Annotated in this window: 47 protein-coding genes and 3 pseudogenes; 21 read left to right on the forward strand and 29 right to left on the reverse strand. The window is 63.8% G+C overall.

Features of this window, described 5'->3' with window-relative positions:
• The first annotated feature begins 304 nt into the window (after positions 1–304).
• Positions 305–1,350, forward strand: a protein-coding gene (locus B5525_RS46445; protein ID WP_425305208.1) for an IS630 family transposase whose coding sequence is annotated in 2 segments (ribosomal slippage) — positions 305–794 and positions 794–1,350 — 1,047 coding nt in all. Because the reading frame shifts where the segments join, the coding sequence is not laid out codon by codon here.
• Between the two features lie 237 nt (positions 1,351–1,587).
• Here the strand turns inward: B5525_RS46445 and B5525_RS22465 are convergent.
• The 4 genes and pseudogenes from B5525_RS22465 to B5525_RS22480 form a co-directional block, all read right to left on the reverse strand.
• Complete coding sequence (locus tag B5525_RS22465; RefSeq protein WP_079567961.1) at positions 1,588–2,292, reverse strand: DUF2270 domain-containing protein; 705 nt, start codon at positions 2,290–2,292, stop codon at positions 1,588–1,590.
• A gap of 175 nt (positions 2,293–2,467) precedes the next feature.
• Positions 2,468–2,929, reverse strand: coding sequence for an alpha/beta fold hydrolase (locus tag B5525_RS46450; RefSeq protein WP_244568136.1), 462 nt, complete (start codon positions 2,927–2,929; stop codon positions 2,468–2,470).
• Positions 2,868–3,401, reverse strand: a pseudogene (locus B5525_RS46455) (alpha/beta fold hydrolase); the annotation flags it as partial. The pseudogene B5525_RS46455 and the gene B5525_RS46450, both read right to left, overlap by 62 nt.
• A gap of 797 nt (positions 3,402–4,198) precedes the next feature.
• Positions 4,199–5,831 (reverse strand): annotated as a pseudogene (locus tag B5525_RS22480) (GMC family oxidoreductase).
• Positions 5,832–6,077: 246 nt separating this feature from the next.
• Between B5525_RS22480 and B5525_RS22485 the strand changes: the two are divergent.
• On the forward strand, positions 6,078–7,250 hold the full coding sequence (locus B5525_RS22485) for a M20 aminoacylase family protein (RefSeq protein WP_079567963.1): 1,173 nt from the start codon (positions 6,078–6,080) through the stop codon (positions 7,248–7,250).
• 79 nt (positions 7,251–7,329) lie between these two features.
• On the opposite strand, the gene B5525_RS22490 is transcribed toward B5525_RS22485, so the two are convergent.
• Positions 7,330–8,952: an inorganic phosphate transporter gene (locus B5525_RS22490; protein ID WP_079567964.1), complete on the reverse strand. Its 1,623-nt coding sequence runs from the start codon at positions 8,950–8,952 to the stop codon at positions 7,330–7,332.
• 207 nt (positions 8,953–9,159) lie between these two features.
• Here B5525_RS22490 and B5525_RS22495 point away from each other — a divergent pair, with 207 nt between their 5' ends.
• Entirely contained in the window at positions 9,160–9,657 is a 498-nt protein-coding gene (locus tag B5525_RS22495) for a ferritin-like domain-containing protein (protein WP_079573672.1), read from the forward strand.
• 178 nt (positions 9,658–9,835) lie between these two features.
• On the opposite strand, the pseudogene B5525_RS22500 reads toward B5525_RS22495, so the two are convergent.
• A pseudogene (locus B5525_RS22500) lies at positions 9,836–10,432 on the reverse strand (UdgX family uracil-DNA binding protein); the annotation flags it as partial.
• A 256-nt stretch (positions 10,433–10,688) separates the two neighbouring features.
• On the opposite strand from B5525_RS22500, the gene B5525_RS22505 reads away from it, so the two are divergent.
• From B5525_RS22505 to B5525_RS22515, 3 genes are read left to right on the forward strand one after another with little or no spacing between them, the layout of a single operon-like run.
• Complete coding sequence (locus tag B5525_RS22505; RefSeq protein ID WP_079567966.1) at positions 10,689–11,486, forward strand: ImuA family protein; 798 nt, start codon at positions 10,689–10,691, stop codon at positions 11,484–11,486.
• Entirely contained in the window at positions 11,377–12,963 is a 1,587-nt protein-coding gene (locus B5525_RS22510) for a Y-family DNA polymerase (protein WP_079567967.1), read from the forward strand. The genes B5525_RS22505 and B5525_RS22510 overlap by 110 nt, the downstream gene beginning before the upstream one ends.
• Positions 12,960–16,454, forward strand: coding sequence for an error-prone DNA polymerase (locus B5525_RS22515; RefSeq protein WP_079567968.1), 3,495 nt, complete (start codon positions 12,960–12,962; stop codon positions 16,452–16,454). Before B5525_RS22510 ends, B5525_RS22515 begins: the two co-directional genes overlap by 4 nt.
• A 24-nt stretch (positions 16,455–16,478) precedes the next feature.
• Here the strand turns inward: B5525_RS22515 and B5525_RS22520 are convergent, their stop codons facing one another.
• Positions 16,479–16,766, reverse strand: a complete 288-nt coding sequence (locus B5525_RS22520) for a hypothetical protein (protein ID WP_079567969.1) — start codon at positions 16,764–16,766, stop codon at positions 16,479–16,481.
• A gap of 95 nt (positions 16,767–16,861) precedes the next feature.
• On the opposite strand from B5525_RS22520, the gene B5525_RS22525 reads away from it, so the two are divergent.
• The 5 genes from B5525_RS22525 (at position 16,862) to B5525_RS22545 (ending at position 25,354) form a co-directional block, all read left to right on the forward strand.
• Positions 16,862–18,259, forward strand: a complete 1,398-nt coding sequence (locus tag B5525_RS22525; RefSeq protein WP_079567970.1) for a CoA transferase — start codon at positions 16,862–16,864, stop codon at positions 18,257–18,259.
• Positions 18,260–18,424: 165 nt separating this feature from the next.
• Positions 18,425–19,669: an efflux RND transporter periplasmic adaptor subunit gene (locus B5525_RS22530; RefSeq protein WP_079567971.1), complete on the forward strand. Its 1,245-nt coding sequence runs from the start codon at positions 18,425–18,427 to the stop codon at positions 19,667–19,669.
• Positions 19,670–19,701: 32 nt separating this feature from the next.
• Entirely contained in the window at positions 19,702–22,824 is a 3,123-nt protein-coding gene (locus B5525_RS22535) for an efflux RND transporter permease subunit (RefSeq protein ID WP_079567972.1), read from the forward strand.
• 127 nt (positions 22,825–22,951) lie between these two features.
• A complete protein-coding gene (locus tag B5525_RS22540) occupies positions 22,952–24,367 on the forward strand; it encodes a hypothetical protein (protein ID WP_079567973.1) in 1,416 nt (471 codons plus the stop codon).
• Positions 24,368–24,442: 75 nt separating this feature from the next.
• Positions 24,443–25,354 carry a methylenetetrahydrofolate reductase gene (locus B5525_RS22545; RefSeq protein WP_079567974.1) on the forward strand — a complete coding sequence of 304 codons (912 nt, stop codon included), beginning with the start codon at positions 24,443–24,445 and terminating at the stop codon, positions 25,352–25,354.
• Here the strand turns inward: B5525_RS22545 and B5525_RS22550 are convergent.
• From B5525_RS22550 to B5525_RS22560, 3 genes are read right to left on the reverse strand one after another with little or no spacing between them, the layout of a single operon-like run.
• Positions 25,342–26,307 (reverse strand): amidohydrolase family protein, encoded by a 966-nt coding sequence (locus B5525_RS22550; protein WP_079567975.1) that lies wholly within the window; start codon positions 26,305–26,307, stop codon positions 25,342–25,344. The two genes, B5525_RS22545 and B5525_RS22550, sit on opposite strands and share 13 nt — an antisense overlap.
• A 33-nt stretch (positions 26,308–26,340) precedes the next feature.
• Complete coding sequence (locus B5525_RS22555) at positions 26,341–26,904, reverse strand: hypothetical protein (protein WP_079567976.1); 564 nt, start codon at positions 26,902–26,904, stop codon at positions 26,341–26,343.
• Positions 26,905–26,920: 16 nt separating this feature from the next.
• A complete protein-coding gene (locus tag B5525_RS22560) occupies positions 26,921–28,363 on the reverse strand; it encodes a TolC family outer membrane protein (RefSeq protein WP_079567977.1) in 1,443 nt (480 codons plus the stop codon).
• A 234-nt stretch (positions 28,364–28,597) separates the two neighbouring features.
• On the opposite strand from B5525_RS22560, the gene B5525_RS22565 reads away from it, so the two are divergent.
• The gene (locus B5525_RS22565) at positions 28,598–30,460 is read left to right on the forward strand and encodes an acetyl-CoA hydrolase/transferase C-terminal domain-containing protein (protein WP_079573674.1); all 1,863 of its coding nucleotides are present in this window, start codon (positions 28,598–28,600) and stop codon (positions 30,458–30,460) included.
• An 11-nt stretch (positions 30,461–30,471) separates the two neighbouring features.
• On the opposite strand, the gene B5525_RS22570 is transcribed toward B5525_RS22565, so the two are convergent.
• Together B5525_RS22570 and B5525_RS22575 are read right to left on the reverse strand one after the other, a co-directional pair.
• Positions 30,472–31,251 (reverse strand): enoyl-CoA hydratase, encoded by a 780-nt coding sequence (locus B5525_RS22570; RefSeq protein WP_079567978.1) that lies wholly within the window; start codon positions 31,249–31,251, stop codon positions 30,472–30,474.
• Positions 31,252–31,371: 120 nt separating this feature from the next.
• A complete protein-coding gene (locus tag B5525_RS22575; protein WP_244567536.1) occupies positions 31,372–32,259 on the reverse strand; it encodes a hypothetical protein in 888 nt (295 codons plus the stop codon).
• Positions 32,260–32,418: 159 nt separating this feature from the next.
• Between B5525_RS22575 and B5525_RS22580 the strand changes: the two genes are divergently transcribed.
• The gene (locus tag B5525_RS22580) at positions 32,419–32,964 is read left to right on the forward strand and encodes a sigma-70 family RNA polymerase sigma factor (protein ID WP_079567980.1); all 546 of its coding nucleotides are present in this window, start codon (positions 32,419–32,421) and stop codon (positions 32,962–32,964) included.
• A 2-nt stretch (positions 32,965–32,966) separates the two neighbouring features.
• On the forward strand, positions 32,967–33,602 hold the full coding sequence (locus B5525_RS22585) for an NrsF family protein (RefSeq protein ID WP_079567981.1): 636 nt from the start codon (positions 32,967–32,969) through the stop codon (positions 33,600–33,602).
• Positions 33,603–33,615: 13 nt separating this feature from the next.
• On the opposite strand, the gene B5525_RS22590 is transcribed toward B5525_RS22585, so the two are convergent.
• Together B5525_RS22590 and B5525_RS22595 are read right to left on the reverse strand one after the other, a co-directional pair.
• On the reverse strand, positions 33,616–34,722 hold the full coding sequence (locus B5525_RS22590) for a DUF2336 domain-containing protein (protein WP_079567982.1): 1,107 nt from the start codon (positions 34,720–34,722) through the stop codon (positions 33,616–33,618).
• A 63-nt stretch (positions 34,723–34,785) separates the two neighbouring features.
• Positions 34,786–35,940, reverse strand: coding sequence for a GGDEF domain-containing protein (locus B5525_RS22595; protein WP_079567983.1), 1,155 nt, complete (start codon positions 35,938–35,940; stop codon positions 34,786–34,788).
• Between the two features lie 434 nt (positions 35,941–36,374).
• Here B5525_RS22595 and B5525_RS22600 point away from each other — a divergent pair, with 434 nt between their 5' ends.
• The 4 genes from B5525_RS22600 to B5525_RS22615 all read left to right on the forward strand — a co-directional run bounded on the left by B5525_RS22600 (position 36,375) and on the right by B5525_RS22615 (position 40,554).
• Positions 36,375–36,944 carry a sigma-70 family RNA polymerase sigma factor gene (locus B5525_RS22600; RefSeq protein ID WP_079567984.1) on the forward strand — a complete coding sequence of 190 codons (570 nt, stop codon included), beginning with the start codon at positions 36,375–36,377 and terminating at the stop codon, positions 36,942–36,944.
• Positions 36,941–37,639 (forward strand): hypothetical protein, encoded by a 699-nt coding sequence (locus B5525_RS22605; RefSeq protein ID WP_079573676.1) that lies wholly within the window; start codon positions 36,941–36,943, stop codon positions 37,637–37,639. The genes B5525_RS22600 and B5525_RS22605 overlap by 4 nt, the downstream gene beginning before the upstream one ends.
• Before the next feature lie 42 nt (positions 37,640–37,681).
• Positions 37,682–39,388: a S8 family serine peptidase gene (locus tag B5525_RS22610; protein ID WP_079567985.1), complete on the forward strand. Its 1,707-nt coding sequence runs from the start codon at positions 37,682–37,684 to the stop codon at positions 39,386–39,388.
• Positions 39,389–39,987: 599 nt separating this feature from the next.
• Positions 39,988–40,554 (forward strand): TIGR03809 family protein, encoded by a 567-nt coding sequence (locus tag B5525_RS22615; protein ID WP_079567986.1) that lies wholly within the window; start codon positions 39,988–39,990, stop codon positions 40,552–40,554.
• Positions 40,555–40,621: 67 nt separating this feature from the next.
• Here B5525_RS22615 and B5525_RS22620 read toward each other — a convergent pair whose 3' ends face one another.
• The 15 genes from B5525_RS22620 to B5525_RS22685 form a co-directional block, all read right to left on the reverse strand.
• Positions 40,622–41,992 (reverse strand): TIGR03808 family TAT-translocated repetitive protein, encoded by a 1,371-nt coding sequence (locus tag B5525_RS22620; protein WP_079567987.1) that lies wholly within the window; start codon positions 41,990–41,992, stop codon positions 40,622–40,624.
• 136 nt (positions 41,993–42,128) lie between these two features.
• Entirely contained in the window at positions 42,129–42,785 is a 657-nt protein-coding gene (locus B5525_RS22625; RefSeq protein WP_079567988.1) for a pyroglutamyl-peptidase I, read from the reverse strand.
• Position 42,786: 1 nt separating this feature from the next.
• Positions 42,787–43,773 carry a methylmalonyl Co-A mutase-associated GTPase MeaB gene (gene meaB, locus B5525_RS22630; protein ID WP_079567989.1) on the reverse strand — a complete coding sequence of 329 codons (987 nt, stop codon included), beginning with the start codon at positions 43,771–43,773 and terminating at the stop codon, positions 42,787–42,789.
• A gap of 39 nt (positions 43,774–43,812) precedes the next feature.
• Positions 43,813–44,142: a HepT-like ribonuclease domain-containing protein gene (locus B5525_RS22635; RefSeq protein WP_079567990.1), complete on the reverse strand. Its 330-nt coding sequence runs from the start codon at positions 44,140–44,142 to the stop codon at positions 43,813–43,815.
• Positions 44,143–44,457: a nucleotidyltransferase family protein gene (locus B5525_RS22640; protein WP_079567991.1), complete on the reverse strand. Its 315-nt coding sequence runs from the start codon at positions 44,455–44,457 to the stop codon at positions 44,143–44,145.
• Between the two features lie 52 nt (positions 44,458–44,509).
• A complete protein-coding gene (locus tag B5525_RS22645; protein ID WP_154073866.1) occupies positions 44,510–45,241 on the reverse strand; it encodes a DUF3298 and DUF4163 domain-containing protein in 732 nt (243 codons plus the stop codon).
• Between the two features lie 100 nt (positions 45,242–45,341).
• Entirely contained in the window at positions 45,342–47,498 is a 2,157-nt protein-coding gene (scpA, locus tag B5525_RS22650) for a methylmalonyl-CoA mutase (protein ID WP_079567993.1), read from the reverse strand.
• Complete coding sequence (locus tag B5525_RS44210; RefSeq protein ID WP_154073370.1) at positions 47,495–47,653, reverse strand: hypothetical protein; 159 nt, start codon at positions 47,651–47,653, stop codon at positions 47,495–47,497. The genes scpA and B5525_RS44210 overlap by 4 nt, the downstream gene beginning before the upstream one ends.
• 68 nt (positions 47,654–47,721) lie before the next feature.
• Positions 47,722–48,186, reverse strand: coding sequence for a GFA family protein (locus B5525_RS22655; RefSeq protein ID WP_079567994.1), 465 nt, complete (start codon positions 48,184–48,186; stop codon positions 47,722–47,724).
• Positions 48,187–48,188: 2 nt separating this feature from the next.
• The gene (locus tag B5525_RS22660) at positions 48,189–50,069 is read right to left on the reverse strand and encodes a methylmalonyl-CoA mutase subunit beta (RefSeq protein WP_079567995.1); all 1,881 of its coding nucleotides are present in this window, start codon (positions 50,067–50,069) and stop codon (positions 48,189–48,191) included.
• 104 nt (positions 50,070–50,173) lie between these two features.
• The gene (gene folK, locus B5525_RS22665) at positions 50,174–50,665 is read right to left on the reverse strand and encodes a 2-amino-4-hydroxy-6-hydroxymethyldihydropteridine diphosphokinase (RefSeq protein WP_079567996.1); all 492 of its coding nucleotides are present in this window, start codon (positions 50,663–50,665) and stop codon (positions 50,174–50,176) included.
• Positions 50,658–51,038 carry a dihydroneopterin aldolase gene (folB, locus tag B5525_RS22670; protein WP_079567997.1) on the reverse strand — a complete coding sequence of 127 codons (381 nt, stop codon included), beginning with the start codon at positions 51,036–51,038 and terminating at the stop codon, positions 50,658–50,660. Before folB ends, folK begins: the two co-directional genes overlap by 8 nt.
• Entirely contained in the window at positions 51,035–51,889 is an 855-nt protein-coding gene (gene folP, locus B5525_RS22675; RefSeq protein WP_079567998.1) for a dihydropteroate synthase, read from the reverse strand. Before folP ends, folB begins: the two co-directional genes overlap by 4 nt.
• 186 nt (positions 51,890–52,075) lie before the next feature.
• A complete protein-coding gene (locus B5525_RS22680; RefSeq protein WP_079567999.1) occupies positions 52,076–52,483 on the reverse strand; it encodes a DUF4332 domain-containing protein in 408 nt (135 codons plus the stop codon).
• Between the two features lie 25 nt (positions 52,484–52,508).
• Positions 52,509–52,874, reverse strand: a complete 366-nt coding sequence (locus B5525_RS22685; protein ID WP_079568000.1) for a hypothetical protein — start codon at positions 52,872–52,874, stop codon at positions 52,509–52,511.
• Positions 52,875–53,229: 355 nt separating this feature from the next.
• On the opposite strand from B5525_RS22685, the gene B5525_RS22690 reads away from it, so the two are divergent.
• From B5525_RS22690 to B5525_RS22700, 3 genes are read left to right on the forward strand one after another with little or no spacing between them, the layout of a single operon-like run.
• Positions 53,230–54,846 (forward strand): helicase HerA-like domain-containing protein, encoded by a 1,617-nt coding sequence (locus B5525_RS22690; protein ID WP_079568001.1) that lies wholly within the window; start codon positions 53,230–53,232, stop codon positions 54,844–54,846.
• Between the two features lie 57 nt (positions 54,847–54,903).
• Positions 54,904–56,208 carry a glycosyltransferase family 87 protein gene (locus tag B5525_RS22695; RefSeq protein WP_244567537.1) on the forward strand — a complete coding sequence of 435 codons (1,305 nt, stop codon included), beginning with the start codon at positions 54,904–54,906 and terminating at the stop codon, positions 56,206–56,208.
• Positions 56,209–56,226: 18 nt separating this feature from the next.
• Complete coding sequence (locus tag B5525_RS22700; RefSeq protein WP_079568002.1) at positions 56,227–57,633, forward strand: M20/M25/M40 family metallo-hydrolase; 1,407 nt, start codon at positions 56,227–56,229, stop codon at positions 57,631–57,633.
• Positions 57,634–57,671 lie beyond the last annotated feature (38 nt).

A 57,671-nucleotide genomic window follows, 5' to 3' on the forward strand; every position in this document is an offset into this window, starting at 1 on the left:
GGACTCACATTCCAGTCTTGATATTGCCGAACCCGTAAATTTTAAGCCGCGTTCCGAACGCCGAATGTGAACCGGCCCACACTTTGTTGAAATTGTTTCGGCTGGTCCACTACTGCGATCCGGCGACTGGTGTGGCCATCATGGATTTCGTTTCCGGCCGGCCGCTTTCGAAAATCGAACGACTCTGAAAATCTCGCAGAATTCGATCTTTATACCAATGGCCCCAAACACTGACTCATTTTTGGGATTCCCAAATCAGGGAAACTCTGACTCGATGCTGGCTCTTGAGAGAGGAGCGGCATCGATGGGAGCGGCGGTATCGATCACCCGGCTTGATCTGACGGCTTCGGAGCTTCGCAAGGCGGCGAGCGGGGAGAAGGACGGTGCGGCGGCGCGGCGGATACTGGCGCTTGCGCTGGTGCTCGACGGTTTGGACCGCAAGATGGCGGCCGAAACCTGCGGCATGAATCGTCAGACCTTGCGGGACTGGGTGCATCGTTACAACGCCGAGGGACTGGCCGGGCTACGCAATCTCAAATCGCCAGGCCCCGGATCGAAGCTCACGGCGCGGCAGCAGGCCGAATTGGCCGAGCTTGTCGAGGCCGGCCCCGATCCGGCGCGGCACGGAGTGGTGCGTTGGCGGCGGATCGATCTGCGCGACGAATTGCAGCGGCGCTTCGGTGTCGCGCTCCACGAGCGTTCGGTCGGGAAGGTTCTGGCCAAGCTCGGTTACCGCAGGCTGTCGGTAAGGCCCCGCCACCCGCAGGCCGACGAAAAAGCCCAGGAGGCGTTTAAAAAAACTTCGCCACGACAGTCACGGCGCAGCTCCCCGACCACGCCAAAGACAAGCCGATCGAAATCTGGTTCCAAGACGAGGCCCGGATCGGCCAGCAGGGCACGCTAACCCGCGTCTGGGCCAAGCGTGGAACGAGGCCCCGCGCCCCGCGCGACCAACGCTACGACTGGGCCTATCTGTTCGGCGCCGCCTGTCCGCAACGTCGCGTCGCCGCAGGCCTGGTCATGCCGGCGGCGAACGCCGAGACCATGTCGCTGCATCTCATCGCCATCGGCCGCATGGTCGCCACAGGTAGCCACGCCGCCCTCGTCCTCGACGGCGCGGGCTATCACATCGCTGCCGCACTCACCATCCCCGACAACGTCACCCTCGTGCACTTGCCGGCCTACGCCCCTGAACTCAATCCAATCGAAAACGTCTGGGAATATCTGCGCGGCAACAAACTCGCGATCACCGTCTTCGACGACTACGACGACATCGTCGATAAAGCCTGCGCAGCATGGAACTTCTTCGCAGACGATCCAAATCGATCATGGGCAACGGTCAATCCTTAGGGCCGTTGGTATTAGACGTCTCTACAGTTATATAGCTCGCTAGGGCCGACACGAAGGTCCAGCGTCGTTCTTGGATTGAACCATGTAGTCACTCACGCCGCCGCGCACGAAACGCGTCAGCGGTCCTGAAAATTTCGTTCGCCAGCCAATAAGGACTTTTTCAACACTATCTGCCAACAGCGGACTAACGCGCGATGAGCGCAGCGGTGTCGCCAGCAGCGCTTGCGAGATTTACGCCTATCCTCGTGCAAGATCGAGCAGCCGATCCCTCTCGGGATTCTGCGGTCGCGCGCGCCCTGCGCCCCTCCGGCCTCTATACGTGGCAATCGCTATCATTATCCATGTTGCGTGGAATGCCAGTCCGGCCAGTAGGACGAATTGACCGGGAATGGGCCCAATCGCTGCTCGCATCCAGAACTCCTGCAGTGAGGCGACCGGCACCGGATGGATGAGCAGTTTCCCGAGGTAGGCGGTCACCTGGATTGCGAAAATCCAGCTGTAGTTGTGGCGGAGCCTGCGACCCACGGCTTCAGCATATGTAATATGGAGGTTGGGGGCTCGGTAATCCTGGTAGAGAATCTCGTTCCAGCCATTCTCGACCTGGACACCATGGCCACGAAGAATTGGACCGAAGAAATACACTTCGAGGACATGCGCGCGCATGCGCCAAAAATCGAAGAAGCGGTAACGCCGGGCCTCGATGTACAGGAAGGTAGTAACCAAAAGTCCTACGAGTACTAACGGCAGAGGGGACGCGGATTCGCTGCTAAACGTGAGTGACAGTGCAATACCAGTTGTAAGGACCGCCCAATTGGTCGTTGTATCGAGGCGTGTACGCCAGACCGTGCTACGATACAGCTCCCCGCGATAGAGGTGCGACAACGCTGTGATATCAGCTGGGTTGAATGCAGATTGCTTACCTTCGATGTTGCTTTCACTCATCGTTTTGACCCCTTGCGCTTATACCATTCACTACCCCAACACATGCTGCTTGGCGATGTTCTATTATGAACTCATTTCACGTCGTCGGTCTCGATAAATTCGGCGTAATCGTGCTGCGACAGAAATGGTCGCGCGGCCAGGTCGAAGCACGGTTTTGCGCTTAGGAGTCCACGCCCTAACCAGGCCGTTGAGTCTCGAACGCCGCCAGCGCCTGCAGCAACAATTGCGGTGCTTCCTGCGCCACGCAGTGGCCGACACCGTCGAAGGTCCACTGGCTCGCGGCCGGAATCAAGGCGACGGCCCGCGCGGCCATCTCCTTGTAGATGGCCCAGGAATTTTCCGCGGTCGCGACGCGCACGGGACAGTCGATTCCGGCGAGCGAAGCAAAGGGATTGCCGCGTTCGTCGCCGGCATAGACCTGCTCCATCGCCTCGAAGATCGGTCCCAGCATCGCCGCTTCGATGTCCGGCCGGCACAACAGCCGCACCCGGCCGTCGGGCTGCGTCTCGAAGCCGTGCCGCACATAGGACCAGAGCGCATCCTCCGACCACGTTGCAAACGCCGGCGCCGCGCGATAGCGCGTGAACGCCGCGGTGGCGCTGTCGAAATCGGGCTGGCGGCGCAGCGTTCCCTGCACATAAGGCTGCGCCCGTGTCGCTCAAGCCGGCACCGTCAGCGCGAGCCGTGCGTGGATCCATGATTGTCGGCTCCATCACGAACAGGCGCGAGAAGCGCGCCGGCATGAGCCTGGCGGCGAGCAGCAGATCGGTGGCGCCGGCGCTGTGTCCGACGCCGAAGACATTTTTAAGCGTGAGCGTTTCGACCACGGAGCAGACGTCCGACGCAAAATCCAGAAAATGATAACGGTCGGCGGAAGGCTTGTGGCTGGCGCCGTGGCCGCGGCGGTCGATGCCATAGACATTATATCTGGAGGAAAGCTCACGCGCTATCTCGTCCCAGACCTCCGCGACGAAGCCGGTGCCGTGCACCAGCAGCGCCGGCGGCTTGCCCGAAAGAGCATCACCCCATCGCGCGACCGCGATGCGGCCGCCGTCCTGTTCGACCCAGATGCGATGCCGGTCCGTCATCTCAGGCGCTGCTCTCCACATTACGGACCATTTGATTTATCTGACGCGTTTTCTCGGCGCAAACCGGTCTCAACTCGCTCGAAAACGCGATCGTAAACGACCCGACGGGCAAATCAGCAAAAACCTGTCCAGCCCCGCCGCGAAAAATATTCTGATTTTCAGAAGACCCAAATCACTTTATATCTGCAGCCGTCCCGTCCCACTCCGAGGGGCGTTTCGCGATCGTCACGAATGCGGGTCGGGATGCGGTGGACGCTGATGTGCCTTTGACGAACGGCACCTGAGGCGGACGGCAAAATCGTGTGGTCCTGACGCCTCGACGCTGGCGTCAAGTTCTTGAGAAGCAAGCTTCTCAGGGATGACGGTGACAAGAAAGCCCGATCGCCGGGGAGAGTACGACATAAGCCGTAAACCATTGCGCGGGGAATGCCGGACGTTTCCGGTGTGACCTGACTAACGCGTGTGCGTTCTACCACTACCGTTTGCACACGCGGCTATCGGGCGCATCGGACGCCCGGCATTCCCTGCGCCCTCTGAACGGAGAGGGCGGAACGAGCAGGCAAGACTCGCGCGAAATGCGCGGCGAGATCGCGAAGGTGTGTGTTGCCGTCATTGCGAGCGCAGCGAAGCTTTGGCCCCACGAAGAAAGAATGGATTGCTTCGCTTCGCTCGCAATGACGATCTCAAAGACCCGTAGCACACCTCCAATGTCATCGTCCGCGAAGGCGGACGATCCAGTAGTCCAGAGAAGCCCGCGATTCAACCGAGAGGCCGCGGCGTACTGGATACCCGCCTTCGCGGGTATGACGACCGGTGCGTCACTTCCCATCCTCCAGAATCATCGCCGCACCTTTTTCCGCGATCATCGCGGTCGGGGTGTTGGTATTGCCCGAGGTGATCGTCGGCATCACCGACGCGTCGGCGACGCGAAGGCCGGCGATGCCGTAAAAACGCAGCCGGTCGTCGACCACGGCGGAGGGATCGCTGGCGGTGCCCATCTTCGCGGTGCCGACGGGATGGAAGATCGTGGTGCCGATGTCGCCGGCGGCTTTTGCCAGCGAGGCATCGTCGTCGCCGACGGAGGGGCCGGGCAGGTATTCCTGGGGATGATACGGCTCGAGCGCCTTCTGTTTCATCAGCCGCCGCGTGGTGCGGATGGCATCGGCGGCGACCTGGCGGTCCTCGCCGGTCGACAAATAATTCGGCGCGATCGCGGGCGCCTCGGCGGGCTCAGTGGAGCGGATGCGCACGGTGCCGCGCGAGGTCGGCTGCAAATTGCAGGCGCTGACCGTGATCGCGGGGAAAACGGTGCAGGGGATCGCCGAACTTGTCGAGCGAAAGGGGTTGCACGTGGAACTGGATGTTGGCGCGCTCGCGATGGGGGTCGGAGCGGGTGAAAATCCCGAGTTGCGACGGCGCCATGGTCAGGGGCCCGCGGCGGCGGAACGCGTAGTCGAGGCCCATCAGGCCGCGCCGCACCAGCGAGTAATAGGTCTCGTTGAGGGTGCGGACACCCTCGACCTTGTAGATCGCGCGCTGCTGCAGATGGTCCTGCAGATTGCGCCCGACGCCCGGCCGGTCGAGCACGGTGTCGATGCCGAGCGGCGCCAGCCAGTCGGCGGGCCCGATGCCGGAGCGGTGCAGCACCTGGATCGATCCGATCGAGCCGGCGCACAGGATCACTTCGCCTTTGGCGCGTGCCTCCACCGGTTCGCCGCCCTGCATGAAAACCACCCCGACGGCGCGGCCGTCCTCGACGATCAGGCGGTCGACCAGCACGTTTTTTTCCAGCCGCAGATTAGGGCGGCTGAGGGCGGGCTTGAGGAAACCGCGCGCCGACGACCAGCGGCGGCCGCGCTTCTGGTTGACGTGGAAATAGCCTGTCCCCTCGTTGTCGCCGGTGTTGAAATCCGCAATGCGCCGGATCCCCATCTGTTCGGCGGCGTCGCCGACCGCATCCAGGATCGCCCAGGACAGCCGCGCCGCCTCGATCCGCCAGCCGCCGCCCGTGCCGTGGTGGGCGCTTTCCCCGAGAAAATGATCCTCAAGTCGCCGGAACGCGGGCAGCACGTCGTCATAGCCCCAGCCCGTAAGCCCAAGCTGGCGCCAGTGGTCGTAGTCCGCGGCTTGTCCCCGCATCGAGATCATGGCGTTGATGGCCGAGGAGCCGCCGATCACCTTGCCACGGGGATAGGCCAGCGAGCGGCCGTTGAGGCCAGCTTCCGGCTCGGTCCGGAACATCCAGTCCGAGCGGGGATTGCCGATGGCGAAGAGGTAGCCGACCGGGATGTGAAACCAGATCCAGTTGTCGTCGCCGCCGGCCTCCAGGATCAGCACGCGGTTTTTGGGGTCGGCCGACAGCCGGTTGGCGACGATGCAGCCGGCGGTGCCCGCGCCAACGACGATATAGTCGAAATCACCCTCGAGCCGTCTTGCAAGCCGTTTTGGCATTTTCTCGGTTGCCGCCCCTAAGTGCCGGTAATTACGACCGTCATGCCCCGCTTCAAGCCGGCCATCCACAGCTTTCTTGACTTAATCAGTCAGACCTGGACGGCCGGCGCAAGCGTTCGGGGACATGGCCGACATCCGTTCGGGGACATGGCTGACACATGGCTGGCCCCTTGGCCGGGGTGTTGGGTGGATCACGGACGCGTGCTAGAGATGACAAGAGCTTGCAACCATAACCGAGAATTCCCAATGCCCATCGTCAACCGCGTCGCCGATCTGCAACCCGATATCCAGGCCTGGCGCCGGGATATCCACCAGCACCCCGAGCTGCTGTATGACGTGCACCGCACCGCGGCTTTCGTGGCGGAGCGCCTGCGGGAATTCGGCTGCGACGAGGTTGCCACCGGCCTCGGCCGCACCGGCGTCGTCGGGGTCATCAAGGGCCGCAAGCCGGCCAATGGCGGCGGCGTCAAGGTGATCGGGCTTCGCGCCGACATGGATGCGCTGCCGGTCGAGGAGGAGACGAACCTTCCTTACGCCTCCAGGACGCCGGGCAAGATGCACGCCTGCGGCCATGACGGGCATACCGCGATGCTGCTGGGCGCGGCCCGCTATCTCGCGGAGACCCGGAATTTCGCCGGCGACGCGGTCGTGATCTTCCAGCCCGCCGAGGAGGGCGGCGCCGGAGCCGCAGCGATGATCAAGGACGGGCTGATGGAACGCTTCGCCATCGACCAGGTCTACGGCATGCATAACGGCCCGGGCATTCCGGTCGGCTCGTTCGCGATTCGCACCGGCCCGATCATGGCGGCGACGGACGCGATCGATATCAGGATCGAAGGGCTTGGCGGCCACGCCGCGCGCCCGCACAAATGCATCGATTCCGTGCTGGTCGGCGCGCAGTTGATCACCGCATTGCAGTCGATTGTGTCGCGCAGCGTCGATCCCCTGGACTCCGCCGTCATCTCGATGTGCGAGTTCCATGCCGGCAATGCCCGCAACGTCATTCCGCAGACGGCGGAACTCAAGGGCACGGTGCGCACCCTGACGGAGGAAGTGCGCTCGCTGGTCGAGAAACGCGTGCATGAGGTCGTTGCCGGTGTGGCGCAGATCACCGGCGCCAAGATCGATCTGGTCTACGAACGCGGTTATCCCGTGACGGTCAATCATGCCTCGCAGACCGATCTCGCAACCGAGGTGGCCAAGGAGATCGCGGGCGAAGGCAACGTTCACGAGACCCCGCCCTTGATGGGAGCGGAGGATTTCGCCTACATGCTGGAGGCGCGGCCGGGCGCCTTTATTTTCTGCGGCAACGGCGACAGCGCCGGGCTGCATCACCCCGCCTACAATTTCAACGACGAGGCGATCGTTTACGGCACCTCGTACTGGATCAAGCTGGTCGAGAACACGCTGGCGGCGTGAGGCCGCTGCGGGCTTCCGGCAAACAAAAGGGCCCGCGCCGATGGCGCGGGCCCTTCGATCTTGCTGCGGCTGAACAGTTTCAGAGCAGATTGAAGAACAGGAAGTACAGGCCGCCCGAGATCATCATCGCGACCGGCAAGGTCAGCACCCAGGCCAGCGCGATGTTGCGGATGGTCGACCATTGCAGGCCGGACCCGTTGGCCGCCATGGTGCCGGCGATGCCGGACGACAGCACATGGGTGGTCGACACCGGCAGTCCGTAGCCGTCGGCGGCCGCGATCGTCGCCGCCGCGGTGATTTCGGCGCAGGCGCCCTGCGCGTAGGTCAAATGGGTCTTGCCGATCTTCTCGCCGACGGTCACCACGATCCGCTTCCAGCCGACCATGGTGCCGAGACCGAGCGCGATGGCAACCGCAATCTTCACCCAGCCCGGGATAAATTTTGTCGCGCTGTCGAGCGAGCCCTTGTAGTTGTTGAGGGTGGCAACCTCATCGGCGTTGAGTTCGCTTTCCTTGTCCTTCATCAGGAAGCGAATGGCCTCCGATACCAGATACATGTCGTTGCGGGTGTTGCCGACGGCGTCCGCCGGGAATTTCGCCAGCGATCCATATTGGGTGACCTGGGTGCTGATGTCGCGCACCAGCACCGCCAGCGACGGGTAGGTTCCCCCATCGATCTGGTGTTGGGCGACGTAGTTCGTCACCGCCGGCCGGGGATTGCCGAGCACGTTGTAGCCCGCGGCCTTCCTCTCGATGACGTTGCTCGCCGCCGCCGAATTCACGACGAACTGCCGGATTTGGCTGTCGGGCAGGGCGCGGTTGAGCGCATAGGCGGTCGGCACCGTGCCGATGAGGATCAGCATGATCAGGCCCATGCCCTTTTGACCGTCGTTCGAGCCGTGGAAGAAGCTGACCAGGGTGCAGGTGAGGATCAGGATGCCGCGGATCCACCACGGCGGCGGCTGGTCGCCCTTCGGCTCGGCGAACAGCGCCGGCGCCGCTTTCAGCATGATCGTCTTGACGACGAAGAGCAGGCCCGCCGCCAGCGCAAAGCCGAACAAAGGCGACAGCAGCAGGGCTTTTCCGATATTGGCCGCCTGCGACCAGTCGACGCCGGAAGTGCCGTCGCGGCCGCGCAGCAAGGCGTTGGTGATGCCGACGCCGATGATGGAACCGATCAAGGTGTGCGAGCTGGAGGCGGGCAGGCCGAAATACCAGGTGCCCACGTTCCAGATGATGGCCGCGATCAGCAGCGCGAACACCATGGCAAAGCCGGCGCCGCTGCCGACCTGGAGGATCAACTCGACCGGCAGCAGCGACACGATGCCGAAGGCGACCGCGCCGCTCGACAGCAGCACGCCGAACAGATTGAACATGCCGGACCACACCACAGCAATATGAGCGGGCAGCGAGCGCGTATAGATCACGGTCGCAACCGCGTTGGCGGTGTCGTGGAAGCCGTTGACGAATTCGAAGCCGAGCGCGATCAGCAGCGCGACGAACAGCAGGAGGTACGGCAGATAGGTCGTGACCTTGGTGCCGGTCGCGTCGACGTCGATGTAGATGCTGTAGGCGACGAACAGCAGCGCGGCCGCCACCACTCCCATGTAGATGACACCCGTCAGCGGATGAAAGCCGCCGTCGAGGTTCGGTCCCTTCCGCAGGGCCGGCTCGATCGAACCCGGTAAGGCAATGTCGCTCATGTGATATCCCCTTGGCTCCCAATGCGCGGGATTTTAGCGCGGAGCATGTGACGCCAGCGTGAAAAGCGCTGGGGCAAGGCTGCCCTTGAACAGCGAATTTTTCGGCGGCGCGATCGGCTTTGCTTTTGATATCCCTTGGGAACATTGCCCATCAGGGGACGTTGGAGAGGCGGGAAACGTCCCACCAATCACCCAATGGAGCGCGCCATGACCGCGAAAGACAAGAACCTCAACGACCTGTTCCTCGATACGCTGAAGGACATCTATTTCGCCGAAAAGCAGATTTTGAAGGCGCTGCCGAAGATGGCAAAGGCCGCCAGCTCCGACAAGTTGCGTGCGGCGTTCGAAAAGCATCACGGCGAGACCGAGGGCCAGGTCGAGCGCCTCGAACAGATTTTCGAATTGATCGACAAGCCGGCGCGTAGCAAGACCTGCGACGCGATCCAGGGCATCCTCGATGAGGGCAAGGAGATCATGGAGGAGTACAAGGGCTCCGAGGCGCTCGACGCCGGCATGCTGGCCGCCGCCCAGGCCGTCGAACACTACGAAATCTCCCGCTACGGCACCCTCAAGCAGTGGGCGCAGCAGCTCGGCATGAAGGATGCGGTCCGGCTGCTGGATCAGACGTTGCAGGAAGAAAAGAAGACCGACGAAAGCCTGACCTCGCTGGCGGAAGCGGCCGTCAACCTCGCCGCGGCGGCCTAACCGACAAGAGCGGCGCGCTGCGCGGTATCCGGGGCCAGTCAACCACGCAGCGCGCCGACCCTTTGTGCGGGGTCATCGCATTGTTTTCAATTAAAGGTTGCGGGTGCGGATGTCAATTTTTTGTGCCGACGGTTCAGCATGAATTGTGCGCAGATTTTCATGCATTGTGTACAAGTCCTTACGCCGCGCGCGCCGATTTGCGCAGCAGTTCCGCGGCGATCTTCAGATCGGTGACAAACCGTTCGTATTCCCGCGCCTTGGCGTCTTCATCCGGCAGCCGCAGCAGATAGGACGGATGCACCGTCACCAGCGCCTTGATCCCCTCGTCGAGATCGATCAGGCGGCCGCGATTCCTGTTGATCGGGGTGATCTTGCCGAACACGCTTTGCGCTGCGGTAGCGCCCATCGCCACCACCAGTTCGGGTTTGATCGAAGCCAATTCGCGTTCGTACCATGGCCGGCACGCCTTGATCTCCGGGGTGGTCGGTTTCTGGTGCAGGCGGAATTTCCCGCGGGGCAGGAATTTGAAATGTTTGACCGCGTTGGTGACGTAGGTCTTGTTGCGGTCGATGCCGGCTTCTTCCAGCGCGCGGTCGAGCATTTGTCCCGCCGGTCCCACGAAAGGTTTGCCGGCAAGGTCTTCCTTGTCGCCGGGCTGTTCGCCGACCAGCATCAGGCCCGCATGTGGCGGGCCTTCGCCGAACACGGTTTGCGTTGCGTCTTTCCAGAGAGGGCAGGCGCGACAGTCGGCGGCCTCCTCGCGCAGGGTCTTGAGGCTTTGGGATGCAATCGCCATGGGCATTTTCCGCTTGCTGTGGAGAACATTGTTGCGGCAGGCCGGGCTCAATGCGGGCAGGGCGCTTCGGGTTCCCCAGATCCCATTGGGATTGCTCAGGAAAAACATAAGTGCCGAACCCGATTGACTCCTCCCGCCATGTTAGCTTTATATTAGAACATATCATGAACAAGAGGGCCAGTCACGAGTTCATCAGAAGAGCCAGTGACGGCCACCATCTCTTGAGGAGCGGCGCATGAGCGGCGCACGCACGAACACGCTTGCGGTTTTGCGCGGCAGCATCGAGCGTATCGAGGCGCAGGGCGAAGCGTATTCGCCACGCAAGGTCGCGTTCGGGCATGCCGATGCGGATGCGACGTTGCAGGGCGGCCTCGCCCTGGGCGCGATGCACGAGGTGTTCGCTGAAGGCGGCCGGCAAAGCGCTACGGCGACGGGTTTTGTCGCGGGGCTCGCAGGGCGGGTGTCCGCACGGCGGCCGCTGGTGTGGATCCGGCAGGATTTTGCCGAAATTGAATCGGGCGCGCTGTCGATGAGCGGACTGGCCGAGCTCGGTCTCGATCCGCGGCTTCTGGTGACCGTGCGCGCCGCCGACGTGGAGACCGCGCTGCGGACCGCCGCCGACGCGCTGGCCTGCGATGCGCTCGGCGCCGTCGTGCTCGAAGTCTGGGGCGAAACGCGTCAACTCGATCTCGTCGCCAGCCGCAAGCTGACGCTGGCGGCGCAGGCCTCCGGCGTGACCGGCCTGTTGCTGCGGATGGCGGCGGAGCCGCAGCCCTCGACGGCGGAAACGCGGTGGATCGTGCGCGCGGCGCATTCGCCGCCCAGCGCCCCCTCTGTCGCCTGGGGCACGCCGCTGTTCGACGCGCAGCTTGTCCGCAACCGTCATGGCCCTGTCGGCCGGTGGATCATGGAATGGAAATGTGATGAGTGCCTTTTCGCGAAACCGGCGGCGGATCCTCAGCCTGTGGTTGCCACGCCTGCCCATCGACCGCATCAAGCGCCAGCTTTGGCAAAGCGACGCCGCGCCGGCTAATGACGATCCCAGCATCGTCGTTGCCAAGCAAAACAACGCGCTGCAGATTTTTGCGCTCGACGATGCGGCCGCGCGGCTCGGTCTCGATGTCGGCCTGCCGCTCGCCAATGCCCGCGCGATCTGTCCGCAATTGAGGGTGTTCGATGCCGATGAAGCCGCCGACGCCCACGCGCTGAACGCCATCGCCGACTGGTGCGACCGCTTCACGCCGCTGGTGGCGCTCGATCCTCCGCACGGGCTGTTTCTCGACATCACCGGCTGCGTGCATTTGTTCGGCGGCGAGGCTGCGATGCTGCGGCTGTTGTGCGACGTCTTGACCGCGCAGGGTTTTGCGGTCAGCGCCGCCATCGCCGGCACCGCCGTCTGCGCGCGGACGCTGACCCGCCATGTTCATGGCCGCATCGTGGCGGAGGGTGAGGAAGCCGATGCGGTCAGGCCGCTGCCGGTATCCGCGCTCGGCGCCGATGCGGCCGTGGCCACGGGCCTGCGCCGCGCCGGCTTGAAAATCATCGGCGATGTCGCTTCCCGCGCACGGCATGAAATCACCGCACGATTCGGCGCCGGTTTTACAACCTTGCTGGAACAGGCGCTGGGGCACAGCGATGCGCCGATCAGTCCGCGAAAGCCGCTGCCGGATTACATCGTGGAAAAACGCTTCGCCGAACCGGTGGCGACCGAAGCGGTGATCTCGGCGACCTTGTCCGGGCTTGCTAAGATGCTGGTGGCGGCGATGGCGCAGCAGGGCAAGGGCGCGCGACGGCTGGAAGCCTGTTTCTTCCGCACCGACGGCGCGGTTCGCACCATCATGGTCGACACCGGACGGCCCGTGACCAGACCCGAGATGATCGACCGGCTGTTTCGCGAGCGGCTCGGCGCCTTGAGCGATCCGCTCGACCCCGGCTTCGGCTTCGATCTCATTCGCTTGAGTGCCAGCCGCACCGAAATCGTCGTGCAGGAGCAGCGCGATCTCGATGCCAATATGCACGACAATGACGAACTGGCCGCCCTGATCGACCGCATCGCCGCGCGCATCGGGGGAAAGCGCGTGGTCGTGCATTTGCCGCAGGACACCCACATCCCGGAGCGCGCGGTGCTCGCAGCACCGGCGCAGCATCACCTGGCCGCCGCGGCGCATGCGGCCTGGACGCCGCGCGTGGAAGGCGAGCCGCCGCTGCGGCCATTGCGGCTGTTCGAGCGGCCGGAACAGATCAAGGTGATCGCGCAGGTGCCGGATGGTCCGCCCGCGCGCTTTGTCTGGCGCCGCGCTACCCACGCCGTGATCCGCGCCGAGGGTCCCGAGCGCGTCGCCATGGAGTGGTGGCGCGCGGAAGGGCTGACGCGGGATTATTTCCGCGTCGAGGACGAGGCGGGCTTGCGGTTCTGGCTCTATCGCGACGGGCTTTACGACCGCGAGATCGTGCAGGAGGAGGGCAAGGCGGTACAGCCGAACTGGTACATGCACGGATTGTTCGCATGACCATGCCGGCTTACGCGGAAATCGGAATCACGACGAATTTCTCGTTCCTGCGCGGGGGATCGGATCCGCGCGATTACGTGCATCAGGCCAGCGTCCTGCAGCTTGCCGCGATCGGCATCGCCGATCACAACACGCTGGCCGGTGTGGTGCGGGCCTATAAGGAGCTCGACAATTCCGACGTCACCTGCAAGCCGAAGCTTCTGATCGGATCGCGGCTCGTCTTTATCGACGAGACGCCGGACATCCTGGTCTATCCGCGCGATCGCGCGGCTTACGGCCGGCTGTGCCAGTTGCTCACAAAGGGTAAGCGGGGCGACGATGCCGACAGGATTGCAAAGGGCGAATGCCATCTAAACTTCGCTGACCTCTTGGAATTTGCCGAAGGCCAGCTTCTGGTGCTCACGCTGCCGCATTATTTCGAGGCGGCTAACGCCCAGAAAATCCTGGAACGGTTGAAGGGTAGCCGTGCGGATGGCGTGTGGCTGGCCGCAAGCCTGCTCTATCGCGGCGACGACCGGCGTCGTTTGGCGCAGCTGCATCGTCTGTCTCTGGCGGCCAAAGTGCCGCTGCTGGCGACCAACGAAGTGCTGTACCACGATCCCGCGCGCCGTCCGCTGCAAGACGTGCTCACCTGTATTCGCGAGAAAACAACGATCGAGGCGATCGGCAAGCGCCTCGAAGCCAACGCGGAACGCCATCTCAAGCCCGCACATGAAATGACGCGGCTGTTCCGCGATCTGCCGGACGCGATCGCGGAGACTATGCGCTTTGCCAATCGCATCGTGTTCTCGATGGATCAGCTCAAATACCAATATCCCGACGAGCCGGTGCCGCCGGGCAAGACCGCGCAACAGCATCTGGAAGATCTGACATGGGCGGGCGTCGATCAATACTTCGGCGGCCAGATCGACGACACGCTCCGCGCCACCTTGCGGAAAGAGCTCGCTCTCATCGCCGAACTCAAATACGCGCATTATTTCCTGACCGTGCACGACATCGTCCATTATGCGCGTAGCCAGAACATCCTCTGCCAGGGCCGGGGATCGGCGGCGAACTCGGCCGTCTGCTACGTACTTGGCATTACCTCGGTCGATCCGACCAAGATTGATCTGCTGTTCGAACGCTTCATCTCCAAGGAACGGCTGGAGCCGCCCGACATCGACGTCGATTTCGAACATTCGCGCCGCGAAGAGGTGATGCAATATGTCTATCGGCGCTATGGCCGGCACCGCGCCGCCATCATCGCAACCGTGATTCATTACCGGCCGCGCAGCGCCATCCGCGACGTCGGCAAGGCGCTGGGGCTGACGGAGGATGTGACGGCGGCTCTGGCCGATACGGTATGGGGAAGCTGGGGCAAGGGGCTTGACGACATGCAGGTCAGGCAGGCCGGGCTCGATCCACAAAACCCGATGATCGGGCTCGCCGTCGAACTCGCGGCCGAGCTGATCGAGTTTCCGCGCCACCTCTCGCAGCATGTCGGCGGCTATGTGCTGACCCAGGACCGGCTCGATACCTACGTGCCGATAGGCAACGCGGCGATGGACGATCGCACCTTCATCGAATGGGACAAGGACGACGTCGATGCCCTGAACATGATGAAGGTCGATGTGCTGGCGCTGGGCATGCTGACCTGCATCCGCAAATGTTTCGACCTGATCGCGGATCACAAGGGCAAGCGCTATGTATTGTCCGATATTAAATCGAAGGACGACGACGAAGTTTATCAAATGCTGCAGCGGGGCGAATCGCTCGGTGTATTCCAGGTCGAGAGCCGCGCGCAGATGAACATGCTGCCGCGTTTAAAACCGCGGACATTCTACGACCTCGTCATCGAAGTAGCGATCGTGCGTCCCGGACCGATCCAGGGCGACATGGTGCATCCATATCTGAAGCGCCGCAAAATGAGACCTGAGGATATTGAGTATCCTTATCCAAAGGGCGGCAACAAGGATGAGTTGCGCAACGTCCTGCACAAGACTCTTGGTGTTCCGTTATTCCAGGAGCAGGCGATGCGGATCGCCATCGAGGCGGCGGAATTCACTTCCGAGGAGGCCAATGGGCTCCGCCGTGCCATGGCGACGTTCCGCAATCTCGGCACTATCGGAAAATTCGAAGCCAAGATGGTCGGCAACATGATCCGGCGCGGCTACGATCCCGAGTTCGCGAATAACTGTTTCAACCAGATCAAGGGATTCGGCAGTTACGGCTTTCCGGAAAGCCACGCCGCGAGCTTCGCGCAGCTCGTCTATGTTTCGTCATGGCTGAAGCATTTCCATCCCGATGCGTTCTGCTGCGGGTTGTTGAATTCGCAGCCGATGGGATTTTACGCCCCCGCGCAAATCGTCGGCGACGCCCGCAAGAACGGCGTCGAGGTGCGTGAGATCGATGTGTCATTCAGTTTTGCTGCGAATACGCTGGAGGAGGGGAGCGGGAAGTATCGCGCCGTGCGGCTCGGCTTCCGCCAGATCGACGGCTTCAAATGGGCCGATCCGGACGAGGAGCGGTTGAAGCGAATCCAAATGTCGTTCCGGGGCACGCCAACGGGTCCGCGCAAAGCGCGGCCCGATGACAGGCTCCGCGGGAACCCGGAACCTCGAGATTCTCCGATGTGCAATTGCACATCGGAGTTCGTCGCTAATGCGCCGCCCCGGAATGACGGTGCTGAGAAAGCGGAAGACTGGGCCGAACGCATCGTCGCGGCACGGCAGCGCCGTCCCTTCACCTCGCTGGAGGATTTTGCCCGCGATACCGCACTCCCCAAGCGCGCGCTGATATTGCTGGCGGATGCCGATGCGTTTCGCTCCATCGGGCTCGATCGCCGCGCAGCACTTTGGGCGGTGCGGCGGCTGCCCGATGACGTGCCGCTACCGCTGTTCGAGACCGCCGCCGCGCGCGAGCAGCCGGATGAGCATGCACGGCCGTTGCCGCTGATGCCGCTGCCGGAGCAGGTGGTGGCCGATTATCAGACCATCCGGCTGTCGCTGAAGGGGCACCCGATGGAATTCCTGCGGCCGACGTTTGCGGGTGAACGCGTCATCCCATGCGCCGCCGTTTCCGATGCCAATGACCGGCAACATATCCGCTGCGCCGGCGTGGTGCTGGTGCGGCAGCGTCCGGGCAGCGCCAAGGGCGTCGTATTCATGACGCTGGAGGACGAAACCGGCATCGCCAATATCGTGGTGTGGCCGAAGGTGATGGAACGTTTTCGCAAGGAGGTGATGGGCGCGCGGCTGGTACTGGTCGAGGGTTATATTCAAAGCAGCCCGGAAAAGGTAGTGCATCTCGTCGCCGAAAAACTGTTCGACCGCTCCCGCGATCTGGTTGGCCTCGCCAATGATTCATTCGGCCGAAAACCGGCGGTACCGGTGGGGCCGGCGCTGGTCGAGGCGCTGCATGACGATCCTCGCCAGCACCCCGAAAATCCGGCGCAGAAGATCCGCCATCCGCGCAACGTGCGCATCCTGCCGCGCTCGCGGGATTTTCATTAAAATGCGGATGCTCTCGATGACCGGCTACTCCGGCGCGGCGCCGACCGGCGGTCCGCCGGGGGGCCGGTGCAGGAATGTGATCGATGCATACGCGCCCAGCCACGAACCGATCGCCGCGAAGGCGACATAGACCCAGTTTTCGGTATAGCTGATGACGGCATAGGAAGAGAGCAGATACCATACGCTGCTCCACGTCGCCGCAGGCACGCGCCTGCGCGCCACCACGGCGGAGGTGAACATGACGTAGACGGCATCGGTTGCAGCCGTCGCGAGCAGAACGCCCCCGGCGGTCAATGGATCGATGGCAGCCATTGCAGCTCCTTCCATGGCAGGCGGAGAAACAGTAAAATTATGCGACAAGACGAAAGCATCTTCAGGCATTCCTGAACGTAGGGAAAGTGACGACCATGCAAACGCCCCGCGAAATCCTGGCCGATCTCTGGATCTCCGCCGGCGGCGACGCCGCCGCGCTCGATACCGTCACGCTGAGCGGACAGGAGCCGCAACTGCCGTCGTCGTTCCGCGTGGCCGCGGCGGCGCAAGCCAGCATTGCCGCGGCAGGCCTCGCGGCTGCGCAGATCTGGCAATCGCGCAGCGGACAATCGCAAGGCCTCGCGGTCGACATGCGCCACGCGATCGTCGAATGCCGCAGCGAGCGCTATCTGCGCGTCGACGGCAAGCCGCCGCCGCCGGCCTGGGACGCCATCGCCGGGGTCTACAGCACCGGCGACCGGCGCTTCGTGCGGCTGCACACCAATTTTCCGCATCACCGCGCCGCCGTCTGCAAGGTGCTCGACTGCAAGGCTGAACGCGACGATGTTCAGGCCGCGCTCTCGCGGTGGGACGCCGAGGCGTTCGAGACCGCGGCCTATGCCGCCGGCGGCGTGGTTGCGATGATGCGCTCATTTGAGGAGTGGTCGGCCCTGCCTCACGCCAGGGCGCTGGCCCGGTTGCCGACGGTATCGATCGAAAAAATCGGCGAGGCCGCGCCAAAGCCGTGGCCCGCAGGCGACCGCCCGCTGGCAGGCCTGCGCGTGCTCGATTTGTCGCGGGTGATCGCCGGTCCCGTCGCCGGCCGCACGCTCGCCGCCCATGGCGCCGATGTATTGCTGATTGCTGGTCCCGATCTGCCGGCGATCCCGTGGCTGACGATCGATACCGGGCGCGGCAAGCTGTCGGCTTTTGCCGAGCTCAAGAGCGAACAGGGGCAAAGCGCGCTGCGCGACCTCCTGGCAGAAGCCGATATCTTCTCGCAAGGCTACCGGCCGCGCGCGCTCAGCGCGCTCGGTTTCTCGCCGGAGCAAGCCGCGCGCATCAATCCGGGCATCGTGTATGTGTCGCTGTCGGCCTACGGCCATGCCGGGCCATGGGCGGAGCGCCGCGGCTTCGACTCGCTGGTGCAGACCTCGACTGGCTTCAACCACGCCGAGGGCCAGGCCGCAGGTGTCGAGGGGCCGAAGGAATTGCCGGCGCAGATGCTCGATCACGCCACCGGTTATCTGATGGCGTTCGGCGCCATGATGGCCAAGGAACGCCAGTCGCGCGAAGGCGGCAGCTGGCACGTCCGCGTGTCGTTGGCGCAGACCGGGCGGTGGCTGTGGAATCTCGGCCGGGTCGCCGATGGACTGAAGACCGAGGATTTGAAGCGCGACGCGGTCACCGCCTTCATCGAAGAAACGGCTTCCGGCTTCGGTCCGCTGCAGGCCGTGAGCCATTCGGCGGTGCTCTCGAAAACGCCCGCCTTCTGGGCGCGGCCGGCGATGCCGCTCGGCAGTCACCCGGCGCAATGGCCCGCGCGCGGCTGAGGCCGCAACGCGAAAACCTTTCAAAAATAAGACACGCCTCTCCAAATTTTAACTTTAAACGCTGGCGTATTGCCGTTTTTAGGTTGTTTGAAACGCCAAATCGGCACTATTAGCGCACCGATGAGGCAGTCATTGCCGGAATCATCGCCGAAGTGACTGGACCCCATGTTGCCTGAATTTATCAAGCAATTGCAGATGCTTAGCCGGAGGAAACTGGCCGGCGGCGCCGCGCTGACGGTGCTGGCCGGCGCGGCTCTGTATGGCTTTACGCAGCTCGGCGGGGCTAGCCACGGGTCGTCCGAGGTGTCGAGCCAATCCCGCAAGGGATTGCAGCGCTACATCCCGACCCCGGCGGAATGGGCCACCCTGACCATCGAACCCGTTATCGCGCGAAGTTTCCGGGCCGAGACCGTGACCGAAGGCAAGGTCGCGGTCGACGAGGATAAATCGACGCCGGTGTTTTCGCCCTATGCCGGCCGCGTCATGAAGTTGATGGTCCGGCCGGGCGATAACGTCACCCAGGGACAGCCACTGTTCGTGATCGAAGCCGCCGACACCGTGCAGGCGCAGAACGATTTTGTTGCGGCGATCGCCGCGTTGAACAAGGCGAAGTCGGCGCTCGACCTTGCGCAGATCCAGGACACACGCGCCAAAGATCTGTTCGAGGGCAAGGCCGTGCCGCTGAAGGATTACCAGCAGAGCCAGGCCAATCTGATCCAGGCGCAGAACGATATGCGTTCGTCGCAAACGGCGCTGGAGGCGGCGCGCAACAAGTTGCGAATCCTCGGATTCAGCGAGGAGGCCATATTGGCCTTTCAGGAAAAGCGCAGCATCAATCCGAACACCACCATCTTCTCGCCGATCGCGGGCACGGTCGTGCAGCGCAAGGTCGGCCCCGGCCAGTACGTGAACTCCGGCGCCAGCGATCCGGTCTTCGTGATCGGCGACCTCTCCACGGTCTGGCTCACGGCCTTCGTCCGCGAGACCGATGCATCGAAGGTCGCGGTGGGACAGGAGATCTCCTTCAACGTGCTGGCGCTGCCGGGCCGGACGCTGACGGCGCACATAGACTACGTCGCCGCGGCGATCGATCCGGCGACGCGCCGGCTCCTGGTCCGCGCCACTATCGACAACAAGGACGGTCAGCTCAAGCCGGAGATGTTCGCCAACGTCACGCTCTACTCCCCCGGCGATCACCCGGCCGTGGGCGTGCCGAAGCAGGCCCTGATCTACGAGGGCAACCAGGTCCGGGTCTGGGTTGCGCACGAGGACAAGTCGATCGAACTGCGCGAGATCAAGCCCGGAATGACCAATGGCAACCTCGTCGAGGTCGCGAGCAATCTGAAACCCGGCGAGCGGATCGTCACCAAGGGCAGCCTGTTCATCGACCGCGCCGCATCCGGTAGCTAACTTCAACTCAGCCCCTGAAAGTCCCGATCTGAATGGATCGTCTCGTCGCCATTGCCGTCAACCGGCGCTACCTGATGGTCGGCCTATTCGCCGTCGTGATCATCGGCGGCCTGATCGCGTTCAAGCAGCTCAATATCGAAGCCTATCCCGACCCGACGCCGCCGATGGTCGACATCGTGACGCAAAGTCCGGGATTGTCGTCGGAGGAGATCGAACGCTACATCACGATCCCGATCGAGACCCAGGTCTCGGGCATCAAGAACCTGCGCACGATCCGCACGATTTCCCTGTACGGCCTGTCCGACGTCAAGCTGCAATTCTCGTTCGATTACACCTATGACGAGGCGCTGCAGCAGGTGCTGAACCGGCTGTCGCAAATGGCGCCACTGCTTGGTAATGTGCAGCCGGGGATTTCGCCGGTCAGCGCTATCGGCGAAATCTACCGTTACCGGCTGGTCGGGCCGCCGAATTACAGCGTGCTCGACCTGAAGACGCTGCAGGACTGGGTCTTGCAGCGCCGCTTCCGCGCCGTGCCCGGCGTGATCGACGTCACCGGTTGGGGCGGCAAGACCAAGACCTACGAATTGCAGGTCGATTTCAACAAGCTGATCGCCAACGGCCTGACGCTGCCGCAACTGCTGCAGGCCGTCAGCAATTCCAACATCAATGTCGGCGGCAATACCGTCAATATCGGTACGCAATCCGCCGTGGTGCGCGGTGTCGGCCTGATCCGTTCCATCGATGATCTCGCCAACACCATGGTGTCGCAAAGCGGCGGCAACCCGGTACTGGTCAAGGACATCGCCAATGTGACCGTCGGCGAGAAGCCGCGGCTCGGCATCGCCGGCCTCGATCAGGACGACGACATCGTGCAGGGCATCGTGCTGATGCGCCGCGGCGAGCAGAGTTCGCCGACCATCCTTCGGGTCGAACAGCTGGTGGAGCAGATCAACAATTCCAGCATCCTGCCGCCCGGCGTGCGCATCGAGCGCATCTACGACCGCAAGGATCTGATCGACATCACCACGGCGACCGTGCTGCACAACATGGTGGTCGGCATTCTCCTGATCGTGCTGCTGCAGTGGATCTTCCTCGGCGATCTCAGAAGCGCGCTGATCGTCGGCGCCACCATTCCGTTTGCGCTGTTTTTCGCCGTCATCATCCTGGTGCTGCGCGGCGAATCCGCCAACCTGTTGTCGGTCGGCGCCATCGATTTCGGGCTGATCGTGGACGCCACCGTGATCTTTGTGGAGGCGATCTTCCGCCGCCTGTCGCAAACCACGGCGCTGTCGGAAGCCGAGCAAAGCCATATCTCGACCGACACCACCATGGGCATCAAGAGCCATGCCATCCTCTCGGCCTCCGCCGACGTGTCGCGCTCGATCTTCTTCGCCGCCGCCATCATCATCGCGGCGTTCATCCCGCTGTTCACCTTGAGCGGCGTCGAAGGCAACATCTTCGGGCCGATGGCGCGGACCTATGCCTATGCGCTGGCGGGCGGCCTGCTCGCGACCTTCACGGTGACGCCGGCCTTAAGCGCGATCATCCTGCCCTCGCATATGGAAGAAACCGAAACCCGCATCATGAAGTTCCTGCACTGGATCTATGTGCCGGTGCTGGCCTGGGCCATGGCCAACCGAAAGCTGGTGATGGCGGGCGCCATCGGGCTCGTGGTCATGACCGTTGTGTTCGGCCGCCTGCTGGGGCTGGAATTCCTGCCCAAGCTCGAGGAGGGCAATCTCTGGATTCGCGCGACCCTGCCGCCGACCATCTCGCTCGAGGAGGGCAACGCCTATGTCAACGAGATGCGCAAGCTGATCCGCAGCTTTCCGCAGGTGGAAGCGGTGGTGTCGCAGCATGGCCGCCCCGATGATGGCACGGACGCTGCGGGCTTCTTCAACGCGGAATTCTTTGCGCCGCTAAAGCCGGCCGGCGAATGGCCCGACACCCACGACAAGGATGAGTTGACGGCGCGAATGCTGGCGAAGCTGCAGGACAAGTTTCCGGGCGTCGAGTTCAATTTCTCCCAGTATCTTCAGGACAACGTTTCCGAAGCCGTCTCCGGCGTGAAGGGCGAGAACTCCATCAAATTGTACGGCAACGATCTGCAGGCGCTCACCGACACCGCCAACAAGATCAAGGCCGTGCTGTCGACGGTGCAGGGCATTACCGACCTGGCGGTGTTCACCTCGCTCGGGCAACCGACGGTCCAGATCGATATCGATCGCGCCAAGGCTGCGCGCTATGGGCTGGCGCCGGGCGATATCAACGCCACCATCAAGGTCGCGATCGGCGGCGACACCGCCGGAGATCTCTATGAACCCGGGAGCGACCGGCATTTTCCGATCATCGTCCGGCTTGCCCCGGAATATCGCAAGAGTGCCGAGGCGATCCAGAATTTGCGGATCGGCGCGGCGGGTCCGAACGGCACCATCACCCAGATTCCCTTGAGCGAGGTGGCGTCGATCACCCTGGTCTCGGGTGCGGCCTATATCTACCGCGAACAGCAGGAGCGCTATCTGCCGATCAAGTTCTCGGTGCGCGAACGCGACCTCGGCGGCGCCATCCGGGAAGCCCAGGAGAAGGTCGCGAGCCAGGTGCAGCTGCCGGCGGGATCGCGGATCGAATGGGTGGGTGAGTTCGGCAATCTGCAGGACGCGATCAAGCGGCTGTCGGTCGTGGTGCCGATCAGCCTTGCGCTGATCGCCGTGTTGCTGTGGTTCAATTTCGGCTCGATGGTGGACACGCTGCTCGCCATGAGCGTGATCCCGATGGCGATCTTCGGCGGCGTGGTCGGGCTCGTGATCTCGGGCATTCCATTCAGCGTCTCCGCGGCGATCGGTTTCATCGCGCTGTTCGGCATCGCGGTCATGGACGGCATCATCATCCTGTCCCAGTTCAACCAGCTGGTCGACGAGGGCTTCGACCGGGTGACAGCCGCGATCCGCACCGGCGAACTGCAATTGCGCCCGGTCCTGATGACCTGCGTGGTCGCGGGCGTCGGGCTGCTGCCGGCGGCGATGTCGGCGGGCATCGGATCGCAGGTGCAGAAGCCGCTGGCGGTGGTGGTCGTCACCGGCATGATGCTGGCGCCGCTGGTGATCCTGGTGACGCTGCCGGTGCTGATCTCGGTCTTCTCGCGCCGGGTCCGCTGAGCGGGCATTTTACCGGCGCGAGCGATGGTGGGCGCGCGCCCATGAATCCTGCCCACTCCGTTTGTGGTTGACGTAACCCAGCAGCTGTCTCTTGAATACAGAGGGACAAGCCGCGGGGGAGAACACCATGCGGAACGGGGAACACCAGGATCGCACCACCTCCAGAACCTCCGACCAGATTCTGGGGGAAATCAGGGACTATTGCCGCGCGACGCAGACCGCCGAATCCACCTTCGGGCGGCTGGTCGTCAATGACGGCAAGCTGGTATCGCGGCTGCGCGACGGCGCCAAGATCACCACCGGGACGCTCGACAAGGTCCGCGCCTATCTGACCGAGCATCGGGCCGGCCTGCCGTCGGAGAGAACGACGTCGCCGGTGACCTTCAGGCCGGCCAATGCCGCGCTTCCCGCGGCCGACATCGCGCCGCCGGGTTTCCGGTTTTTCGACAACCGGCAGAAATATCTCCTGTTCGTCTCGACCTGCAGCGAGAAGACCGAGGTCGCCAACCGGATTTCGCTCGAACTCGGCAATCTGCAGCCGTCGCCGCCGGCGCTGCGGATCTTCGATGCCGGCGTCGGCGAAGGCACCGTGCTGTCGCGCGTGATGCGGGCGGTGCATGCCCGCTTTCCCACCATGCCGCTCTACGTCGTGGCCAAGGAAATCTCCTACGAAGACGTGCGGCTGATGCTGGAGAAGATGGCCGATCGTCTGTTCGAGCATCCCGCCACGGTGTTGGTGATCACCAATCTCTATTATGCGGAGGCGCCGTGGCTGACGCCGCGCTCGGCGGCATCGGCGCAGGGCCTGATCTGGAAGGACGTCGCGCTGGCCGGCAATACCGCGCACGGCTTTGCCGAGCAGATCGGACAGCTCGAGGGGTTTTTGGCGGAGAACTGGCGCGCCGGAATCAGTCCCACCACGGGCAATCCGCTCTATACAAGGCCCATCATCCTGACGCTGCGCCGCGAGGATCATTCGTTCCTGCTCGATCCGATCATGCCGCGGCCCGGGCGCGTGATGGCCGATTACGATCTGGTGATCGCCTCGCAGCCCTATCGCGCGCGGGCCAGCGTCGAATTCAAGGCCTCGAAGGTGGTGACGCCGCTGGTGCGCGCGCTGCGGCCCGGCGGCCGATTGATCGGCATCCATTCGCACGGCCACGATCCCGGCCTCGAGATCATCGAGGAGGTCTGGCCCGGCGACGACCCCTTCAAGACCGATCGCTACGCGATCCTGCGCCAGGTCAAGCACGAGCTTGGCGGCGAGGCGCGGCATTACAATTTCAACGCTTCCTCCGATGCGCGATCGATCTTCCGCTACCACATGCACACGCTGCCGGACGAAGTCTCCGGGCCGATCGGAACCTCGACGCTGTTCGCCGCCTGGAACGCGGCGATCTATGTCGCGCAGATCGAGGATGTCAGGCTGTCGGAGGTGGTCCGCGACGGCCGCTACCTCGAGGCCACCGACCGGGTGCTCAAGCGGCACGGCGGCCTGTGGTTCAACGACGAAACCTACGTGATTTCGCGCCGCCGCGCCTGAGGCATGATCCCAAAAAGCGGGAACCGGTTTTTGGAAAAGATCATGCCCATGAAGAGACCTTAATCGGAGCCAGACGTGTCCGCACCCGATCATGCCTCGTCTCGCCAACTCGACGCGCTACTGTCGTCCGCTTCGGTCGAAATCTCTTCGCGCGGACATCAACTGGGCGAGTTGCGGGATCGTTTCGCTGCGGGCACGGACGTCACGATCACCTTCCTGCCCGGCGACAATTATCGCCACAACGTCGAAACGGCCGCGATGCTGCGCCGCGCCGGTTTCAACGCGGTGCCTCATGTCGCTGCGCGCGAAATGCCGTCACGCGAGGCGCTCGACGATTTCCTGACGCGCCTCAGGGGCGAGGCGGATGTCAGGCGCATTCTACTGATCGCCGGCGACGTCGCGGCCGCGAAAGGACCGTTCAAATCGAGCCACGATGTGCGCGCCAGCGGGTTGATCGAGGAGCATGGCATGGCACGCGTAAGCGTTGCCGGCTACCCCGAGGGCCACCCTTATCTCGGGTTGGCCGCGACCTTCAGCGGGCTCGAGGCATGGCGGGACTGGGGGCAGGGGACAAAAATCCACGTCGATGTCGTGACGCAGTTCTGCTTCGAGAGCGCGCCGATCCTGGCCTTTATCGGCGAACTCGATGCGCGCGGCGTCGGCCTTCCCGTCACCGTCGGCCTCGCCGGTCCGGCGAGTCCCGCCACGCTGACGAAATTCGCGCTTCGCTGCGGCATCGGCAATTCGATCCGTTCGCTGCGCAGCCAGATCGGGCGTTTCGGCCGGCTGCTCATGGATACCGGGCCTGACGACATCATGCGCGGTTTGCAGTTGGCGCCCGAGGTCGTCACGGCCTCGATATCGGGTTTCCATCTGTTTCCGTTCGGCGGACTGCGCAAGGCCGCCGAATGGTCGCGTGGCTACGTTGCGGAAACCCTGCGGCAAGCGGGGCGGACCGCATCCCGAACCGGCGCTCAGAACCTGTAAAGCCGCGCCGGATTGTCGACCAGAATTTTCTTCCGGATCGCCGCGTCCGGCGCCCATACGGGAAATTGGTTGAACAGGCGGCCGTCCTCGATCTGATACAGCGGCGTCACCTCGGTCGGCTGTCGGCCGGGCGGCGTCACTGAATTCGGATGCGGCCAGTCCGTCCCCCAGACGATGCGGTCCGGATTGGCCGCGATCAGCGCCTGGGCGAGCGGGATCACGTCGGAATAATCGGGTGCGAGCTTCGAGGCCCGGTAGGCGCCGGAGATCTTGACGTACGCCTTGCCTGATTTCACGAGTTCGAGCAGGTCGGAAAAGCCCGGCTGCCCCACTCCAAGTTCGGCCTGCGCGCCGCCGAAATGATCGAACACGACCGGCACCGGCGAGGCCAAGACGAGATCCTTGATCGCGGAGATCATCGCAAGACTCGTGAACAGCTGGACATGCCAGCCGCGGGCTTTCACCCGGTCGACCGCGGCCTGGAAGCGCGGGCGGCCGACCGAGGGATCGTTGACGCCGCCCGTGGCGAGATTGAGCCTTATGCCGCGAATGCCTGCCTGGCCCATGGCATCGAGATCGGTCTCGGGCGTCTTGTCGTCGATCACGGCGACGCCGCGCGCGGTCGCGCCGCGGGCCTTCATGCCGAACAGCGCCGCCGAATTATCCGTGCCGTAGACGCTCGGGGTGACGATCACCACGCGCTCGATATGCAGCGCCTTGTGCAGCGCCGACATTTCCTCTGGCGATGCCAGCTCCGGGGTGTAGACGCGGCCCGCGAAGAACGGGAATTTTTCGGGATCGCCGTGGATATGGGTGTGGCAGTCGCAGGCGCCGGCGGGGACGTCAAAATTGACCGGCGCCGACGGTTGCGAGGCTTTGGCAAGGGCGTGTCGGTTCGGCATGATCACTCCGGCGGCAATCGAGGCGAGCAGAACACAGCGTCGCGTCAGCATCGTTTCTCTCCCTCATTTTCGTTTTTGTGTCGCTTATGCCGATAGTGTAGCACGGCCGAGCCCGGCAAGGCAGGCGGCGATCAGTTCCGGCAACGGCCGCGATCCGTCGAGACGCAGGACGGGGCAGGGTAGCTGCGCGAGCCAGGCTTCATGCTTCGCCAAACTCCGGCCCTCCCGATCGCCGTCCTCGTAATGCGACGCCCATTCGACGAAATCTTCGGTGTCGTGATGGCGCCAGCCGCCGGGAGCCACCGCATCGCTGCCGAAGTGCCGGGCCTCGCGCGCGCGCAAACGCTGCAGGCGAATCTCCCGGGCGGTCGAGAGGAATATCACCAGATCGAAATCCCGCGCGATGTCGTCGCCCCAGCCCTCGAGCGATCCGCTTAGCACCCAGTCCGCGCGTGGCAGGAAAACTTCCTGCATCAGCCGGAGACGTTCGATACGGTCGCGCTTCCTTTGATATGGCGGCACCGTCGGCTGCCAGAAATAATCGTCGGTGTCGTGATGCGGGACGGCGAGGGCGTCAGCCAAGGCGCGGCCGAGGCTCGTGGCGCCCGAGCCTGACGCTCCCATGATGTGTATGCGGCAGCTTTTCATGGTGCCGGTTTGCGGATCATTGCCCCGATGGCGTACGCAGCCCGTGCCAGGCGTCGCGCACCTGATGATAATGCAGTTCAGGCAGATAGTCCGGCGTGTTGAGCGACAGCGTCTTGACGTCGAGCCGGCCGATGGCGCTGAGCAGGGTATAGGAAGCAATCACGCGATCGCGTTGCGCGCCGATCAGCCGCGCCTTCGCCGAAATGAGATCGGCTTGCGAGTTCAGGACGTCGACCGTGGTGCGCTGGCCGCCGGCGGCTTCCTTGCTGACGCCCTGCAGCGCGACCGTCGCCGCCCGCACCTCGGATTCCGATGCCGCTACCGCGATCTTGGCGCCTTCATTGGCGACCCAGGCGCCGATTGCGGCGGTGCGGGCCTGACTGCGGACATGATCCAGCACCTGCCGGCTTTGCGCCGTTAATTCCTTGGCCTGCCTTGTCTGCGACGCCGCGGTGCCGCCATCGTAGATCGGCGCATTCATCTGCGCAGTCACCGAAGCCTGATCGGTCCGGAAGGTGGTGAGGCTCGGATCTGCGTCGCTGCTGTGACTGGCGTTGCCCTGCAGGGTGATGGTGGGCAGGAGGCTGCTTTCCGCGACACGGATGGTGGTCGAGGCGACGTCGACGTCGAAGCCCGCGGCCGTGACCGCCGGATTTTCCTTGGCGGCAAGGCCTATGGCGTCTTCGCGGCTGTGTGGCAGATACCCATCCACGGCTTCGGCGGATCGCAATTGCCCGGGCGGGTTGCCGATCACCTGGGTGTAGGTCGCCTGGCTGATGGCAAGATTGATCTCGGCGGCGTTCAGGTCGGCCAGCCCCCGGCTGAGCCGCGCTTCGGCCTGGGCGGTATCGGTCGGCGTGACATCGCCGGCGTTGAGGCGCTTCTGGGTAATGCCGACGGTTTCCCGCAGGAACGCGACATTGGAGCGCTGCGCCTCGACCAGCGACTGGTTGGCGAGCACGTTGGTGTAGGCGGTGACGGCGTCGAGCAGCACGCCCTGACCGACATTGCGCAACGCCTCGCGGCCCGACTGCACCTGCAGTTCCGCCACCCTCACGCTGTTGGCGGTCTTGAAGCCGTTGAATAGAGTCTGGCTCACCGTCACCCCGATGATCCAGGGTTTTAAAGTGGCGGATTGAAAGGTGTTATCCGGCAGCAGATTGCGGACCGCCTGCAGCCCGGCGCTCAGGGTCGCAATGATCTGCGGCCGGTAGCCCGCTAGGGCCTGCGGCACGTTCTCGTCGGTGGCACGCTGGCGCGCCCGTTCGGCATTGAGCTGCGGATTGGTCTGGTAGGCCTTGGCCAGCGCCTCGGGCAGGGATTCGGCCAGCGCCGCGGAAGCGGCAAGACTGACCGCGGCCGTGGCGGCAAAACCGGCGCAAGCTGCAAAGCCAAGACAAATGCTCGATCGAAGCACGCGCCTTGTCACGTGGCCAACCTTCGCGGCACGTCCAATCATGTGATCCCGAATTAACCCCTGCCGTCCGCCTCCGCCGACGACCCCGACACAACTACCTGTTTAGAGGGCGCTGCGGCCACAGGCAAACCATCGCGGGCGGCAACCCCCTGAATTCGGTGTTTCGCTGTTGCCCGTTCGTCACAGGCGATATCGGTCACAAATGCGTTATGCTGCCGGACGGCTGCGTTTGATTCCAGGCGCCGGCTATCTCCATTGCGCCCGGACCTGTACCTGATGCCGAGACTGTTTTCCGACCCCGAGGCGATTTCCGAGGATATCATCAGCGATGTCGGGACCGATCTGGTGGTCGGATTGCCGCTCGGGCTCGGCAAGGCGAATCATATCGTCAACGCGCTCTATGCGCGCGCCAGCGCCGACCGCTCGATCAATCTGACGTTCTTCACCGCGTTGACGCTGGAAAAGCCGAAGCCGAAGAACCTGCTGCAGGGGCGCTTCATTGCGCCGGTGATCGACCGTCTGTTCGGGGGCTATCCCGATCTCGCCTATCCCGCAGCGCTGCGCGCGGGAGCGCTTCCGCCCAATATTCGCGTGACCGAATTCTTTTTCCTGGCGGGACGGTGGCAGCAAGTGCCGGCGGCGCAACAGCACTATGTTTCCGCCAACTACACCCACGCGGCTTCCTATTTGCTGGCGGCCGGGATGAACGTTGTCGCGCAACTGGTGGCCAAACGCGTCGTCGACGGCGTGCCGCGCTACAGCCTGAGCGGCAATACCGACATCACGGTGGACCTGTTGCGCGCCCGCAGGCAGGGGCGCGTGTCGTTCAAGCTGATCGGGCAGGTTAATTCCGAACTGCCGTTCATGCCGGGCGAGGGCGATCTGCCGGCGGACGAATTCAGCGCCGTACTCGACAGTCCCGCAACCGACTTCCCGCTGTTCGCCCCGCCGTCCGAGCCGATCACCGACACCAGATACGCCATCGGGCTTCACGCCGCGGGCCTCGTGCGCGACGGCGGCACGCTGCAAATCGGCATCGGGCAGGTAGGCGATGCGTTGGCGCAGGGATTGATCGTTCGTCACCGCGACAACGGGCAATTTCACGGGATCATGAAACGGCTGTCTCCCGCACCCGAACAGCTCGCGGCGCTGGAGACCGGATCATTCGAAAAGGGGCTCTACGGCGTCAGCGAGATGCTGTTCGAGGCCTTTCTCGCCTTGATCGACGCCGGTATCCTCAAACGCGAGGTGGACGGCGTCGTGCTGCACGGCGCGTTTTTTCTCGGGCCGCAATCGTTCTATTCCGCGCTGCGCGAAATGACCGCAAGCCAGCTCGCGCGAATCCAGATGATGCCGGTATCGTTCACCAACGAGCTCTATGGCGACGAGGAGGCCAAGCGGCGCGCCCGGGTCGACGCCCGCTTCGTCAACAGCGTGATGATGGCGACCTTGATGGGGGCGGCGGTGTCCGACGGTCTCGAGAACGGACAGGTCGTGAGCGGCGTCGGCGGCCAGTATAATTTCGTCGCCCAGTCGTTCGCGCTTGCCGGCGCGCGGTCGGTCCTCACGCTCGAAGCGACGCGAGGGGCCGGCGCCGGGCTGCGATCCAATATCCGCTGGAGCTACGGCCACGAAACCATCCCGCGGCATTTGCGCGATATCGTCGTCACCGAATACGGCGTCGCCGATATCAGGGGGAAATCAGACGCCGATGTGATCGCGGCGATGCTGCAGGTCACGGATTCCCGCTTTCAGGACGAACTCGCACGCCAGGCCAAGGACGCCGGCAAATTGCCTGGGAATTTCGAGATTCCAGCCGCGTACCGCGACAATCATCCGGAGCGGATCGCAGCCGCGCTAAAGCCGGCGCGCGAGGCGGGCCTGTTGCCATCGTTTCCGTTCGGCAGCGATTTTACCGACGTCGAGCAGCGGCTGATCCCGGCGCTGCAACTGCTGCAGGACGCGCAAAGCGCGCCGCGGCGCCTGCCGGGATTGTTGTGGCAGGGATTCACCGGTCATCCCGACGCCGCCGATATTGAATGTTTGGCGCGGCTCGGCCTCGATAAACCGGTGACGCTGGCCGAACATGCCTACCGCGCGCTGGTCAGCGCTGCATTGGCGAGGAGCAGAGCGTCCTAGAGAGGACCGCACTATTTATTCTTGTTCACCGGCTTGCGCTTCTCGATGAACGCCGCCATGCCCTCGGAGCGATCTTCCAGGGCGAAGGTCGCATGGAACAGGTTGCGTTCGACGTTGAGCCCTTCGGACAGCGGCGTCTCGAAGGCGCGGTTGACCGCTTCCTTCGCCATCGCGGCCGCGGGACGCGACATCGAGGCGATCTTTTCCGCCGCCGCCAGCGCTTCCTCCATCAGTTTGTCCGCCGGCACCACGCGGCTCACCAGCCCCGACCGTTCCGCCTCGGCGGCATCCATCATGCGCCCGGTGAGGCACAAATCCATCGCCTTGGATTTGCCGATCGCACGCGTCAGCCGCTGCGTTCCGCCGATGCCGGGAATGGTGCCGAGGGTGATTTCGGGCTGGCCGAATTTCGCGGTGTCGGCGGCGATGATGATGTCGCACATCATTGCGAGCTCGCAGCCGCCGCCGAGCGCATAGCCGCTGACGGCGGCGATCGTCGGCTTGCGGCATTTGGCGACGCGGTCGCCGCCGATGGCGGCGAAATCGCTGGAAAACATGTCGATGAAGGTTTTAGGCTGCATTTCCTTGATGTCGGCGCCCGCGGCGAACGCCTTTTCGCCTCCGGCCAGCAGGATGCATCCGATTCTGTCGTCGGCTTCGAGGTCGTCGACTGCGGCGGCGATCTCCTTGAACACGCCGAAGGACAGTGCATTGAGCAGCTTCGGGCGGTTGAGCGTGATGATGCCCACCCCGCCTTTGCCTTCGACAATGATGTATTCGAATGTGCTCATGATCCACCCCGCTGATGTCACGGGCAATGTGCCCGCTGGCGCGGTGGGCATCAAGTGGGGTGATGGCGCAGCCGGGTCGAGCATCTTGCGCCCAACCCGACACGGCAGCCCGAAGTTCGTTTACGCCATGAACATCCGCGCGGCGGAGGCCATCGTCAGCAGCGCGCCGAAGCCGATGAAAATCTTTCCGATCAGCGAGGTCTCGTCCCAGGCGGTGCTTTGATTGCCGGTGGCGACCGGTGCGGCGGGCGCGGCCTCTGCCTCGGCCGAGGCTAACGCCAGCGGCGCTGCGGGAGGCGTGCTCTCCGGCGGTGCGCTCTCGCGCAGGGCGCGGTCGACGTCGTTAAGCTGATCGGCGGCGACGACCTTGCCATCGGTTTGGGCATCCGCGGTGGACGCGGTGTCAGCCGGCTTGTCGGGCGCGGCCTGGAGAATATCGTTGGCCCGGGCGGCCATCGCCTTGGTGGCATTGCTGGTCGGCGTATCGGCCGATGTCGTTTGCGCCGATGTCATTTGGGCATTGGCGTTGGCCACCGATGGCGGGATCGCCGACGAACGGTCGCCATCGTCGGCCGCGTCGGCCGTCTTGTTGCCGCTGGAGGCATTCAGCGCGACCTTGCCCGATCTGCGATGCGCGTATTTCTTCCAGTGGTGCGAACCGTGTCCGGCGTATTTGTGGAGCGCGACGGGCGTCCCGGCGGTTTGCGATGGCGCAGCTGCGGCAGCGTCTTCCGCACCCGCCGCCGCCTGCGATGGGCCCGCCAAACACACAAAGAGCCCCGCTGCCAGTAGCAAGGCCTGGCGACCGCTGGCTTGATTGGTCATGCGCTGATCTCCCCATTGCCACCCACCCGGCGCGAAAAAGAGACCTCGGGCGATGTCGGCAGCGGGGCCAAAAAAGGGAATCTTCGGGCAATACCGGGCAAAAACGGGGCAGGCGCCGGCGGCCGTGAACGGTCCGGATCGTTCAGCCCCGGTTTTCTTGCGATCGGATGCCAGCGCAACCAATCGATGTTATGAGCCTAGGCTTGGACCGGGTCGCGTGGCCTGCCCGATCCTCGGGACGTGACCCTCTAGATCGCTAGAGACCTGGATCACGATTTCGTGATGCAGGCTTTCGAGCGTAACAAATTGAAAGGTCGACCGAATTGCACTGTGGGAGCGCGCGTGCGCGAACGTGAAGACGAATGGACCGGCCTGATGCGGTCGGCCATGTCAGGCGATAGTGCGGCGTATCATCGTCTGCTGAAGGCCGTCACGCCGGTGCTGCGCGCCGCGGCGCGCCGCGGTCTGGCGCGGGCGGGGCAACCGGTCGATCAATCCGAGGATATCGTGCAGGACATTTTGTTGGCGGTGCATCTGAAGCGGCATACCTGGGACGCCAACGCGCCGTTCGCGCCTTGGCTGTTTGCGATCGCGCGCAACAAGCTGATCGATGCGCTGCGCCGCCGCGGCCGCCGGGTTTTCGTCAACATCGACGATTTCGCCGACACGCTGCCGGGCGAGCCCACGACCGAAACGGCGCCGGCCAGCGAGGTCGCAGCGCAGTTGCAGTCGCTGCCGGCGCGCCAGCGCGAGGTCCTGCAATCGATCGCGGTCGAGTCCGCCTCGATCAAGGACACGGCGGCGAAATTTTCGATGAGCGAGGGTGCGGTGCGAGTGGCGCTGCATCGGGGGCTTGCCAGCCTCACCGCCAAGTTACGGGAGCAGTGAGAATGGAAACCGATCAGCTCATTCGCTCCCTTGCCGCCGACAACGTCCATGCCAGGCCGGTCGGGTTCGTGCTGGCGCTGGCGCTGCTGGCCTCCGCGCCGGTTTCCATGGCGATGTTCTTCGCGAGTCTGGGCGTTCGCCCGGACGTGATGACCGCGATGCATAATCCATTCTTCGACCTGAAGTTTGCCGTGACGCTGGCGCTGGCGATTTCGGCGATCGCCGTCGGCCTGCATCTGTCGCGGCCGGAAGCGTCGCTGCGCGGCTGGGCCTGGCTGTTGTTGATTCCGGCCGGGCTTCTGGCCGGCGGTATCGCCGGAGAAATGATGCTGCCGCAGCGGCTGCCGATGATGACGCGCCTGGTCGGCAACAATTCGCGGGCCTGCCTGACCGCGATCCCGCTGATGTCGCTGCCGCTGCTGGCGGCGGCGCTCGCCGGCCTGCGCCACGGCGCGCCGACGCGCCCTGCACTCGCCGGCGCGATCGCCGGGCTGTTGTCGGCTGGTCTGGCGGCGACGCTCTACGCCTCGCATTGCACCGACGATTCGCCGCTGTTCGTGGCGACCTGGTACACGATCGCCACGGCGCTGGTCACCGCAATCGGCGCGCTCGCGGGATCGAAAGTGCTCAGGTTTTAGCTCCGGGCTGATGTCACGCCGCCGGTGCGCTCTGCTGCATGCGGTGGAAGCGCAGCACCTGCTGCGCGGTCGAGGGCCGTAGCCGCTCATAGGTGGCCTTGCATGCGGCAAGATCGGTCGGCTCAGCGCCCGACAGTTTGTCGCGCATTTCGATGATCGCCTTCACCGTCGACCACGACATCCCGCAGACCTTGGCCAGGATCATGACGCCTTCGGCGCGGGTTTCGATCATCATGTGCTCGGCGATCGAGACCGGGACGCTGGCGAGCGCCGCGAGCGAGGCGTTGGCTTCGTCGAACTTGCCGGTCTCGGCGAACGACGTCACCTGGTGCTCGTCGAGCCTGCCGTCTTCGTAGAGCGATTTGACCAGCGCGTGGGCGATCGCCGTTTCCGGGGTAATGGCCGCGGGCACGCTTCGCGCGCGCTGCGTCGCCTCACGCACCGCGGTCGGCACATCTCCGGCCTGCTGCGGGTTGGCGGCCTCGAGCCGCTCCCGCACCGTCGCGGAAGCCTTCGCGAGCAGCTTCAGATACAGATGGCGCGGAATCGTCGGCCGCATCGCAATGCAGGTCGCAAGGTTGTCGTCGCCCTCGGCCCGGTCGACCAACTGGGTGAAGCCGCCATCGGAGAATTCCGCGCCGGGATTGTTGACGGTGCTCTGGATCACCTCGTCATTGCCGCGCAGCACCAGCACGTCGGTGACCGCGCCGCTCAGTACCCTGCGGACCGAAATCGCCATCAGATGCGCCTGGCTCTTGTTGCGCGCGGTCTCGATCAGCATTTCATCGTCGAGCCGCTCCGACCTCGACAGCACGGGGGCCGCGACCTCGATCAGGTCGTCGAACGCCAGCGCGCGAACGGTAAGCGGCGGCGCGGTGTCGATCGGCGCCAGCCGACTGGAGAGCAGCACCCTGGCGGAAGTCTCGATATGCTCCATCAGGCACTGGAAGACGTCGTCGAACAGCCGGATCTGTTCATCCTTGAAATCCACCGCGCCGTTGATGAACAAATCGGTCACGCGGCGGAGCGTCTCGACCCGCCGCGCGACGGTGCCGTGCGCGAGCGTGTTCTGCAATTCGTCGAGCAGACTTTCGGAAGTGGCAGCAGATTTCGAACCCATGACTCTATCCTGGAGCTATGTACAAAATGACGACGGTTTCTCCGGCGCCGGAAACATCAGTGACTAGGACAAGGCGCTGGCGATGCGGTTGCGTCCCCGTGCCTTGGCCGCGTAAAGCGCGCTGTCGGCGCGCGCGAGAAACGTGTCGGAGGTCTCGTCCGGCGCCAGCGTTGCCACGCCGGCGGAAATCGTCACCCGCAGGCCGGGCGAGAACGCGCTCCAGTCGAGATCGGCGATGATCGCGCGCAGCCGGTCCAGGATGCGCGCGCCGGCTTCGTTAGGGGTGTCGGGAAGCACCAGCAGGAATTCCTCGCCGCCGTAGCGGCCGAACCGGTCGATGCCGCGGATATTCGCGAACACGGTGATGGCGAAGGTTCTCAGCACCTCGTCGCCGGTGGGGTGTCCGTAGGCGTCGTTGATGCGCTTGAACCAGTCGAGATCGATCAGCGCGATCGAGCAGGGCGTGTTGACGGTATGGGCGCGCGTGATCTCGTCATCCAGCATCCGCATGATGCAGCGGCGGTTGAACGAGCCGGTCAGCTCGTCGAGTTCGGCGAGTTCCTCGATGCGCCTGTAGGCTTCCCGGAGCTTGAGGCCGTTGGCGTACAGCGATCGCCGCATCGAGGAGGAGAATATCCCGAGAAACATGCAGCGCCCGAGGGTCAGGACGAACACCGACATGGTCGCTACGCGCTCCAGATAGCTGCCATGCGGCATCGAGATCGGCTTGTCGGTCAGAAGAAACAGCGCGGCGAGGCCGAGCGCGGTGGCAGTCCAGACCAGGGCCGTCTGCCGCGGCGTGGAGCGCAACGAGCCGAAGTTGAACACGACGAACAGCGTGGAGAGAAACATCACGCCGGCTTCGGGTGCGATGTAGGTGAAGGCCAGCATGATCGCCACGCTGACGATCAATTGCGGCGCGACGAAATAATGGTCGTGAAAGCGCTCGGTGAATCCCGTTTCCGACAGCACCAGATAGAAGGCGATGGAAGCAAAACCACAGGCGGCGAATGCCGGGCCGATCGTGTCCGGTATGGTGCCGGCGTGGGCGTAGAGCAGCAGCACCAGGCTATCGACGATGTAGCTGGTCGCGATCATGGCCTGGATCTGACGGCGCTGCCGGGCGCGGCGCGACAGCACCTTCGCCGTCGGTTTGGCACCTACGGCTTCCAGTTCGGCCGCAATCGGATGCAGAAATGGCGACGCAGCGGTGCCCATGGTCTCGCCGTCAATGGAACTCAGAGCGAAAAATCTAAGGGGAAAGGCTTTAGGTTTGGTATCTTTTGGAACCCGTTCCCGGGGTGCAAAAAGGTCGCTTTTGCCCTTGTTTGGCAATGGAAATTAGCCGGATCAGAGTAATGTGCACCGATGCGGGCGGCGGTCGCCTGCGCCGGGTTCCGTCGGAGCTGTTTTGTGAGCAAAGCCTTGGTAAGGTGGGCTTACGGGCTGCAGCGGGCGCGAAGAAAGCACTTCTGTATTATGATACCGATATTTTCGGATGATTGCTGCCGGCCGGCCAGATCGCTGCCGGAATTTTTCGTTCTGTGGGGCAGGTCACAGATGCAACCCGGCACTTGCGATAATTTGGAGAATCTTGCCTTTCCCATCGAACCACCGGCCAGCCCAATCCGACCAACCTTGCGAGACGGCCATTGAGTGCGACACAGGCGGCTTCGGACGACGTCCTGATCGCTCGGATCGCTCAAGGCGACCGCCTTGCCATGCAGGTGCTGTATGGGCGGCACCATGTCAGGGTGTTCCGCTTCGGGCTTCGGCTGGTGCGGAACGAACAAGTCGCGGAAGACCTCATCAGCGAGGTGTTCCTCGATGTATGGCGCCAGGCTGGCAAGTTTGAAGGCCGATCCGCCGTTTCCACCTGGCTGCTGGCGATTACGCGATTCAAGGCCCTGTCTGCGCTGCGGCGCAGGAAGGATGCGGAGCTGGACGATGAGGCCGCCAATGCGATCGAGGATGCGTCCGACGATCCGGAAGTGGCGGTGCAGAAGAAGGATACCAGTGACGTGTTGCGCAAGTGCCTGACGGCGCTTTCGCCGGACCACCGGGAGATCGTCGATCTCGTCTACTACCATGAGAAATCCGTGGAAGAAGTGGCTGAAATCGTCGGCATTCCCGAGAACACCGTCAAGACGCGCCTGTTCTATGCGCGCAAGAAACTGGCCGAACTGCTGAAGGCAGCCGGCGTGGAACGAGGTTGGCCGTGATGGCAGCGAGCAAGCAGATGCTGGAGCTAGAGCCCAGTGAAATAGAGATGCTGTTGCCATTTCACGCGGCCGGCACGCTGAACGCGCGCGATGCCCGCCGCGTCGAGGAGGCGCTGGCCCGTGATGCGGAGCTTGCCCGGCAATATGCCGTGATCCGGGAAGAATACGCCGAAACCATTGATCTCAATGAAAGCCTCGGTGCGCCGTCCGCGCGCGCCATGCAGAAGCTGTTTGCCGCGATAGACGCGGAGCCGGCGCGCCAACCGTCGGCTTCGATTAATTTTTCCGCGCGCTTCTCGGGGTTTTTCGCAAAACTCTCGCCGCGGACGCTGGCGTGGTCGGCCAGCCTGGGCGCGCTCGCGCTCCTGCTGCAGGCCGCCGTGATCGGCACAGTGCTGGTGAAGAACCAGAATTCCACCTTCCAGACGGCGTCGTTGAGTACCAGCGAGCCCATCACCCGCGACCTCGGGGGGGCTTCGCCCCCACGCGCGCTGGTACGGTTCGCGCCCGACGCGCGCATCGCCGATATCACGGCGCTGCTCGACAATTATCAGGCTTCGATCGTCGGCGGTGCCAAGGGCGGCATGTTTCGGCTGCAATTCGGCAACAGGGCGATGAGCAAGGAAGAAGTCGCCGCGCTGATGAGCAAGCTGCAAAGCGAGAAGATCGTCAATCTGGCGGTGGCGACTCCCTAGCGCCGTGCGCCAGCTGGGTAACAGCGTATAGGCCGGGGTCCCATGGTCCACGATCTCGCGAATTGGCGGATAACGGCGCGGCGCGCGGCGATGGCGCTGTTGTCGGCGGCTTTGCCGTTCGCCTGTCTCGACGGATCGGCGGTTCACGCCCAAAGCATCATGCGCTCGCCCAGCATCAATATCGGATCGCGCATTCCGACCATCAATCCGACTGTGGCGCCCCGAATCAATCCGAACATTGCGGGCAGGGCGGTGACAGGCGTCGGCCGAACCACGTCCGGGATCAGTACCATGACGGTGCGATCGGCATCCCGGATCGGGGTCCGGTCGCTTCCCTATGCCCGCTATTCGCCGAATTTGTATCCGGCCTGCGCTTACGCCTATCGCGACAGCGGCGGCGCATGCCTGGATCAGCCGGTGACCTCGGCCGATGGTGGCAGCGGCGGGCCGTCCGGCAAGAAAACCGCCAATAACCCTCGCCGCAACGGATCGCAGGCTGCCGCACTCGCCTCGCGCGTGAACGAGATCGTGGCCGAGATCGACGGTGCGCTGACCGATGCGCAGGCCGACGAGCTGGCGCGTCGGCACGGGCTGACGCGCCTGCAGTCGCAGAATTTTCCGCTTGTCGGCGCCACCATCGGCCTGTTCCGCATCAGCGACCGCCGAGCGGTCGAGACCGTCGGCCGCGAATTCGCCGCGGAAGCGAGTGTTCGCTCGGTGCAGCCGAACTTCCGTTATCTGCTGCAGGACCAGAAGGCCGTTCCGGCCGAGGGCGATCCCGCGCAATATGCGCTGGTCAAGCTTCGGTTGCCCGAGGCCCATACGCTGGCCCACGGCGCCAACGTCACCGTCGCCGTGATCGATTCCGCTGTTGACGTCAGGCATCCCGAACTCGCGGGTGCGATCGCGGAAAGCTTCGATGCGCTCGGCAGCAAGGAAGGTCCGCATGTCCATGGCACCGGCGTCGCCGGCGCGATCGTGGCGCATGCGCGGCTGATGGGGAGCGCGCCAGCGGCGCGGATCCTGGCGATCCGCGCGTTCGCGACGGCGCCGAATGGTGCGGAAAGTACGACATTCGTCGTGCTGAAGGGGCTCGACTACGCCGCCGCGCATGGCGCGCGGATCGTCAATATGAGCTTCTCCGGCCCGAAGGATCCGCTGATCGAACGCGGTATCGCCGCCACCGCTGCCAAGGGGATCCTGATGGTCGCGGCGAGCGGCAATGCCGGGCCGAAATCGCCGCCGTTATATCCGGCGGCCAACGCCAGCGTCATCGCCGTCAGCGCCACCGACGCCCAGGACAAATTATTCGCGGCCTCGAATCGCGGCGCTTATATCGCCGTCGCCGCTCCCGGCGTCGATATCTTCCTGCCGGCTCCGGACGAAAAATACCAGATGACATCGGGCACCTCGTTTTCAGCCGCCTATGTCTCCGGCCTCGCCGCCCTGATCCTCGAGCGCAATCCTGCGCTGAAGCCGGACGAAGTGCGCGCGATCCTGATGAAGACCGCCCGCGATCTCGGCACGCCGGGCCGCGACGATCTGTTCGGTGCCGGGGAAGCGGATGCTTTTGCAGCGGTCTCGGCCGTCGCCAGCGCGCCGCTGGTCGCGGCAACCGATGCGCCGGCGCTTGCCGTCGAAAAAGCAACGGACCGTCCGGACGCGCCTGCCACCCGCGGCTTGACCGAACCGGCGGCCGCCATGGCCGCCGACAAGCCGGCCGCAGCCAATCGTTCCGCCGCGCAATAGCTTCCGGTCACGGCCTCTTGCTCTTCGAGAGAATTAGAATGGGGCGGCAGATCCTTGATTTTGCGGGTTTTTCCGACGTGAACCGGTTTCCCTTCCCCGACCCGAAAGGGCAGGTCCTCGGCTCACGGCGCGCCGGGAATTCCGAAAAGTTAAAAAAATTCGCGTCCGGTTTGAACGTGCGGCGGCCCTTCCGCGACAGATACAGGTGGGAGCGGTTATCCCTCCCCATCGAGGCTGTATTCGGCGCGAGCGCCCATCCACCCCAAGCGCCCATATGGCTTGACCCGTCCGGTTGTCCCCCCGGACGGGTCTTTCGTTTCCGGCGCTGCTTTTGGCACATCGATTCGTTGAATTCCGCGGAAGGCGCTGCGCCGTCGCACCCACGGAACTCCGCAACACGGCCATGCCGCTGTGCGGCTTGACTGTGAACAGTCAGGAAAGCCCTGCGTCACTACGGTTTTTGTTCGATAACGGGTGTCCGATCATGGCGCCCGCTAGACTTCTTTAAGGTTTTCCACAAAATATATGTGCCACGTGTGATTGATTCGTCCCTTGTTGGTTGCGTCAGCGTCCGTTTTTCTCTCCTTACGGGCTGGTTCATGACACATCAACTCGACGTGGCACGCGGCCGCGTGGTCGCGCGATGGTGCGCTCTTGCCGAAGCGCGCCTCGAACATCTCACCGAACTGTTTGAAACCGGCCGCTGGCGCCGCTATCACAGCGAACGCGCTTTTCTGGAGAATATCCAGGAAGCCAAGGCCGCGGTGGAAACTTGGCGCGATCTCTCGTTGCGCGAGGCTTCCCGCAACAACAACGTCCTCGACATGTCCTGGCTCGGTCGCACCCGGGCGTCGCTGGCGCGCAGCGAGCGAAGGGACGAGCAGGTCAAGCCGCCGCAGCCGGCGCCGATTTTGGCCGAACCGCCGCCATCGATTGTCTCGATCGTCCCGCAAGCGGACAGCCTAGGTCTGAGCGAAGCAAGTCTCGAAGCCGTCATACTGGGGAAGGTCCGCCTCGCGGAGGTACATCTCGAGGACGTGCATATCGAGGAAGTACGTGTGAAAGAAGCACCTCCTGCACCCTCGTCGGTCGACGCCTCGGAGAGGACCCGGAGTATCGCTGCCGCGATATTGGAGCGCTATCCGCTGCTGCGAAATACGCTGTAGGCGCTCGCACCGCTCGAGAGGACGTCATCCTGATCAGGATGACGCACCTTTGCCTGCTGTCAATATCCTATCTCCGCACTGCGTTGGTCCCCATCACCACCTGGGCAAAGCGCTGTGCGCCCTCGGCGGACAGGTCCGATGTGACCGGGCGGGCGTGATCGAGCCCGACCACGGCGCCGCGCGGGGTTTCCGAGATCATGTTGTTGTTGACCAGCGCGGTGCCCGCGCCGGATGCCACCGACACGCCGATGCCGACGAAGGCCTTGCGGATCACATTGCCCGAGATCGCGACATCGCGCAGATATTTGCCCCAGCCGGCGACGATCCCGAATGATGGCGCGTTCTCGATTACATTGCCCGACACCGAGGTGTCGGCCTCGACATAGATGCCGATGCCGGCGTCGTCGTCCGGCGCGGTGCCGATCGGGCGCTTCGGCAGCAGATTGCGGATGATGTTGCCCTGCACGGCGGCAAGGCGGCCGCCCTCGTTGAAATTGCAGACGGAGACGCCCACCGCCGCGCCGTCCACGGTGTTGCCGGCGATCACGGCACCCTCGAACGAGAACTCCGAATAGAGCGCGACCTCGCGGACGTCGCTGACGCTGTTGCCCGTGATCTGGATGTTGGCGGCCGAATTGCCGCGCACCGCGGAATAGTCGCAGTTGCGGATCCGATTGCCCCGCACGATCACATTGCCGGCGCGAAACGCATTGATGGCGTTGCCGTATTGTCCGGAGCCGCCGGGGCCGGCCTTGATGTCCTCGATGCGGTTATCGAGCACCTGCGTGCCGTCGTCGCCGATGGCGGTGCGCAGGATCTCGATGCCGTTGTCATTGGTGCCCAAAATCGTGTTGCGCGAGACCAAGAGGCCCTGCGCGTCGAACGACAGGATCGCGGTGGAGGCCGTGTTGGTGATGATGTTGCCGCTGACGTCGCCCGAGACCTGCTCGAACCAGATGCCGTTGCCGCCGCTGCCGGTGATTTCGCAATCGACGATGCGGATGTCGCGTCCGCCGATGCAGTGCACGAGGCCGCGCCGCGTCGGCAGCGCGATGCCGCCGCCGTCGAGCGTGATGTTGGTGAGGCCGACGTGGCCTGCGCCTTCGCCCTGAAACATCGAGGCGCCGCCGGTGAAGATCAGTCTGGTCGCGCCGCGCACGCCGATGAGCTGCGTACCGTTTTGCAGCCGAAGCATCGAAGTGCGGTAGACGCCCGGCGGCAGCGCCAGCGGCACTTGCGCGCGCGCGGCCTCGTCGATCGCGCGCTGCAGGACCCTGGTCTGGTCGTCGGAGCTGCCGGGCCGGACGCCATATTGCGTGGCGTCGCGGCCGAGCGCCGACGTCGGCGGCGCGGCGTGGGCAGCATCGGGCGACATCGCGAGCGCGCCCGCAAAGCCGGCGGCGGAGGCTCCGATGAGATGGCGGCGATTGACGTCCATGTTCGCAGTCTCCGGGGCGCGCGCGTGGAAAGTGCGTCCGCCAGCTTGGCGTAACGCAAATGCGGCCGCGCCGGGCGTCGCGGGAGGCGCAGCAGGGCGATTGTTGGGGGTAGGGTTAATCGTTGTGGAACGCGCTTTAACGGTTTCGCGCCGCCTGGCGCGTCAGTCTCACCATCTCCAGCAGCATGGCTTCGCAGGCGTCGACCAGTTCCTCCAGCGTGATGCGGTGCGCAGCGCCCTTGTGCCGGGAAACGCCGCCGCGCGCGAGCAGCGGGATATGGACGAAGGCGGCAAGGCGCGGGCCGTCCTTGGCGTCGACCGCTTCGATGGCGCGCCAGCTCAAATAATTGCAGAGGTAACTGCCGGCGTCGCGCGAGGCCCGGGCGTCGATGCCGGTGCCATCGGCGGCGCGGAGCAGCCTGGCGGTGTGCGGACCGAACATCGCGGCATCGGCGCCGCCGACGATCGATCCCTTGCGCGCGTGGTTGCGATCGGCATCGGGGAAACGAGTGGTGACGGCGTTGCGTGCGCGCGTTTCGATCCGGACATAAGCGGTGCGATCGGCAAGGCCGAAACTCAGCAGGGCCTGCGGGTGATGCTGGGCGATGAGTTCGGGCAATTCCCGGTCGACTGTGGCGTAGGTGACATGGAAGATGTGGCCGATCAGCTCGACGTCCGCGAAGGCCGGGCGGCGGAGCTGCGTCAGCCGCTTCACCAGCGGCATGGTCGGGTTGAACGGCGCGCCGGGAAACGGGCCGAAGCCGGTGATGAGGATGCGCAGTTTTTGGCTCATGTCACCTCAGCATATCAGCGATCTGTTCCGCCGCCAGCGCCGGCGTGATACGGCCGTCGGCGACTTCGGCCTCGATCTTTTTCACCCTGGCGCGGATCGCGGGATCGGAGCGCAGCCGCGCCATCATCCGCTGTTCCAGCATCGACCACATCCATTTGATCTGCTGCTGTCGCCGCCTCGCGGCGAATTCGCCCGACGCATTCATCGCGGTACGGTGGTCGATAATCTTCTGCCAGAGAACGCCGATGCCGGCGCCCGTCTGCGCCGAATAGGTCACGACCGGCGGATGCCAATGCTCCGAACGGGGGCTGAGAATGTGCAGCGCACCCCGATATTCGGCCGCGGCGAGATTGGCGCGCTTGATATTGTCGCCGTCGGCTTTGTTGATCGCGATCATGTCGGCGAGCTCGACCAGGCCCTTCTTGATGCCCTGCAGCTCGTCGCCGGCGCCCGGCAGCATCAGCGCCAGGAAAAAGTCGGTCATGTCGCAGACCGCGGTCTCGGATTGCCCGATGCCGACGGTTTCCACCAGCACCACGTCGAAGCCGGCGGCCTCGCACAACAGCATCGCCTCGCGGGTTTTCGCCGCGACCCCGCCGAGCGTGCCGGAGGCCGGCGAGGGCCGGATATAGGCGTTGTCGGAAGCCGAGAGCCGCGCCATCCGCGTCTTGTCGCCGAGGATCGAGCCGCCGGTGCGGGCCGAGGAGGGGTCCACCGCCAGCACCGCCACCCTGTGGCCGGCCTCGATCAGGAACATCCCGAGCGCGTCGATGGTGGTGGATTTGCCGACCCCGGGCGAGCCGGTGATGCCGACGCGAACCGCCTTGCCGGTTTCGGGCAACAGGTCCTGCACCAGTTCGCGCGCCGCGGCCTGGTGATCGCTACGCCTGCTTTCGATCAGCGTGATCGCGCGGGCCAGCGCCGCGCGGCTTCCAGCGCGGAGATCTTTGATGAGGGCGAGGATGTCGACGGGTTTGCGATCAGTCATCTCTGACCGCGATCGTTATCCTTGGCTCGCGTAACATCGTCATTTGCCTGTCGTTTGAATGCGACGTTTGACAAACGAGTTTAGGCGCGGCAAGTGATTTTGGTTGATGTCCCAGACGATAGCGGCGTCCGTCTCGTGATAGGCGTGTCGTAACCTCATTTTGGGCCAATCGATATCTCGTTCATTCTGTTTGATATCATCAGGAAGCCGTCGCGCTGCCTCACAGACGACTTCGAGATAGCGCTCGGTTGCCATTCGATGCACTTTATCGGCGGTGAATTGCTCAAGGCGGTAGCCTATCAGCATCGCATCGATCTCGGCGATGGCTTCCAGAATATCCCGCAGCCGGTCTTCGGCGGTTGGCGGCATTCAAAACACCTCGATCAAATCGTCGGCGATGCGCTCCGTTATGCGCGGCTTTAGCAAGTCCCGCATCGATATCTGGGTTTGAAGACCCGTTGCATCCTCGATCAAATGCATCACCTTGAACAGGTCAAATGCGGGTGCAGTGCGGCGGGCAACAGTATCGACGAGAATATCAAGGTCGCTGTCCGGCCGCGCATCGCAGCGAGCCCGTGATCCAAAGACAGCGAGCCTGGTCACGCCCTCCGCTTTGATCGCAGGCGCGATCTCGTGCAGCTTGGCGAGGATTTCCTCCAGTGTGATGTCTCTAACGTCGCTCATGGACTAATATTAGCATAGGGGAGCCGGGCAGGAAAACGGTGCCGGAAGCCAATCATTGCGCGTCGTCATCGTCGTCCTTGGGCCGCGCGCCGCCGATTTTTGTTCCCTCCGGCGTCAGATAAGGTTTTAGCGTCTCCCACGGCACGAAGGCGACATACCCGCCTTCGGCATAGGGACCGACCGCATACGGCGGATAATGGAAGGTCAGGCCGGAGCTCTTGCCGGCTTCCGTCGACGGCGCCAACGTCACCGCGCCGATCTTGAGCAGTTTCGGCTCGACGCCCTTGTACCATTCGGCGGTGGCAGTATCGCTGGTATCGCGCTTTTTCTTTTCGATGTTCAGCGACGCGATCGCGGCTTTGCGCATCGCCGTCATGGTCGGCCCGTTATCGGCGGTCTCGGCGAAGAAGGGCCGGATACTGATGCGCTTCTTCGCGGCCGAATCCCACAGGATAGTGTCGACGTCCGAATTGGGATGGGCGCCGCCGGTGTCCATATAATCGGACCTGACGATGCTGACATAATGCCCGTCGACCACGGAACGGACGTCGTATTTGCGCTCGAAGGTCCAGGCGCCGTTGCGAAACATCACGGGATCCTGCTTGCGTGAGGCCGCCGCCTCCGCGGCATTCTTGTCCATCCATTTCCTGCCCTCGGCGAGGCAATCGGCGGCAAGCGCCGGATCGGCCTTGATCGTGTCGTCGAGCAAGACGCTGGCGTCGATGTTCTTGTTCTTGATCGCGGCGTCGGGCTTGGGATCGGCGGCGAAAGCCGCGGCCGCCATGAGGCCGCCGAGAACGCCGACGAAGCCTATCCTGCGGGCGAACGGGAGGGATGCCGCGAAGCGCAATGTAAATCCTCTGAAAAGGATATAGAGGGCGGCGTTACGCCGCCGCCTCGCTATGGCCCAGCCGCGCATTGAGCTTGTGGATCAGTTCTTCGGCGGCGTCCGCGATCACGGTGCCCGGGGGGAAGATCGCCTCGGCGCCGGCCTTGTACAGCGCCTCGTAATCCTGCGGCGGCACCACGCCGCCGATGATGATCATGATGTCGTCGCGGCCCTGCTTCTTCAGCGCAGCCTTCAGTTCCGGCACCGCGGTGAGATGGGCGGCCGCCAGCGACGACAGCCCGAGAATATGCACGTCGTTCTCGACCGCCTGCCGCGCCGCTTCCTCGGCGGTGGCAAACAGGGGCCCGATATCGACGTCGAAACCGACATCGGCAAACGCCGACGCGATCACCTTCTGGCCGCGGTCGTGGCCGTCCTGGCCGATTTTTGCTACCAGGATGCGAGGCCTTCGGCCCTCGGCGTCCTCGAACGCATCGATCAGCGCCTGCACTTTTTCGACCCGGTTGGACATGGTGGACGCCTCCCGCTTGTAGACGCCGGTGATGGATTTGATCTCGGCACGGTGCCGCCCGAACACCTTTTCCATCGCGTCGGAGATTTCGCCGACGGTGGCCTTGGCGCGCGCCGCATCGATAGCGAGCGCGAGCAGGTTGCCGTTGCCTTCGCCGGCGCTGCGGGTCAGCGCCGCCAGGGCGTCGTCGACGTCCTTCTGGTTGCGTTCCTTTTTCAGCCGCGACAGCTTGTCGATCTGCAGGCGCCGCACCGTGGAGTTTTCCACCTTGAGCACGTCGATCGGCGCCTCGTCGACCGGCCTGTATTTGTTGACGCCGATCACCGCCTGCTTGCCGGCATCGATCCTCGCTTGCGTCTTGGCGGAGGCTTCCTCGATCCGAAGTTTGGGCACGCCGGCCTCGATTGCCTTCGCCATGCCGCCGAGCGCCTCGACCTCCTGGATATGGCCCCAGGCCTTGGCGGAGAGATCGCGGGTCAGCCGCTCGACATAGTAGGAGCCGCCCCAGGGATCGATGATGCGGTTGGTGCCGCTCTCCTGCTGCAGGAACAATTGCGTGTTGCGGGCGATCCGCGCAGAGAAATCGGTCGGCAGCGCCAAGGCTTCGTCGAGCGCGTTGGTGTGCAGCGACTGGGTGTGGCCTTGCGTTGCCGCCATCGCCTCGATGGTGGTGCGCATGACGTTGTTGTAGACGTCCTGCGCGGTCAGCGACCAGCCCGAGGTCTGGCAATGCGTGCGCAGTGATAGCGAGCGCGGGTCCTTCGGGTTGAATTGCGTCAGCAGCTTGGCCCACAACAGCCGAGCCGCGCGCATTTTTGCCACTTCCATGAAGAAGTTCATGCCAATGGCCCAGAAGAACGACAGCCGCGGCGCAAAGCGGTCGACGTCGAGGCCGGCGGCGAGGCCGGCGCGGAGATATTCGACGCCGTCGGCCAGCGTGTAGGCGAGTTCGAGGTCTTGCGTCGCGCCGGCTTCCTGCATGTGATAGCCGGAGATGGAGATGGAATTGTATTTCGGCATCTTCTGCGACGTATAGGCAAAGATGTCGGAGATGATCCGCATCGAGGGCGCCGGCGGATAGATGTAGGTGTTGCGCACCATGAACTCTTTCAGAATGTCGTTCTGAATGGTGCCCGACAGTTTCTCCGGCGGCACGCCCTGTTCCTCGGCGGCGGCGACGAACAGCGCCAGGATCGGCAGCACCGCGCCGTTCATGGTCATCGACACGCTCATCTGGTCGAGCGGGATGCCTGAGAACAGCGTGCGCATGTCGTAGATCGAATCGATCGCCACGCCCGCCATGCCGACATCGCCGGTGACGCGCGGATGATCGGAATCGTAGCCGCGATGGGTGGCGAGATCGAACGCGACCGACAGGCCCTTCTGCCCGGCGGCGAGATTGCGGCGATAAAACGCGTTGGAATCTTCCGCGGTGGAGAAGCCGGCATATTGCCGGATGGTCCAGGGCTGGTTCACATACATCGTGGGGTAGGGGCCGCGCAGATAGGGCGCGATGCCCGGCCAGGTCTCGAGGAAATCGATGCCCTCGAGATCGGCCTCGCTATACGCCGGCTTGACGAGGATGCCCTCGGGCGTGAGCCATGGTTCGGCGCTGCCCGCAGGCGTTGCGGCGGCTGTCTTCTCAAAGGCGATGTTCGCAAAGTTCGGTATGCGGCTCATTTTGGTTTCTCGAACTGCCGATGGTGCTCAATCAATCTTTGGACGTTCTGTTTATAGACGGGATCGTTTCGATAATCCGAGGAGAGCGACTCCTCCACGGTCTTCTGGACCGTCGCGCCGAGCAGATCACTCAACAGCTCCCAGATCATGCCCATTTCATCAATCTCGTATTCGCGCTCTTCACCCTATCATCGGCATTTTGGGTCGTCGCTAAAGCTTCGCATTAGTCGTGGTCCGGATGCTGATGGCTCACGATGCCGCTAACCTTCTCCGAGCCGTAATTCTCCAGCGTGGTATGGCTCGGCAAATTGGCGATGCCCACCACCCAGCCGAGCCGGGATTCCGAGCCATATTGCAGCGTCGGTATCACCCGGTCCGGGCGGTCGAAGGCGCCGGTCATGATCTCGATCCGGGGCCCGTCGATGCGGCGGAAGCTGAGCGGGGTGCCGCAATCGGCGCAGAAGTCGCGCTCGGCGATCGAGGAGGAGCGGAACGCGGCGGGCGTGCCCCGGGTCCAGGCAAAATCAGTACGTTCGATGTCGGCAAAGGAGGCGAACGGCGCGCCGGAGGCCTTCTGGCACATCCGGCAATGACAGATGCTGACTTTCACAGGCGGCGCCGACAGCGCAAAACGAATGGCGCCGCATTGGCAGCCGCCGGTCAGAACCGGTTTTGTGTCCGATGTCATGTTTACTCCGTCAGCCGATAGGCCTCCTGCAGGACGGTCAGTGCGTCACCGCCGGCAAAGACAAATTCATTGACGCCGGCGGCGCGCAGCGCGGCTTCCTGCTCGCCCGGACGTCCCGCCAGATAGATATGCTTCGCGCCGGCGGCTTGAAGTGCCTTGGCCGCAACAATGGCCTGCCCGGCATAGACCTTGCCGGATGAGCACAGGCAGGCGAGCGCGGCACCCGAGGCCTTGAACGCGGCACCAAGCGCCGCCGGATCGGTAAACCCGTTCGTATCCAACGCCTCGATCCCGCCGGTCTCGAAGAAACTCTTGGCAAAGGTCGCGCGTGCGGTGAAGTCGGCCGGGGTGCCGAGATTGGCGAGAAATATCCCGGGCCGGGCGCCCTTGTCTTTCCGGATTTGATCCGAGCGGTCGCGCAAGGCTTCGAAGGGTGCTGCCAGCCGCATCGGCGGCAGCGCGTCGAATTTGAATTTGGCCTCGCCGTAGGGCGGAAGTTCAACCGGCTTTGCGTCCAGCACGGCGACATGGGCTTCATGCAGATTGGGAAACTCGGTGGCGCCGGTCAGCACTTCCTTGCGTTTTGCGATATTGGCCTCGCGCACGCTTCGCGTCGCCGCGACCTTGCGCTGGATCAGGCTTTGCTCCAGGGCTGCGAATGCGCCGCCGGCCCGCTCGATTTCCTGGAACAGCGTCCACGCCGCTTCGCAGAGCTGTTGCGCCAGGCTTTCGATGCCGCCGGAGCCGGCCGCCGGATCGGACACCTTTGCCAGGTTGGATTCTTCCAGCAGCACCAGTTGCGTGTTGCGCGCCGCGCGCCGCGCGAACGGATCGGGTAGTCCGAGCGCCAGCGTATGCGGCAGCACGGTGATGGCGTCGGCGCCGCCGAGGCCGGCGGAGAACGTCGCAACCGTCGCGCGCAGCATGTTCACATAGGGGTCGCGCTGCGTCAGCATCCGCCATGCGGTTTCAGCGGCGACGAAGAGGGGTTCTGGCGTCAGGCCACAGGCCTGTTCGATCCGCGCCCACAACAGCCGCAGCGCGCGGAATTTTGCCAGCGTCAGGAACTCATCGGCATCGGCGGAGAGCCGCGCATAGACCATGGCTCGCGCATCCTCCAGCGCCACGCCGGCGCCCTCGAGCGCGCGCAGATAGGCGACGCCGGTGGCCAGCACGAATGCCAGCTCCTGGACCTCGGATCCGCCGGCGTCGTGGATCACCCGTCCATCGGCGACCGCGAACGGACCCTTGAAGCCCATGGCGGCGAGGCCCTTGACCGCACCAGTCACCGCCGGCGCGATTTCCGACCAGGCATAGGGGCTCGATCCCCAGACCGCGCACGCGCCGATCGGGTCGAGACCGAAACGGATATTGCAGGCGGCGGGACCAAGCCCCTTGCGTTTCACATATTCGGCGACGTGTATCGCCGCCATCCGCGATTGCGGTCCGACCTGAAGTTCGATTCCTATCTCCGCGTCGATGAAGACCCCGGCGAGCACCTTCTCGACCGCTTCCGCTGATGGTTCCAGACCAAAGCCGTGGGCGCCATTGGCGCCCGAAAATACCAGAGTCAGCCCGGTGGCGCCGTTCTCCAGATCGTGCAGCGCCTGTGCGTTGGCCGCCGCCGCGTCCGGATGATCGATCCGCTGCATGATCTGCCAGGGCGCGGCCGCCGGCCGTCCTGCGACGACAGCAGCGTTTTGGGCGCGCGGATAGATCGGGTTGATCTTCAGGCCATCGGCGGTCTTGCCGATCAGCTTCTCGAATGGTGCGCCCTTCAGCACGCCGTCGACCAGCTTGCGCCAGTCGTCATATGTCGCGGGCTGAAAATCCGCCGCCAACCGCAGGTCTTCGGTTATTGAGGCTTCGGTTACAGGGGTCATTCGGCAGGGTGCTCCCGGGCGCCGTTCTTGTCGTTGGATCGGAAATTGCCACGTGGCGACCGCCAAGCCAAACGGTTGTTTTCGCCTTGAAGGGCGGTTTCCGGTCAGCTCAGCTCGGGCAGCCGCAGGATTCCCTCGGTGGATAGCCGGGCCAGGGCTGACGCAACGCTTTGTCCCGCAATGATACGGTCGGGCACGATCTCGGCGAGCGGCACCAGCACGAAGGCCCGCTCGAAGGCCCGCGGATGCGGCAATGTCAGTTCCGGCTCTTGCATGGCAACGTCGTCATAGGCGATCAGGTCGAGGTCGAGCGTGCGCGGCCCCCAGCGTCGTTCCCTGGCGCGGTCGCGGCCGAACCTGCTCTCGATCTTGTGCAGCGTGAACAGCAGCGCATGCGGATCGAGGGCGGTTTCGATTTCGATGCAGGCATTGATGAAGGGGGCCTGCTGCTCGTCGCCCCAGGGCAGCGTGGAATAATCGGACGAACGCGCCTTGAGCACGCCTTGCGTCATGCCGCAGATATTGGCGATCGCCTTTTGAAACGTCGCGCGGACGTCGCCGACATTGCCGCCCAGCGCGATCAGAACGTCAGCCATGCGACGGCGCTTGCCGCGTGCGCGTCAGCACGATGCCGACATCCTCGAAAATCGCCGCGATCGGCGCGTGCGGCTTGTGGACGGTGACCTTGACCGCGCTGATGCGCGGAAACGCCGCCAGCACGGCGTCGGCGACCGCGCCGGCGGCGCGTTCCAGCAGCTTGTAATTGGCATCCCTGAATGCTGCGGTCGCGGTCGCGACCACGTTGGAATAGGACACGGTATCGGCGAGGCGATCGGTGCGCGAGGATTCCGACAGATCGGTCGAGAGTTCGAGATCGATGACGAAACGCTGTCCGACCTCGGTCTCATGTTCCATGACGCCGTGGCGGGCATGGATCACGACGCCGGTGATGAAGATCCTGTCAGTCATCGCTTGTCCCAAATGGCTGTGGCCACGCGCAGCGCCTGAACGGTTTCCGCAACGTCGTGGGTCCGGATGATCCGCGCGCCGCCTTCCGCGGCGATCAGATGCGCGGCGATCGAGCCGCCCAGCCGTTGATCCGGCTCCGACGGCGTCACCGAACTGATGAAGCGCTTGCGTGACGCGCCGACCAGAAGCGGCAGGCCGAAGCTGCCGAGTTCGCGCAGCCTTGCCAGCGCGATCATGCTCTGCTCCGGCGTCTTGCCAAAGCCGATGCCGGGATCGAGCACGATGTTTTCACGTGAAATGCCCGCTCTGGTCGCGATCTCGATCGAGCGGGCGAAGAACGCGGCAATATCCTGCATGATGTCGATGCCGGCATCGGCACGGTCGCGGTTGTGCATGACGATCACGGGTGAACGGCGCGCCGCCAATAGCGCGGCCATGCCGGGATCGCGCTGCAGGCCCCAGATATCGTTGGCGATGGATGCACCCGCATCGAGCGCCCAGCCGACCACAGCCGATTTCATGCTGTCGATGGACACGGGAACGCCGAGGGAAACCACGTCGGCCAGGATCGGCTGCAAGCGCTTCAGTTCTTCGTCGGCCGAGACCGGTTCCGCGCCATAGGGACGGGTGGATTCCGCGCCGATGTCGATGATGTCGGCGCCTTGCGCGATCATGGCCCTGGCCTGCGCCAGCGCGCGCTCCGGCGCGATGAACTGGCCGCCGTCGGAAAACGAATCCGGCGTGATGTTGAGCACGCCCATCACGGCCGGGTATGGCCTGGACAACGGCGCAGGCCAACCCCGATGACCGCTGGGGGCTGCCGGGGCGGTTCTGGAGATGTTCGCGATCATGCGGTCGCTTTGCGCGGTCCCTGCACGGGAGTCAAGACGCCGCCGCGTGTCGGGGGGAGCGCAGCCGAGCCTGTTTCGAAGGGCCTAGAGCCTAATCGGTTCTGATTGAATCAGAAACGGGCTCTGGCTTTTTGTCTTGACGTATTTTCTTTACGCGAACCGGTGTCCACTTCGCTCGAAAACCCTTTAATACGTGATTTTGGGCTGAAGCTTGCGGGCCTGCGCGATCAGCTGCTCGACCGACTTTTCCGAGGGCAGGACACGGACGAGTCTGCGCCTGGTATTCACTTCTTTCATGTTCTGCGCCAGCCGCGCGGGGTTGCGCAGCGCGAGTTCGCGAACCGTGGTGACGCCGGCGGCGCGTACCAGGCCGACCTTGGCCTTGCCCATTCCGGGAATCCGCATGTAGTCCGAGACATTGGCCCATTCCAGCAATTGCTGCTCGCTGATGCCGGTCTTCGCCGCTAGTGCTTTTCGGCCCTTGACGGTCCGTGCCGCCTCGAGCAGCCCGTCCGTGGTGCGAATGCCCAGCGATTTCAGTTTGGCAGCGGCGAAGGATGGCAAGCCATCAATCTTGGAAATTGGATATGTCATGGTGCTCGATTTGAAAAAAGGTGCTTTAAGCGAAGTGGCTGAGGCCCGGTGTCCCCTTGATGATCTCGCCCATCTGGCCCGCCCCGATTTTGTCGCGGCCGAACCGGAAAAGTTCACGCGCGACGCCCTGAATCTCGCTCATGCCCAGACCAAGCCCCATCAGCTTGGTGCCGACCGCCATCAGGCCGCTGCCCATCAATCTTCCGAGACCGCCGCTGTTGCTTGAGGTTGCGATCGCCGCTTCCGCGCCAGGAATCTTGTCGATCAACGCCTGAACTTTATCGGAAGGGCCCTCGGTGCGAAGGAAACCCAGGATGATGCCGATGGTTTTTTCAGCCACAGCATCATCGATGCCGGCCTTTGCGGCCAGCTGCCCAATCAGTTCGTCCATATTGGCCCGCCCTCATCCGGTTTTGTGCCGGATATACTTATTTCTGACTTTATCTTGATCTTACGCGTCGCGAATTACAAGCGACGACCGCCTTCAACGGCGCATTCAGCTTCGATCGCGTGACGAGTGTTGCAGCAATGCAAGAGCTGGCGCGGATTTCGCGGAGAAATTGTCGCGTCAAGCCTATTCGTTCCAGCTTTGGTCGCGCATCGCAGCATGCCGGTGGATCCGGTTTCAACGAATGCGGGTTTCCAATACCATCAAGCGGGTGTTGACCGGTTTCAATCGCCACGCAACATGCAGTATGATGCCGAGGTCCGGCGCCTGAGGCACCGACGCGTGAAGAGGCAATGCAATGGCAACCGCTGACAACAAGCTGGCCGATACCGACGAGAAGATTTTCCTCGGAAAGGGTGAGCAGCCGGCGTGGCTGACGTTGGGGCTTGCCAATCGGCACGGCCTCGTCACCGGCGCTACCGGAACCGGAAAGACCGTCTCGCTGCAGGTGATGGCGGAAGGGTTTGCGCGCGCTGGCGTGCCGGTGTTTGCAGCCGACATCAAGGGGGACCTCTCCGGCATCTCCGAAGTCGGCGAAGCCAAGGATTTTATCGTCAAGCGGGCCGGCGACATGGGCCTCAGCTTCCAGCCCGACCAGTTCTCGACGGTATTTTGGGATGTGTTCGGCGAGCAGGGCCATCCAGTGCGCGCCACCGTCACCGAAATGGGGCCGTTGCTGCTGTCGCGGATGCTCGACCTGAACGACGTGCAGGAAGGCGTGCTGAACGTCGCGTTCCGCGTGGCCGACGACAACGGGCTTGCCCTGATCGATATGAAGGATCTCCGGGCGCTCTTGGATGCGATCGTCCCGGACACCGGCAAGAAGGGCGCCAATGGCGATGACGATCCGCTGGCCCCGATCCGCAAGGCCGCGCAAGGCTTCGGCAATGTCACCAAGGCGACAGTCGGAACCATTCAGCGCCAACTATTGGTATTGGAAAACCAGGGCGGGACGAAATTTTTTGGCGAGCCGGCGCTGACGCTGAAGGATTTCATGCGCACCGACAGCGAGGGAAGGGGCATGGTCAACATCCTGGTCGCGGACAAGTTGATGCAGAGCCCGCGGCTGTATGCGACTTTTCTTCTGTGGATGCTGTCAGAGCTGTTCGAGGAACTGCCGGAGGCCGGCGACCCTCCAAAACCCAAATTGGTATTCTTCTTCGACGAGGCGCATCTGTTGTTCAACGACGCGCCGAAGGCGCTGATGGACAAGATCGAGCAGGTGGTGCGGCTGATCCGGTCCAAGGGTGTCGGCGTCTATTTCGTGACCCAGAATCCGATCGACGTGCCGGACAAGGTGCTCTCCCAGATGGGCAACCGCGTGCAGCATGCGCTGCGGGCGTTCACTCCGCGCGACCAGAAGGCGGTCGCGGCTGCGGCGCAGACGTTCCGGCCCAATCCGAAGCTCAACACGGCGCAGGTCATCATGGAGTTGGGCAAGGGCGAAGCGCTGGTGTCCTTCCTGGAAGGCAACGGCACGCCGGCGATGGTCGAGCGTGTCATGATCCGGCCGCCGTCGGCGCGGATCGGACCGATCACGCCGGAGGAGCGCAAGACGATCATGGACGCCAGTCCCGTGAAGGGCAAATACGACACCGCGATCGACGCCGAATCCGCCTATGAGATCCTGCAGAAGCGCGTGGCCGGGACCGCGGCGCCGACGGACGGATCTGCCGGCGGCGGGGGAATTCTCGGCCAGATCGGCAGCATCGTCGGTACGATCTTCGGCACCAACGTGTCGCGCGGAAGATTGTCGACCGGACAGCTGATCGCGCGAAACGTCACGCGCTCCGTCACCAACAAGGTGGTCGGCGGGGTGGCCGCCGATCTCGGCAAGTCGGTTGCAGGCTCGATGGGCGGTTCGGTCGGCCGCGCTCTCGTGCGCGGCGCGCTCGGCGGCTTGCTGCGGCGATAAATTTCGATCATTTGCCGTGGCGTCATTTTCAAAAACAATCTTTCAGAAAGCCCGAGTGTGCTGAGATTTCCGTCGCTGCGAGCCCCGCTTGATTATCTGTTTCTGGCCTGCTGTATCGTGCTGACGGCCGACGTGCTCGCTCCGGAGATTTGGGGGAGCGGAAAAACCAAGGATTATCCGCTCTGGTTCTGGGCCGGCCAGCAGGTGCTTCGCGGCGGAAATCTCTACCCCGCCGATCCCAAGGCCTATTTCGAATTCATCTATCCGCCGCCACCGGCGGTTCTGCTCGCGATCCCCGCCTATTTCGGCAAGCTGACGCTCTATATATGTCTGTCGGTCGTAAACGTGGTCGCGTGGTGGATGACGGCGCAATTCTCCAACGCGATGGCGGGTTCGGGACGGATACCGAATCCGTGGCTGTTCGCGCTGCCGGCTTTTGCGACGGTCACCTTCGTGTTCGACATGTTCGATCTCGGCCAACCTAACCTCGTGCTGCTGGCGATGATGTTGTTCGCCTTCTGGCTGCTGCAGCACGAACGTCCTTGGATGGCGGGCGGCATGTTTGCGCTGGCCACTGCGATCAAGGTGTTTCCGGTCGCGGTGTTTCCCTATCTGGTCTGGCGAAGGCAGTGGGCCACCGCCGCAAGCATGGCCATCTTCACCGCGATTTTCCTGTTCGTGGTTCCGGCGCCGGTCCGCGGCTTCCAGCACAATGTTTCCGAACTGAAGACCTGGTTTCAGGGAATGGTGGGAACGAGTTCGGAGCAGGGGTTCGGACAGCGCGGCGAGCAGAACTGGTCGTGGGTCAACCAGTCGCTCATCGCGGTGACGCATCGGCTGACACGCCCGGTCAACTACAACCAGGACAATGCGGCCAAGCCGGCCGCCTACATGAATCTGGCCGATGTCAGTTTCAGGACCGCGAACTGGATCGTGCTGGCCATCTCGCTGCTGATCGGGCTCGGCTTCATCGCGGTGATGCCGCCGCGTGCGCGGATCACACCGCGCTCCAATGCCGAAGAAATCGGTATCCTGTTTTGCCTGATGACGGTGGCGTCGCCGCTGGCGCGGCAATATTATTTCATGTGGCTGTTCTTTCCGATCACCGTCCTGGTGCACCGGGCAGCCTATGATCCCAGGGCTGCCGTGCGGACGGGCACATGGGCCGGCCTCGCGGTCGCGGGGCTCTTGATGTGCCTGTCGTTTCCGGTGTTCCCGAACGACCTGCAGGCTTACGGCAACAACCTTGCCGCAACCGCCGTGATTGCCGCGGCGCTGGTCTGGCATATCCTGCATCCACCGTTAGATGAGATGGCTGGCTCCCCGCCTCCGGCGGAGCTACAAAGCGATACGCAGAACTAGCCCAGGGAACATTGCAACATGTCCAACGCGCCGCAATTGCAACCGGTCCTCGACCGCATCGATGCCGATTTCGACAACAGCCTCGAGCGGCTGTTTGCGCTGCTGCGGATCAAATCGATCTCGGCCGATCCGGCCTTCGCCGCCGATTGCAAGGCCGCCGCCGATCATCTGGCCAGCGACATTGCGACGCTCGGCTTTTCGACCGAGGTCAGGCCGACCGCCGGTCATCCCGCCATCGTCGCCAAGAGCAATGGAAACGGTGGATCACGCCCGCATGTGCTGTTTTACGGCCATTACGACGTCCAGCCGGTCGATCCGCTCAACCTCTGGCACCGTCCGCCGTTCGAGCCGGCGGTGACCACGCATGCCGACGGGCGAAAGATCATCGTCGCGCGCGGCGCCCAGGACGACAAGGGACAGCTGATGACCTTCGTCGAAGCCTGCCGGGCCTGGAAATCGGTCACCGGCTCGCTGCCGGTCGACATCACCATTGTCATCGAGGGCGAAGAGGAAGTCGGATCGAAAAATTTCGTTCCGTTTCTCGAGAAGATCAAGGACGAGCTCAAGGCCGATTTCGCGCTGGTGTGCGATACCGGCATGTGGAATCCCAATACGCCCGCGATCACCACGTCGCTGCGCGGGCTGGTCTACGAGGAAGTGAAGATCAAGGCCGCCAACCGCGATCTGCATTCGGGTATCTTCGGGGGCGGCGCGCAGAATCCGATCCGGGTGCTGACCCGCATCCTCGGCGGCATCTTCGACGAGAGCGGCCACATCACCATCCCCGGCTTTTACGATGGCGTGAAGGATCTTCCGCCCGACGTTCTGGCCCAGTGGTCGAAGCTCGATCTGACGCCGGACAGCTTTCTCAAGCCGATCGGGCTTTCGATTCCCGCCGGCGAGAAGGGCCGCCTGCTGATCGAACAGGTCTCCTCGCGCCCGACCTGCGACATCAATGGCATCATCGGCGGCTACACCGGCGAGGGTTCAAAGACGGTGATCCCGGCGGAGGCCTCCGCCAAGGTCTCGTTCCGGCTGGTGGAGGGGCAGGCCCCCGACAAGATCCGCAAAGCCTTCCGCGACTACGTCACGGCGCGGCTGCCGGGGGATTGCAGGGCCGAATTCGGCGACCATTCCAGTGCCCCGGCGATCGCGCTCGACTGGAACATGAAGCCGCTGGCCGCCGCCAGGCGTGCGCTGACCGAGGAGTGGGGCAAGGAAACGGTGCTGATGGGGTCGGGTGCCTCGATCCCGATCGTCGCCGACTTCAAGCGCACGCTCGGCCTCGACACCGTGCTGGTCGGTTTCGGCCTCGACGACGACAATATCCATTCGCCGAACGAGAAATACGACCTGAAGAGCTATCACAAGGGCATCCGGTCGTGGGCGCGAATTCTCGCGGCGCTCGCGGAGGCGCCGCGCTGATCGTGGGGCTTCTTTTCGGGTCGCGGTCAAAAGCAGAA

It is taken from the genome of Bradyrhizobium erythrophlei (genome assembly GCF_900129505.1).
GTDB classification, from domain to species: Bacteria; Pseudomonadota; Alphaproteobacteria; order Rhizobiales; family Xanthobacteraceae; genus Bradyrhizobium; species Bradyrhizobium erythrophlei_D.

Coding starts and splice junctions, on each gene's coding strand:
- B5525_RS22465 (WP_079567961.1), bottom strand. CDS start 2,292: ATGAGTGAAAGCAACATCGAAGGTAAGCAATCTGCATTCAACCCAGCT.
- B5525_RS22485 (WP_079567963.1), top strand. CDS start 6,078: ATGCCCATCGTCAACCGCGTCGCCGATCTGCAACCCGATATCCAGGCC.
- B5525_RS22490 (WP_079567964.1), bottom strand. CDS start 8,952: ATGAGCGACATTGCCTTACCGGGTTCGATCGAGCCGGCCCTGCGGAAG.
- B5525_RS22495 (WP_079573672.1), top strand. CDS start 9,160: ATGACCGCGAAAGACAAGAACCTCAACGACCTGTTCCTCGATACGCTG.
- B5525_RS22505 (WP_079567966.1), top strand. CDS start 10,689: ATGAGCGGCGCACGCACGAACACGCTTGCGGTTTTGCGCGGCAGCATC.
- B5525_RS22510 (WP_079567967.1), top strand. CDS start 11,377: ATGAGTGCCTTTTCGCGAAACCGGCGGCGGATCCTCAGCCTGTGGTTG.
- B5525_RS22515 (WP_079567968.1), top strand. CDS start 12,960: ATGACCATGCCGGCTTACGCGGAAATCGGAATCACGACGAATTTCTCG.
- B5525_RS22520 (WP_079567969.1), bottom strand. CDS start 16,766: ATGGCTGCCATCGATCCATTGACCGCCGGGGGCGTTCTGCTCGCGACG.
- B5525_RS22525 (WP_079567970.1), top strand. CDS start 16,862: ATGCAAACGCCCCGCGAAATCCTGGCCGATCTCTGGATCTCCGCCGGC.
- B5525_RS22530 (WP_079567971.1), top strand. CDS start 18,425: ATGTTGCCTGAATTTATCAAGCAATTGCAGATGCTTAGCCGGAGGAAA.
- B5525_RS22535 (WP_079567972.1), top strand. CDS start 19,702: ATGGATCGTCTCGTCGCCATTGCCGTCAACCGGCGCTACCTGATGGTC.
- B5525_RS22540 (WP_079567973.1), top strand. CDS start 22,952: ATGCGGAACGGGGAACACCAGGATCGCACCACCTCCAGAACCTCCGAC.
- B5525_RS22550 (WP_079567975.1), bottom strand. CDS start 26,307: ATGCTGACGCGACGCTGTGTTCTGCTCGCCTCGATTGCCGCCGGAGTG.
- B5525_RS22555 (WP_079567976.1), bottom strand. CDS start 26,904: ATGAAAAGCTGCCGCATACACATCATGGGAGCGTCAGGCTCGGGCGCC.
- B5525_RS22560 (WP_079567977.1), bottom strand. CDS start 28,363: ATGATTGGACGTGCCGCGAAGGTTGGCCACGTGACAAGGCGCGTGCTT.
- B5525_RS22565 (WP_079573674.1), top strand. CDS start 28,598: ATGCCGAGACTGTTTTCCGACCCCGAGGCGATTTCCGAGGATATCATC.
- B5525_RS22570 (WP_079567978.1), bottom strand. CDS start 31,251: ATGAGCACATTCGAATACATCATTGTCGAAGGCAAAGGCGGGGTGGGC.
- B5525_RS22585 (WP_079567981.1), top strand. CDS start 32,967: ATGGAAACCGATCAGCTCATTCGCTCCCTTGCCGCCGACAACGTCCAT.
- B5525_RS22590 (WP_079567982.1), bottom strand. CDS start 34,722: ATGGGTTCGAAATCTGCTGCCACTTCCGAAAGTCTGCTCGACGAATTG.
- B5525_RS22595 (WP_079567983.1), bottom strand. CDS start 35,940: ATGGGCACCGCTGCGTCGCCATTTCTGCATCCGATTGCGGCCGAACTG.
- B5525_RS22610 (WP_079567985.1), top strand. CDS start 37,682: ATGGTCCACGATCTCGCGAATTGGCGGATAACGGCGCGGCGCGCGGCG.
- B5525_RS22615 (WP_079567986.1), top strand. CDS start 39,988: ATGACACATCAACTCGACGTGGCACGCGGCCGCGTGGTCGCGCGATGG.
- B5525_RS22620 (WP_079567987.1), bottom strand. CDS start 41,992: ATGGACGTCAATCGCCGCCATCTCATCGGAGCCTCCGCCGCCGGCTTT.
- B5525_RS22625 (WP_079567988.1), bottom strand. CDS start 42,785: ATGAGCCAAAAACTGCGCATCCTCATCACCGGCTTCGGCCCGTTTCCC.
- meaB (WP_079567989.1), bottom strand. CDS start 43,773: ATGACTGATCGCAAACCCGTCGACATCCTCGCCCTCATCAAAGATCTC.
- B5525_RS22635 (WP_079567990.1), bottom strand. CDS start 44,142: ATGCCGCCAACCGCCGAAGACCGGCTGCGGGATATTCTGGAAGCCATC.
- B5525_RS22640 (WP_079567991.1), bottom strand. CDS start 44,457: ATGAGCGACGTTAGAGACATCACACTGGAGGAAATCCTCGCCAAGCTG.
- B5525_RS22645 (WP_154073866.1), bottom strand. CDS start 45,241: ATGGCGGCCGCGGCTTTCGCCGCCGATCCCAAGCCCGACGCCGCGATC.
- scpA (WP_079567993.1), bottom strand. CDS start 47,498: ATGAGCCGCATACCGAACTTTGCGAACATCGCCTTTGAGAAGACAGCC.
- B5525_RS44210 (WP_154073370.1), bottom strand. CDS start 47,653: ATGGGCATGATCTGGGAGCTGTTGAGTGATCTGCTCGGCGCGACGGTC.
- B5525_RS22655 (WP_079567994.1), bottom strand. CDS start 48,186: ATGACATCGGACACAAAACCGGTTCTGACCGGCGGCTGCCAATGCGGC.
- B5525_RS22660 (WP_079567995.1), bottom strand. CDS start 50,069: ATGACCCCTGTAACCGAAGCCTCAATAACCGAAGACCTGCGGTTGGCG.
- folK (WP_079567996.1), bottom strand. CDS start 50,665: ATGGCTGACGTTCTGATCGCGCTGGGCGGCAATGTCGGCGACGTCCGC.
- folB (WP_079567997.1), bottom strand. CDS start 51,038: ATGACTGACAGGATCTTCATCACCGGCGTCGTGATCCATGCCCGCCAC.
- folP (WP_079567998.1), bottom strand. CDS start 51,889: ATGATCGCGAACATCTCCAGAACCGCCCCGGCAGCCCCCAGCGGTCAT.
- B5525_RS22680 (WP_079567999.1), bottom strand. CDS start 52,483: ATGACATATCCAATTTCCAAGATTGATGGCTTGCCATCCTTCGCCGCT.
- B5525_RS22685 (WP_079568000.1), bottom strand. CDS start 52,874: ATGGACGAACTGATTGGGCAGCTGGCCGCAAAGGCCGGCATCGATGAT.
- B5525_RS22690 (WP_079568001.1), top strand. CDS start 53,230: ATGGCAACCGCTGACAACAAGCTGGCCGATACCGACGAGAAGATTTTC.
- B5525_RS22700 (WP_079568002.1), top strand. CDS start 56,227: ATGTCCAACGCGCCGCAATTGCAACCGGTCCTCGACCGCATCGATGCC.